At 60.3% G+C, this 57,671-nt stretch carries 48 protein-coding genes and 2 tRNA genes (1 of these 50 running past the window's edge); 20 read left to right on the forward strand and 30 right to left on the reverse strand.

The window, feature by feature from the left end:
• The 4 genes from BJP06_RS05915 to BJP06_RS05930 form a co-directional block, all read left to right on the forward strand.
• The coding region (locus tag BJP06_RS05915; protein WP_143110565.1) for an integrase core domain-containing protein at positions 1–497 on the forward strand (497 nt) is incomplete at its 5' end.
• A 273-nt stretch (positions 498–770) separates the two neighbouring features.
• On the forward strand, positions 771–1,721 hold the full coding sequence (gene trxB / locus BJP06_RS05920; RefSeq protein ID WP_071573179.1) for a thioredoxin-disulfide reductase: 951 nt from the start codon (positions 771–773) through the stop codon (positions 1,719–1,721).
• Between the two features lie 30 nt (positions 1,722–1,751).
• A complete protein-coding gene (gene trxA, locus BJP06_RS05925) occupies positions 1,752–2,075 on the forward strand; it encodes a thioredoxin (protein WP_071568061.1) in 324 nt (107 codons plus the stop codon).
• A 51-nt stretch (positions 2,076–2,126) separates the two neighbouring features.
• On the forward strand, positions 2,127–3,308 hold the full coding sequence (locus BJP06_RS05930) for an N-acetylmuramoyl-L-alanine amidase (RefSeq protein ID WP_284804844.1): 1,182 nt from the start codon (positions 2,127–2,129) through the stop codon (positions 3,306–3,308).
• Here BJP06_RS05930 and BJP06_RS05935 read toward each other — a convergent pair whose 3' ends face one another.
• The 7 genes from BJP06_RS05935 to rpmH form a co-directional block, all read right to left on the reverse strand.
• Positions 3,309–4,394, reverse strand: coding sequence for a ParB/RepB/Spo0J family partition protein (locus BJP06_RS05935; RefSeq protein WP_071573180.1), 1,086 nt, complete (start codon positions 4,392–4,394; stop codon positions 3,309–3,311).
• Positions 4,395–4,396: 2 nt separating this feature from the next.
• The gene (locus BJP06_RS05940; RefSeq protein ID WP_070363382.1) at positions 4,397–5,278 is read right to left on the reverse strand and encodes a ParA family protein; all 882 of its coding nucleotides are present in this window, start codon (positions 5,276–5,278) and stop codon (positions 4,397–4,399) included.
• Between the two features lie 20 nt (positions 5,279–5,298).
• Positions 5,299–5,916, reverse strand: a complete 618-nt coding sequence (gene rsmG / locus BJP06_RS05945; RefSeq protein WP_071573181.1) for a 16S rRNA (guanine(527)-N(7))-methyltransferase RsmG — start codon at positions 5,914–5,916, stop codon at positions 5,299–5,301.
• A 92-nt stretch (positions 5,917–6,008) separates the two neighbouring features.
• On the reverse strand, positions 6,009–6,989 hold the full coding sequence (gene yidC, locus BJP06_RS05950) for a membrane protein insertase YidC (protein WP_071573182.1): 981 nt from the start codon (positions 6,987–6,989) through the stop codon (positions 6,009–6,011).
• Between the two features lie 23 nt (positions 6,990–7,012).
• Positions 7,013–7,315 carry a membrane protein insertion efficiency factor YidD gene (gene yidD, locus BJP06_RS05955; RefSeq protein ID WP_071573183.1) on the reverse strand — a complete coding sequence of 101 codons (303 nt, stop codon included), beginning with the start codon at positions 7,313–7,315 and terminating at the stop codon, positions 7,013–7,015.
• On the reverse strand, positions 7,294–7,665 hold the full coding sequence (rnpA, locus tag BJP06_RS05960; protein WP_070975456.1) for a ribonuclease P protein component: 372 nt from the start codon (positions 7,663–7,665) through the stop codon (positions 7,294–7,296). The genes yidD and rnpA overlap by 22 nt, the downstream gene beginning before the upstream one ends.
• Before the next feature lie 22 nt (positions 7,666–7,687).
• The gene (rpmH, locus tag BJP06_RS05965; RefSeq protein ID WP_070363641.1) at positions 7,688–7,825 is read right to left on the reverse strand and encodes a 50S ribosomal protein L34; all 138 of its coding nucleotides are present in this window, start codon (positions 7,823–7,825) and stop codon (positions 7,688–7,690) included.
• A gap of 881 nt (positions 7,826–8,706) precedes the next feature.
• On the opposite strand from rpmH, the gene dnaA reads away from it, so the two are divergent.
• The 5 genes from dnaA to gyrB all read left to right on the forward strand — a co-directional run bounded on the left by dnaA (position 8,707) and on the right by gyrB (position 16,351).
• A complete protein-coding gene (gene dnaA / locus BJP06_RS05970) occupies positions 8,707–10,230 on the forward strand; it encodes a chromosomal replication initiator protein DnaA (RefSeq protein ID WP_070363378.1) in 1,524 nt (507 codons plus the stop codon).
• 1,024 nt (positions 10,231–11,254) lie between these two features.
• Entirely contained in the window at positions 11,255–12,460 is a 1,206-nt protein-coding gene (dnaN, locus tag BJP06_RS05975) for a DNA polymerase III subunit beta (protein WP_177224269.1), read from the forward strand.
• A 9-nt stretch (positions 12,461–12,469) separates the two neighbouring features.
• Positions 12,470–13,648: a DNA replication/repair protein RecF gene (gene recF / locus BJP06_RS05980; RefSeq protein WP_071573184.1), complete on the forward strand. Its 1,179-nt coding sequence runs from the start codon at positions 12,470–12,472 to the stop codon at positions 13,646–13,648.
• Positions 13,635–14,234: a DciA family protein gene (locus BJP06_RS05985; protein WP_071573185.1), complete on the forward strand. Its 600-nt coding sequence runs from the start codon at positions 13,635–13,637 to the stop codon at positions 14,232–14,234. Before recF ends, BJP06_RS05985 begins: the two co-directional genes overlap by 14 nt.
• Before the next feature lie 77 nt (positions 14,235–14,311).
• Positions 14,312–16,351, forward strand: a complete 2,040-nt coding sequence (gene gyrB / locus BJP06_RS05990) for a DNA topoisomerase (ATP-hydrolyzing) subunit B (protein ID WP_071573186.1) — start codon at positions 14,312–14,314, stop codon at positions 16,349–16,351.
• Here the strand turns inward: gyrB and BJP06_RS05995 are convergent.
• The 5 genes from BJP06_RS05995 to BJP06_RS06015 all read right to left on the reverse strand — a co-directional run bounded on the left by BJP06_RS05995 (position 16,348) and on the right by BJP06_RS06015 (position 20,605).
• A complete protein-coding gene (locus BJP06_RS05995) occupies positions 16,348–16,797 on the reverse strand; it encodes a hypothetical protein (protein ID WP_071573187.1) in 450 nt (149 codons plus the stop codon). The genes gyrB and BJP06_RS05995 overlap by 4 nt on opposite strands.
• Before the next feature lie 158 nt (positions 16,798–16,955).
• Positions 16,956–17,324 (reverse strand): hypothetical protein, encoded by a 369-nt coding sequence (locus BJP06_RS06000; RefSeq protein ID WP_143110566.1) that lies wholly within the window; start codon positions 17,322–17,324, stop codon positions 16,956–16,958.
• A gap of 42 nt (positions 17,325–17,366) precedes the next feature.
• Positions 17,367–20,060: a YPDG domain-containing protein gene (locus tag BJP06_RS06005; protein ID WP_071573189.1), complete on the reverse strand. Its 2,694-nt coding sequence runs from the start codon at positions 20,058–20,060 to the stop codon at positions 17,367–17,369.
• 67 nt (positions 20,061–20,127) lie between these two features.
• Entirely contained in the window at positions 20,128–20,397 is a 270-nt protein-coding gene (locus BJP06_RS06010; protein ID WP_071573190.1) for a TetR family transcriptional regulator, read from the reverse strand.
• A complete protein-coding gene (locus BJP06_RS06015) occupies positions 20,390–20,605 on the reverse strand; it encodes a CopG family transcriptional regulator (RefSeq protein ID WP_071573191.1) in 216 nt (71 codons plus the stop codon). Before BJP06_RS06015 ends, BJP06_RS06010 begins: the two co-directional genes overlap by 8 nt.
• A 96-nt stretch (positions 20,606–20,701) precedes the next feature.
• On the opposite strand from BJP06_RS06015, the gene gyrA reads away from it, so the two are divergent.
• The 6 genes from gyrA to BJP06_RS06045 all read left to right on the forward strand — a co-directional run bounded on the left by gyrA (position 20,702) and on the right by BJP06_RS06045 (position 33,492).
• Entirely contained in the window at positions 20,702–23,266 is a 2,565-nt protein-coding gene (gyrA, locus tag BJP06_RS06020) for a DNA gyrase subunit A (RefSeq protein WP_071573192.1), read from the forward strand.
• Positions 23,267–23,269: 3 nt separating this feature from the next.
• Positions 23,270–23,614: a DUF3566 domain-containing protein gene (locus tag BJP06_RS06025; RefSeq protein WP_071573193.1), complete on the forward strand. Its 345-nt coding sequence runs from the start codon at positions 23,270–23,272 to the stop codon at positions 23,612–23,614.
• A gap of 75 nt (positions 23,615–23,689) precedes the next feature.
• Positions 23,690–23,763 (forward strand) — tRNA-Ile (locus tag BJP06_RS06030).
• Positions 23,764–23,774: 11 nt separating this feature from the next.
• Positions 23,775–23,847 (forward strand) — tRNA-Ala (locus tag BJP06_RS06035).
• A 335-nt stretch (positions 23,848–24,182) separates the two neighbouring features.
• A complete protein-coding gene (locus tag BJP06_RS06040; protein ID WP_071573194.1) occupies positions 24,183–28,598 on the forward strand; it encodes a hypothetical protein in 4,416 nt (1,471 codons plus the stop codon).
• 406 nt (positions 28,599–29,004) lie between these two features.
• Positions 29,005–33,492 carry a hypothetical protein gene (locus tag BJP06_RS06045; protein WP_143110567.1) on the forward strand — a complete coding sequence of 1,496 codons (4,488 nt, stop codon included), beginning with the start codon at positions 29,005–29,007 and terminating at the stop codon, positions 33,490–33,492.
• 102 nt (positions 33,493–33,594) lie between these two features.
• Here the strand turns inward: BJP06_RS06045 and BJP06_RS06050 are convergent, their stop codons facing one another.
• From BJP06_RS06050 to BJP06_RS06060, 3 genes are all read right to left on the reverse strand, one after another.
• On the reverse strand, positions 33,595–34,014 hold the full coding sequence (locus BJP06_RS06050; RefSeq protein ID WP_071573196.1) for a hypothetical protein: 420 nt from the start codon (positions 34,012–34,014) through the stop codon (positions 33,595–33,597).
• 578 nt (positions 34,015–34,592) lie between these two features.
• Positions 34,593–36,686 carry a YhgE/Pip domain-containing protein gene (locus tag BJP06_RS06055; protein ID WP_071573197.1) on the reverse strand — a complete coding sequence of 698 codons (2,094 nt, stop codon included), beginning with the start codon at positions 36,684–36,686 and terminating at the stop codon, positions 34,593–34,595.
• Positions 36,683–37,294: an ATP-binding cassette domain-containing protein gene (locus tag BJP06_RS06060; RefSeq protein ID WP_071573198.1), complete on the reverse strand. Its 612-nt coding sequence runs from the start codon at positions 37,292–37,294 to the stop codon at positions 36,683–36,685. Before BJP06_RS06060 ends, BJP06_RS06055 begins: the two co-directional genes overlap by 4 nt.
• 88 nt (positions 37,295–37,382) lie before the next feature.
• Between BJP06_RS06060 and BJP06_RS06065 the strand changes: the two genes are divergently transcribed.
• The gene (locus tag BJP06_RS06065) at positions 37,383–37,949 is read left to right on the forward strand and encodes a TetR/AcrR family transcriptional regulator (protein ID WP_071573199.1); all 567 of its coding nucleotides are present in this window, start codon (positions 37,383–37,385) and stop codon (positions 37,947–37,949) included.
• 3 nt (positions 37,950–37,952) lie between these two features.
• Here BJP06_RS06065 and BJP06_RS06070 read toward each other — a convergent pair whose 3' ends face one another.
• Positions 37,953–38,525, reverse strand: a complete 573-nt coding sequence (locus tag BJP06_RS06070) for a hypothetical protein (protein WP_071573200.1) — start codon at positions 38,523–38,525, stop codon at positions 37,953–37,955.
• A 239-nt stretch (positions 38,526–38,764) separates the two neighbouring features.
• Between BJP06_RS06070 and BJP06_RS06075 the strand changes: the two genes are divergently transcribed.
• The 3 genes from BJP06_RS06075 to BJP06_RS06085 are packed head-to-tail and all read left to right on the forward strand — an operon-like array spanning position 38,765 to position 42,521.
• Positions 38,765–39,709, forward strand: a complete 945-nt coding sequence (locus BJP06_RS06075; protein ID WP_369822223.1) for a methylenetetrahydrofolate reductase — start codon at positions 38,765–38,767, stop codon at positions 39,707–39,709.
• Positions 39,706–41,958 carry a 5-methyltetrahydropteroyltriglutamate--homocysteine S-methyltransferase gene (metE, locus tag BJP06_RS06080; protein ID WP_071573201.1) on the forward strand — a complete coding sequence of 751 codons (2,253 nt, stop codon included), beginning with the start codon at positions 39,706–39,708 and terminating at the stop codon, positions 41,956–41,958. Before BJP06_RS06075 ends, metE begins: the two co-directional genes overlap by 4 nt.
• 41 nt (positions 41,959–41,999) lie before the next feature.
• The gene (locus BJP06_RS06085; protein WP_070363359.1) at positions 42,000–42,521 is read left to right on the forward strand and encodes a peptidylprolyl isomerase; all 522 of its coding nucleotides are present in this window, start codon (positions 42,000–42,002) and stop codon (positions 42,519–42,521) included.
• 532 nt (positions 42,522–43,053) lie between these two features.
• On the opposite strand, the gene BJP06_RS06090 is transcribed toward BJP06_RS06085, so the two are convergent.
• The 4 genes from BJP06_RS06090 to BJP06_RS06105 all read right to left on the reverse strand — a co-directional run bounded on the left by BJP06_RS06090 (position 43,054) and on the right by BJP06_RS06105 (position 49,064).
• Positions 43,054–43,236 carry a hypothetical protein gene (locus BJP06_RS06090; protein WP_070363358.1) on the reverse strand — a complete coding sequence of 61 codons (183 nt, stop codon included), beginning with the start codon at positions 43,234–43,236 and terminating at the stop codon, positions 43,054–43,056.
• Complete coding sequence (locus BJP06_RS06095) at positions 43,229–43,987, reverse strand: hypothetical protein (protein ID WP_143110568.1); 759 nt, start codon at positions 43,985–43,987, stop codon at positions 43,229–43,231. The genes BJP06_RS06090 and BJP06_RS06095 overlap by 8 nt, the downstream gene beginning before the upstream one ends.
• Before the next feature lie 216 nt (positions 43,988–44,203).
• Positions 44,204–45,658, reverse strand: a complete 1,455-nt coding sequence (locus tag BJP06_RS06100) for a DUF5129 domain-containing protein (protein ID WP_071573203.1) — start codon at positions 45,656–45,658, stop codon at positions 44,204–44,206.
• Between the two features lie 19 nt (positions 45,659–45,677).
• Positions 45,678–49,064, reverse strand: a complete 3,387-nt coding sequence (locus tag BJP06_RS06105) for a DEAD/DEAH box helicase family protein (RefSeq protein WP_071573204.1) — start codon at positions 49,062–49,064, stop codon at positions 45,678–45,680.
• Between the two features lie 159 nt (positions 49,065–49,223).
• On the opposite strand from BJP06_RS06105, the gene BJP06_RS06110 reads away from it, so the two are divergent.
• Positions 49,224–50,606: an RNA-binding domain-containing protein gene (locus BJP06_RS06110; RefSeq protein WP_071573205.1), complete on the forward strand. Its 1,383-nt coding sequence runs from the start codon at positions 49,224–49,226 to the stop codon at positions 50,604–50,606.
• A 68-nt stretch (positions 50,607–50,674) separates the two neighbouring features.
• On the opposite strand, the gene BJP06_RS06115 is transcribed toward BJP06_RS06110, so the two are convergent.
• The 10 genes from BJP06_RS06115 to BJP06_RS06160 form a co-directional block, all read right to left on the reverse strand.
• Complete coding sequence (locus tag BJP06_RS06115) at positions 50,675–51,268, reverse strand: RloB family protein (protein WP_177224270.1); 594 nt, start codon at positions 51,266–51,268, stop codon at positions 50,675–50,677.
• Positions 51,255–52,637 carry an ATP/GTP-binding protein gene (locus BJP06_RS06120; RefSeq protein WP_070975474.1) on the reverse strand — a complete coding sequence of 461 codons (1,383 nt, stop codon included), beginning with the start codon at positions 52,635–52,637 and terminating at the stop codon, positions 51,255–51,257. The genes BJP06_RS06115 and BJP06_RS06120 overlap by 14 nt, the downstream gene beginning before the upstream one ends.
• 82 nt (positions 52,638–52,719) lie before the next feature.
• Positions 52,720–53,262: a winged helix-turn-helix domain-containing protein gene (locus BJP06_RS06125; RefSeq protein WP_070363354.1), complete on the reverse strand. Its 543-nt coding sequence runs from the start codon at positions 53,260–53,262 to the stop codon at positions 52,720–52,722.
• Positions 53,263–53,522: 260 nt separating this feature from the next.
• On the reverse strand, positions 53,523–53,765 hold the full coding sequence (locus BJP06_RS06130) for a CopG family transcriptional regulator (RefSeq protein WP_005292604.1): 243 nt from the start codon (positions 53,763–53,765) through the stop codon (positions 53,523–53,525).
• An 88-nt stretch (positions 53,766–53,853) separates the two neighbouring features.
• Complete coding sequence (locus tag BJP06_RS06135; RefSeq protein ID WP_005292602.1) at positions 53,854–54,216, reverse strand: DoxX family protein; 363 nt, start codon at positions 54,214–54,216, stop codon at positions 53,854–53,856.
• Positions 54,213–54,788: a TetR/AcrR family transcriptional regulator gene (locus BJP06_RS06140; RefSeq protein WP_005292598.1), complete on the reverse strand. Its 576-nt coding sequence runs from the start codon at positions 54,786–54,788 to the stop codon at positions 54,213–54,215. Before BJP06_RS06140 ends, BJP06_RS06135 begins: the two co-directional genes overlap by 4 nt.
• A 62-nt stretch (positions 54,789–54,850) precedes the next feature.
• Complete coding sequence (locus BJP06_RS06145) at positions 54,851–55,240, reverse strand: NUDIX domain-containing protein (RefSeq protein WP_005292595.1); 390 nt, start codon at positions 55,238–55,240, stop codon at positions 54,851–54,853.
• 20 nt (positions 55,241–55,260) lie between these two features.
• Positions 55,261–56,445, reverse strand: a complete 1,185-nt coding sequence (locus BJP06_RS06150) for an Nramp family divalent metal transporter (protein WP_070363637.1) — start codon at positions 56,443–56,445, stop codon at positions 55,261–55,263.
• 176 nt (positions 56,446–56,621) lie between these two features.
• A complete protein-coding gene (locus tag BJP06_RS06155; protein WP_177224271.1) occupies positions 56,622–57,575 on the reverse strand; it encodes a nucleotidyl transferase AbiEii/AbiGii toxin family protein in 954 nt (317 codons plus the stop codon).
• Positions 57,475–57,671, reverse strand: the 3' end of a protein-coding gene (locus BJP06_RS06160) for a type IV toxin-antitoxin system AbiEi family antitoxin domain-containing protein (protein ID WP_071573207.1). It continues 859 nt past the right edge of the window; only the last 197 of its 1,056 coding nucleotides appear in the window; its start codon lies off the right edge, out of view; it ends in the stop codon at positions 57,475–57,477. Before BJP06_RS06160 ends, BJP06_RS06155 begins: the two co-directional genes overlap by 101 nt.

The raw sequence follows: 57,671 nt of genomic DNA on the forward strand, positions 1-57,671 counted from the left end.
CACGACATATGTTTGAAGAAATCTTTGCCGCACACCCTGATGTCGACACGGTGCACTCCGATAACGGGGCAGCGATGACCAGTCGCAGCCTTGGCAGACTTTTTGATGCCCACCAGGTCAAACGCTCGTTCAGTAGACCATCGATTAGCAACGATAATCCGCATATGGAGTCGTTGTTTCACACCATGAAAGGTATGGCCTACTACCCGAGGGCTTTTGCCAGCATCAAACATGCAGCGGCCTGGGTTGATGAGTTTACAACGTTGTATAACCAACGGCCCCACAGTGGGATTAATGGGTACACACCGCAAAGCGTGCTAGACGGCACATGGCAAAAGCTGGAGGCCAACCGGCGAAGTGCCGTCGAGCAAGCACTTGCTGATGGGGTAATTACCGCGCGACCGAAAACACCGATTGGGTTGCCTGAGAAAGTCACGATTATCCGCACAACAACTAAGACAGCGCCGATACCACGTGCATTGATGATGCATTGTTAACCATGAATCTGGCCCACAACCACTTGACACAGAGCGCCTCCCCGCCAGACGACGGCATTTCCCCAGGTCGCGAAAAGCGGGTTGCGTCCTTTGTCACTCCGTCCGGTTGGGCTGACACCACATTCCCGATTTCCAACAACACTCCCGGCAAAAGCCCAGGTCGCCAACTCCGCGGACGGGAATCTGGTGCGCATGCCAAAAGCACACGTCTGGAACAAACAGTAGACTGGCTACGTTTACACCCCTGACAGAGCAAATCTACGAGGAGTTTTCATGACCAACGAGGCCAGCGAACAAACAGAACAAATTCATGACGTGATTATTGTCGGCTCGGGCCCGGCGGGGTACACGGCAGCGCTGTACGCGGCGCGTGCGGAGCTGAACCCGCTGGTGTTTGAGGGTTACGAGTACGGCGGCGAGCTGATGAACACCACTGAGGTGGAGAACTTCCCTGGCTTCAAGGATGGGGTGATGGGCCCGGATCTGATGATGCAGATGCGCAAGCAGGCGGAGAAGTTCGGCGCGCGCCTGGAGTCGGAGCTGGTGGACAAGGTTGATCTCAGCGGTGACGTGAAGAAGGTGTTCGTGGGGGATGACGTCTACCAGGCCCGCGCGGTCATTCTCGCTACTGGTGCGGCGCCGCGTCACCTGGGCATTCCGGGTGAGGCTGAGCTGACGGGTCGCGGTGTGTCCACGTGCGCGACCTGTGACGGCTTCTTCTTCAAGGATCAGCACATTGCCGTTGTCGGTGGTGGGGATTCGGCGATGGAGGAAGCGACGTTTTTGACCAAGTTTGGGTCGAAGGTTTCCATTATTCACCGTTCGGAGAACTTCCGCGCGTCGCAGATTATGTTGGAGCGCGCCCGGGCGAATGAGAAGATTGAGTTTATTACGCATTCGGTGGTCGAAGAGGTCGTCGAAAAGGATGGCAAGGTTGGCGGCCTGAAGGTGCGTAACGTGCAGTCGGGCGAGGAGTCGGCACTGGATGCGACGGCGTTGTTCGTAGCGATTGGGCACGATCCGCGTTCGGGCTTCTTGGAGGGCCAGGTGGCCACGGATGAGGGTGGCTACGTAGTTGTCGACGCCCCTTCGACGCGCACGAACGTGCCGGGCGTGTTTGCGTGTGGTGATTTGGTGGATAACCACTATCGTCAGGCGATTACGGCGGCTGGTTCGGGGTGCCGGGCGGCGTTGGATGCGCAGCATTTCCTTGCGGCGCTTTAGAATAGAAAGAACTGTGTTCAAGGAGGAACGATGAGTGCACCTGTTGATGTGACGAAGAATACGTTTAAGGCTGAGGTCGTTGAGGCTTCGACGCCGGTGTTGGTGGATTTTTGGGCTGAGTGGTGCGCTCCGTGCCGGAAGTTGTCGCCGGTGTTGGATGAGATTGCGTCTGAGCTGGATGGCAAGGTGAAGGTCGCGAAGGTGAATGTGGATGAGGAGCGTGAGCTGGGGATGATGTTCCAGGTCATGTCGATTCCGACTGTGTTGATCTTCAAGGATGGCCAGAAGGTGGATGAGTTTGTGGGGGCGCTCCCGAAGGCGCAGATCGTCCAGAAGGTTGAGTCGTATCTGTAGGCTGTCCGTCGTAGGATGGACTGCATTGTTGGTTTTGTAGAAAGGTGCCCAGTGGGTGACATTCTCCGCGTAGGTGATTCGAGTGCTCGCGTGGCCGAGGCGCGTGCGACGCTTGCGCGTTTGGGCATGTTGGAGGACTTCGATGGGGATATCGAGGACTTCAACTCGCGGCAGTTCACTCCCGACGAGATGCTTTTCGACGCCCCTTTGGCGGAGTCCGTGAAAGCATTTCAGCAGTCGCGGGGAATTATGCCGACTGGCGCTATCGATGACTTGACGTTGCGTGAGCTGCGTGAGGCGTCGTATACGTTGGGGGCGCGTGTGTTGCAGTACCAGCCGAATCAGGAGTTGGTGGGCGACGACGTGGGGCAGTTGCAGACGCAGCTGCATGAGCTGGGCTTTTATTCGGATCGTGTGGATGGGCGGTTCGGTCCGCGCACGCACGAGGCCGTGATGAATTACCAGCTGAATTCGGGCTTGGAAGACGATGGGGTGTGTGGCCCGGATACGTTGCACGCGTTGAGTCTGTTGGGCCGCCGGATTACGGGCGGTTCGGCGCACGCGATTCGCGAGCGTGAGCATGTGCGCGCGGCTGGCCCGCAGTTGGCGGGCAAGCGCGTGGTGATTGATCCGCATCTTGGTGGTGCGGATAAGGGCGCGCTTGTCGACGGCCCCTTCGGCCAGATCACGGAGGAGGAGATCCTGTGGGATTTGGCGCAGCGCGTGGAGGGCCGCATGATTGCGGCTGGTGTGGAGACGATCATCTCGCGCCCGCGTGGTGATAATCCGTCGTGTAAGGAGCGCGCCGATCTGGCGAACGGCTTCGACGCCGACTTGGTGATTTCCCTGCAGTTGGACCGTTATGCCAATGAGAAGGCGAATGGTGTGGCCACGTTCTACTTCGGTTCGGAGAACGGGACGTCGTCGATGACGGGGGAGACGCTGTCGGGCTATATTCAGCGTGAGATTGCGGCGAGGACGTCGCTACGTAATTGCTGGAATCATGCCCGGACGTGGGAGATGCTGCGGATGACGCGGATGCCGTCAGTGGAGATCGTGGCTGGCTATGTCACGAATCCGCACGATGTTGAGGTGGTGACGGATCCGCAGCAGCGTGACGCGATCGCGGAGGCGATTGTGGTGGCGGTGAAGCGCCTGTACTTGCTGGATTCTGATGACCAGCCGACAGGCACCTACTCTTTCCAGGACTTGCTCCGCCAGGAGCACCTGTAGTTAATCGGTGCCCTGGATGAGGCCCATGATGCGTTCGAAGTCCTGACGGTCGCCGAATTCGACGACGATTTTACCTTTCCGTTTGCCCATGGTGACGGAGACTTTGGTGTCCCATTCGTCGGCGAGTTGGTCGGCGGCCCGGGTGAGGTATTCGGGCTGGGGGACGGGTTCGCGGCGTTTCTTTTGTGGGACGCCGCCTTCGTTATTCATGAGCGTGACGGCTTCTTCGGTGGCGCGGACGCTTAAGCCCTCGGAGACGATGCGTTCGGCGAGCAGGGTCTGGCCGTTGGAGGTCAGGGCGTCGCTGCCGAGCTTGAGGCCGAGGAGTGCGCGGGCGTGGCCTGCGGAGAGTACGCCGGCGGCGACGCGGCGCTGCACCGGCACGGGCAGGCGCAGGAGGCGGATCGCGTTGGTGATCACTGGGCGGGAGCGACCGAGTTTGTCGGCGAGTTGCTCCTGGGTGACGCCGAACTCTTCGAGGAGCTGCTGGTAGGCGGCGGCTTCTTCGAGTGGGTTGAGTTGGACGCGGTGGATGTTTTCCAGCAGGGCGTCGCGAAGCATGTCCTGGTCGGAGGTTTCGCGGACGATGGCCGGGATGTGCTTCAGGCCGGCTTTGGAGGCGGCGCGCCAGCGGCGCTCGCCCATGATGAGCTCGAAGCCCTCGGGCGTGTCGCGGACGACGATGGGTTGCAGCAGGCCGAACTCGCGGATGGAGTGGACCAGCTCGTTGAGGTCGTCTTCGTCGAAGACCTGGCGGGGCTGCTTCGGGTTCGGGATGATCTGCCCGACCGCGATTTCCTGGTAGCGCGCGCCGACGGGCACGGGCTGCATAACGTTCTCTGGCGTGGCGCCGACGGTGGGCGCGCCCGCGACCTTGGGCCGCTTTCCGCGCGGCGGAAGCTTGTCGCCGCCACCGGAAGCCCCGGAAGCCCCCGAAGCCCCGGCTGCCCCCGCGGCGCCGAAGATCACGTCGGAGGCTTTGCCGCCGATGCCGCCGGTCTTGCCGGTTTTGTCGGTCGCGGCTGGTGCCTGCGGGATGAGTGCTGCTAGTCCGCGGCCGAGGCCGCCTTTACGCTCTTGTGCCATGGTTATTCCTCGCCCTCGTCTAGTTGTTGGGCCACCTGGGGGCTGACGCCGATGGGCCCCGTGGTGGCGTGTGGTTGGTAGTCGCCGCGTGTTGCCAGTTCGCGGGCGGCGTCGTAGTAGGCCAGCGCTCCGCTGGAGAGTGGGTCGTAGTCGATGACGGTTTGGCCGTAGCCTGGCGCCTCGGAAACCTTCACGGAGCGCGGGATGACGTTGCGCAGCACCACTTCGCCGAACTGGTTGCGCACTTCGCCGGCGACGTCCGCAGCGAGGCGCGTGCGGGCGTCGTACATGGTGAGCACGATCGCGGAGATGTGCAGGTTGTGGTTGAGGTGCTCGCGGATCATGCCGATGTTGCCGAGCAGCTGGCCGACGCCCTCAAGCGCGTAGTACTCGCACTGGATGGGGATCATGACTTCGTCGACGGCGGTCATGGCGTTGATGGTGAGCAGCCCGAGTGATGGTGGGCAGTCGATGAAGACGTAGTCGAAGTTGTGCTCTTCGAGGAAGCCGCGCCGGATGGCGTCGTGCAGCCGGTATTCGCGGCGCACCATGGACACCAGCTCGATTTCGGCACCGGCGAGGTCGATGGTGGCAGGGATGCAGTAGAGGTTCTCGTTGTTGGCGTGCGCCTGCAGTGCTTCCTCGGGCGTTGCTTCGCCGATGAGGACTTCGTAGCTGGAGGTGGTGCCGGAGGTGTGCTCGGCGCCGAGCGCGGTGGAGGCGTTGCCCTGCGGGTCCAGGTCGATGACGAGGACGCGCATGCCTTGGCGGCTGAGTGCCGACGCCATGTTCACCGATGTCGTCGTCTTGCCGACGCCGCCCTTCTGGTTCGCAACGGTGAACACGCGGGTGTGCGCGGGGCGTTGCAGCGTGGCGTTGTCCATGCTGGTGGTGTTCCTTTCCGCTATTTCCGCACGATTCGGATGAGGGTGGTGGGCTGGTCGAGGACGTCGGCGCCAACCTGGAAAATGTTCGGCGTGATCCCCCCGGCTTTCTTAATCGCCCGCGCGTCGCGTTCGAGTTCTTCTGCAACACTAGCGCCTTTCAGCGCCAACATCGAGCCCCCGTGGCGTACCAGTGGAAGACTCCAGCCGGCGAGCTTGCCCAGGGGCGCGACGGCGCGGGAGGTGACCACGTCGAACTGCCCGCCGGGCTGCTCCTCGGCGCGGCCGCGGACGACGGTGACGTTGTCCAGTCCCAGCTCGTCTTTGACCTCGGCGAGGTACGTGGAGCGCTTCAGCAGCGGCTCGATAAGGGTGAACGAGACGTCGGGGCGGGCGATGGCCAGTGGGATGCCGGGCAGCCCTGCGCCGGAGCCGATGTCGGCGACGGTGGTGGCGTCGTTAAGTGCTTCGGAGACCACCGCACAGTTGAGGATGTGCCGTTCCCACAGGCGGCCTACTTCTTTGGGGCCGATGAAGCCGCGCTCGGCGGCGGTTGTGGCGAGCGATTCGTGGTAGGCCTGGGCGAGCGTCAGGCGGTCGCCGAAGATGGTGGCGGCTGCTGTGGGCTGTTCTGACACGGCTGTGTACTCCTTTGAATTTTTAGTCTGGCATCGACTCTAGTAAAAGTAACGCCCCCAGCAAACACTTGCTGGGGGCTGGGGGCTACCGGTTACTTGCCTTGCTGCTTGCGCTGCTTCTTGCTGCGCTTGTCCACCTTGCGGGCACCGACAACGGGAGCGGAGGCGCGCTTGGCTTCTGCCTTGGCGCGCTCCTCGGCCTCTTCCTCGGCGTCCATCTTGGCGAAGACGATACGGGTCTGGAAGAAGGTCCACACATTGTTGGCCAGCATGTAGAACAGCAGGCCGATGTGCCACAGGAAGCCGGACGCGATGATCATGACCGGGAAGACCCAGAGCATCATCTTGTTCATCATCTGCATCTGCTGTTGCATCATGGCGGCGTTGTCACCGGATGGGGTGTTGACCTTGCCGGCGGCGCGGCGTGCGGCCTGACGGTTCATGGACATCCGGGCGTTGAGGTGGGTGAACGTCGCGGAGATGAGCACGAGCGGCAGGCACACCATGACGATGTTGGCGCGGGTGAAGTCCAGGCCGGTGAACGCCGCGAAGGCGTCTTCTGGCATGGACATGTACGCGGAGAGCGGCACACCGAAGAAGTCGGCGTCCAGGAAGGAGCGGACGTCTTCTGGGGAGAACGCGTAGTTGGCCAGGTTGCGGTTCTCTTCAACGCTGAGGCCCAGCTGGTTGGGGCCGGTGCCGGTGCGGTTGAAGGAGCGCAGCACGTGGAACAGGCCGATGAACACGGGCATCTGCGCCAGCGGGACGATGCACGAGGCGAGCGGGTTGGTGCCCATCTCCTTGTACAGTTTCTGCGTCTCTTCCGCCATTTTCTGCTGGTCGTTCTTGTACTTTTGGCGGATTTCCTGCATCTTCGGCTGCATTTCCTGCATCTTGCGCATGGACCGCATTTGGTTGACCATGGGCTTGACCAGCAGGGTTCGCAGGGTGAAGGTGAGGAAGACGATGGACAGGATCCATGACAACGCCGAGTCTGGCGAGAGGATGAAGCCGAATACTTTGTGCCAGAACCACAGCACCCAAGAAATCGGCCAGTAGATGAAATTCAGCACTTTGGGGTGTTACTCCTCGTTGGTTACTTGGTGGTCGTTCCTGTGGACGCGTCCGTACCGCTGCCGGGTACTGGGTCGAACCCGCCGGGGTGCCAGGGCCCACATTTGCAGACGCGGGCCACGCTGAGCAGGGTGCCTTTGATGGCACCGTGTCGCGCGACCGCTTCGAGTGCGTAGGCGCTGCACACTGGCATGAAACGACACGTCGCACCCATCTTAAGGGGTGAGAGGTACTTTTGGTAGCAGCGTACGGCCTTCACGAGTGCCCGCGCGGCCGCGGTTGGTGGTGCGGGGATGCGTTGGCCTAGGAAGTTGTAGTACGCCATTTGTCCAGGGCTTTGCGCAGCGCGGCGTCGTAGTCGTGCGCGAGTTGCGCGCTCGTGGCGGTGGCTGAGGCGGGCAGGGCTCTCACCACGACGTCGTGGTGCAGCTCCAGCTTATCGACGCCCCCTCGCAGCACATGCCGCAGTTTCCGAGACACCGCGTGCCTGGTCACCGCGTTGCCGACCTGCTTGGACACGATCAGTCCGAAGCGCGGCCCGCCGTGCAGCGCGATGGTGTCCTCGGCCCGCGAGCGGACGTGGACGATTAAAGTGCGAGACCCCGCGCGCACTCCTTTCCTCATGGTCTGCCGGAAGTCGGCAGAGGAGGAGAGTTTGTGCGGGCGGGGTAACACGATGTCGCTGCGCTTCGGGCGTTTATGCCGTCAGGCTTGCGCGGCCCTTCTTGCGGCGCGCGGAAACGATTGCGCGGCCGGCGCGGGTGCGCATGCGGGCACGGAAGCCGTGCTTGCGTGAACGACGGCGGTTGTTTGGCTGGTAAGTCCGCTTAGACACGGTGGACTCCTTATAAGAGGTCACGACGGCCAGCGGGAACCCGCCGCGGTGCGCGACGCATTCCCTCCCGGGGTAGTAGCCGTCCCGGAATTGCAATGTTCAGGTTGAGATTGCCCGGCCGCGGCGCGTTGTGCGCGTTGACCTGCATGCATCACCTTCGCTGACTCGCCCTGGGTGGGCGGCCCGGTGCACTGCGTAGATGGTGCTCTCAAGCACACCGTGGGCATGTTGCTTCGCGCCCGTAGTGTGACAGACTACGCCAGACTACGCGAAAAACCGCTGGTTGTTCAAATCGACACACTGTCTTTTGAGCCGGGTGGGGCGCAGGTCCATTCGTTTACCCCCGTAATTACAAGGGTGTACTTTCGCGCAGGTGGTTGCATATTTTCGAACACCGGGGGCCGCGCTATCACCGGCCTGACGCGCGATTACTTCCCAACACGCGTACGCAATGTTCGAGATTTCCTGTGAATCACATCCGTGAAACGAGTTATCCACAGGGTTGTGGCATGCGGGCTGTTAGACATTGCAAGCTCACACCGGGTAACAATGATAAAGCACCACAATTACACACGTTCTTTCTCCACATCGCTGTGGATAACTGTGAACAACAGGTTGAGACTTTGCGGCGTAATTTGTAATTACAGCAGGTCACAGCCGGTAAAAGTTCCGTGAAAAGTTATCCACAGGGGAGGGGGAAGGCTGTGAACAACTTACTCACCGAAGTTATCCACAGGTGTGGACAAGTCTGTGGAAGATACTGGTGAGACGCAGGTTTTGGAATTACAAAATCTGTGAAACAGCGGTGGAATGTACGTGAAATTCCACAGTTGTGACGAACGTCACTAAATGACATGTCGGATTAGGAGGAAAGCGGGACGTTGGCAGAGCAAGACATCGAAACGCTATGGCGCACCATCGTCGCTGACCTGCTGGCGCTGTCGGCGCAGCCCAGCTCGCAGGTCCCGTCGCTGACCCCGCAAGAGCGCGCCTACCTCCAGCTCGTCCGCCCCGTCATGCTTGTCGACGGCTACGCCATCCTCTCCGCCCCCCACGCCGCCGCAAAAACGGTCGTGGAGCAGTCCCTGGCACCGCACATCACTGCGCTGCTGGCGTCCCACCTGGGCAAACACTGCACGCTCGCCGTCTCGATCCAGGCGCCAGAAGCCCCGGCAGCGCCTTCAGCTCCGCCTGCCCCCGAGGCCGTCGACCCGGCCCACATGACCCCCGGCGAGCAAATCCCAATGGGCCTCGATGAACTCGCCGAGATGCACGCCCGCCAACAGCAACAACACCAGGCGCCGGCGCACCCGACCGTCCCTAAGCGAATCCCCCGCGAAAAGCCTGCCCACGACCCTGAGCGCGAGACCAGCCTGAACCCGAAGTACACCTTTGAGAACTTCGTCATCGGCTCCTCGAACCGCTTCGCCAACGGCGCCGCCGTCGCCGTCGCCGAGAACCCGGCCCGCGCCTACAACCCCCTGTTCATCTGGGGTGGCTCGGGCCTCGGCAAGACGCACCTGCTGCACGCCGCCGGCAACTACGCGCAGGTCCTGCAGCCGAACCTCCGCATCAAGTACGTCTCCTCCGAGGAGTTCACGAACGACTACATCAACTCCGTACGCGACGACCGCCAAGAAAGCTTCAAGCGCCGCTACCGCAACCTCGACATCCTGATGGTCGACGACATCCAGTTCCTCGAGGGCAAGGAAGGTACCCAGGAGGAGTTCTTCCACACCTTCAACGCGCTGCACCAGGCGAATAAGCAGATCATCCTGTCGTCTGACCGCCCGCCGAAGCAGCTCACCACCCTCGAGGACCGCCTCCGCACCCGCTTCGAAGGCGGCCTCATCACCGACGTCCAGCCACCAGACCTGGAGACCCGCATCGCCATCTTGATGAAGAAGGCGGCCGCCGACGGCACGCAGGTCGACCACCAGGTGCTCGAGCTCATCGCCTCACAATTCGAGTCGTCGATCCGCGAGCTCGAGGGCGCCCTCATCAGGGTCTCGGCCTACTCTTCCCTTATCGACGAGCCCATCACCCTCGACGTCGCCCAAGTCGCCCTTCGCGACATCCTCCCCGACGAAGGCGACATCAACATCAACGCCTCCACCATCAAGGAGTACGCCGCCGAATACTTCAACGTCACGATGGACCAGCTCATCGGCGCAGGTAAAACCCGCCAGGTGGCGCACGCCCGCCAGATCGCGATGTACCTGTGCCGCGAACTCACCGAACTCTCCCTCCCCAAGATCGGCGACGAGTTCGGCGGCAAGGACCACACCACCGTGATGTACGCGGACCGCAAGATCCGCAAGGAGATGACGGAGAACCGCGGCACCTACGACGAAATCCAGGAACTGACCCAAATCATCAAGGCCCGCGCCCGCACCCTGCGCTAACTTTCGTCGCCCTCGGCGTCGCCCGCACCAAATTCCCTCCCGGAGTTATGCTGACCTGGGGTTTTACTCAGCGACTTTCCCAAAATCCTGGAATTTGGTGCCTCACCGAGAGTCAAAGACACCAAATTCCCTCATAACCATCTTCTGACCTGGGGTTTTCCAAACCCACGTGCAGAAAACAAGGAATTTGGTGCAGAGATTGGGCAGCGAGTGACAAAGGATGCAATCCTGCCGGCCGACTTCGACAAAAGCCCAGGTCGCGAAAAGTCGGTTGCGTCCTTTGTCACTCACGCAACCCACGCGACACCATATTCCTTTGCTGCCAGCGCCCGACCTGGGGAAACGCTGAAGGCGCCCCCCGAAAAACAGGAATTTGGTGTCCCGTCGAAGGGTGGCAGTGACAAAAGACGCACCTCTTTTAATCTAGTCCTTTTCGTACCTGGCGTTTCGAATGACTATTCCATAAGACGTTGCGTCTTTTGTCACTCGGTCCGCTTGGATGACACCAAATGCACTCGCCCCCACCCAACAAACATTCCACAAACTTATCCACACCTGTGTAATTACACCGCTGTAATTCACATTCAGGGGCGAAACACCCAAGTGACCCGCACCACAAAGAGACCCACATCACACACCACAGTCCTTGTGGATAACGTGTGAATCCCCAGTGGACAACCCTTCCCGAGTTGTGCACAGATCAAATGACAGAAAATCTATCCACAAGCGCCCGGAGTTATCCACATTTCTTCCACAGGCAATTGCACACCCTGTTTTCGCGCTCCGACCACGGCGAATTCGTGTAATTCCACAGATTGCACAGGACTTATTGTTGTTCCCAAGGTTTTTACTTGTAATTCCTAGAGTAGAAAGGGGACCTGTGCAGAACGGCGCACAAACGACCAACGCCCCAAAAAGCCATGAGCTAGGCGTGTGAAAACTCGAATGACAAAAAGCGCGTCCCCGCCTAGAGTGAGTACGTAATTACAAGAATCTCTACGTACTGCAAGGAGCCCGTGTCACTATGGCGGACATCCAAGACAACTTGAATTCCAACGTTTCCTTCCGCGTGCACAAGGAGGACCTGTCGGACGCGGTGGCGTGGGTTGCTCGGATGTTGCCTACGAAGAACACGCAGCCGATTCTTCGCGCGGTGTTGATTACGGCGTCGGATGAGGGTTTGGAGTTCGCGGGTTTCGATTATGAGGTGTCGTCGCGGGTGCGGATTGCGGCTGAGGTGGATACGCCTGGTCGCGTTGCGGTGGCGGGCAAGTTGTTGTCTGACATTGTTGCGAATATGCCGAATCAGCCGGTTGAGGTTTCTACGAGTGACACAAAGTTGCTTCTCGACGGCGGCTCCGCCCACTTCGAGCTGCCTTTGATGCCGTTGGACGATTATCCGCAGTTGCCGCAGTTGCCTGAGGTGACGGGCACGATCGGTTCGGAGGACCTGAGTGGTGCGGTGATGCAGGTGGCTGCCGCGGCGGGTAAGGATGACACGTTGCCGATGCTGACCGGTATCCACATTGAGGTGGAGGGTTCGACGTTGCACTTGACGGCGACGGACCGTTTCCGGTTGGCGTTGCGTTCGTTGGAGTGGTCGCCTGCTGGTGAGGGGGTGCAGGCGAAGCTGTTGGTGCCGGCGAAGACGTTGTTGGATAACGCGCGGACGTTGGATACGCAGTTGGAGGAGCCGGTGCAGATTGCCGTTGGTGGCGTCGATAATGTGGGCGCGGACGGCTTGTTTGGTTTGCATGCGGGCAATCGTGAGACGACGACGCGCATGTTGGATGCGGATTTCCCGAATGTGCAGCCGTTGTTGCCGAAGGCGCATACGTCGATGGCGTCGGTGGAGGTGGCTCCGTTGTTGGAGGCGATTCGCCGTGTGTCGTTGGTGGCGGATCGGAATGCGCAGTTGAGGTTGCATTTTTCGGAGGGTCAGGTGACGTTGTTTGCGTCGGGGGCTGATTCTGGTGAGGCGTCGGAGTCGATTCCTGCGCAGTTTGTGGGGGAGGATGAGCTGCTGATTGCGTTTAATGCTGGTTATTTGCGTGATGGTTTGTCGGTGATTGGGACGGATCGTGCGGTGTTTGGGTTTACGGAGTCGTCGCGTCCGGCGATTATGATTCCGGAGCCGGAGTCGTTGCCGGAGAAGGGCGATGATGGGTTGTTCCCGACGCCGGAGACGAATTTCACGTATTTGTTGATGCCGGTTCGCCTGCCGGGCTAATTTGCCGCGATGTACGTTTCGGAGCTTGACCTGCGTGATTTCCGTTCGTGGCGGGAGTTGCATGTGGATTTGGAGCCGGGCGTCACGGTGTTTTCGGGCCGCAATGGGCACGGGAAGACGAACATTGTGGAGGCGGTGCGCTATACGTCGATGCTCGGGAGTCACCGGGTGGCGACGGATGGCCCGCTGATTCATTCGGGGGCGAGTGATGCGCGCGTGTCGGCGACGACGGTGAATGAGGGGCGCGCGCTGACGACCCATGTGCTGATTAAGGCGAGTGGGGCGAATCAGGCGCAGATTAATAGGACGCGGTTGAAGTCGGCGCGTGAGTTGCTGGGTGTGCTGCGGACGGTGATGTTTTCGCCGGAGGATTTGCGGTTGGTGAATGGGGAGCCGGGGGATCGTCGCCGGTTTTTGGATGCGTTGGCGGCGGTGCGTACGCCGCGTCATGGTGGGGTGAAGGCGGATTATGACAAGGTGTTGCGCCAGCGTAATGCGTTGTTGCGTTCGCAGAATACGGCGTTGCGTCGCGGTTATGGGGATGCGGCGGGCGCGGGTGCGCTGAGTACGTTGGATGCTTGGGATGCGCAGTTGGCGCGGTATGGGGCGCAGGTGTTGTCGGGCAGGCTTTTGCTTGTCGACGCCCTCTCCGATCACATCACGGAGTCGTATGCGTCGGTGGCGCCGGAGTCGCGGGCGGCGTCAGTGGAGTATACGTCGACGTTGGATAGGGCGGTGTTGGAGTTGACGGGGGAGGCGTCGCGGGATCCGCAGGTGTTGGAGGCGGCGATGTTGTCGGAGTTGGGGAGGCGTCGAAAAGAGGAGATTGAGCGTGGCTCAACGCTGGTGGGGCCGCACCGGGATGATTTGGTGTTGATGTTGGGTCAGCAGCCGGCGAAGGGGTATGCGTCGCATGGGGAGACGTGGTCGTTTGCGCTGAGTTTGCACTTGGCGGAGTACCGGTTGTTGGCTGGTGAGGGCGCGGATCCGGTGCTGATTTTGGATGATGTGTTTGCGGAGTTGGACGCGAAGCGCCGGGAGCGGTTGGTGCATGTGGCGGAGTCGGCGGAGCAGGTGTTGATTACGGCGGCGGTCGGGGATGATTTGCCGGGCAACCTTGATGGGGCGGTGACGGCGCGGTATCACGTGCGGATGGAGGAGGGGGTGTCCCACATTGAGCGAGCGTGACCTGGTGGGCACCACCTTTGACCAGTTGCGGCGCACGGCGAAGCGGCGTGGCGGGAGGCTGCCGGATTTGTCGAAGCAGGGCGCGAGTGTGGTGCCGCGCCGCAGTCAGAGCAAGGGCCGTCCGGTGAAGGATATTACGGTGCCGGGGCTGCACTTTGAGCAGGAGGAGCGCAGGCCGTGGCTGGAGCGGGGCCGCCCGACGGGCAAGGATGGCCGGGCGTTGCCGCGGAGTTACAAGGTGAAGTCGTTTTCGTCGCTGTTGGGTAAGGAGATCCGGAAGCGCGATTGGACGGAGAACATGGCGTACGGCTGGGTGATGGGCAATTGGGAGGGCCTGGTCGGCGCCACGATTGCGGAGCATACGAAGGTGGAGATGATTAAGGACGGCGAGGTCTTCATCACCTGCACAACGACGGCGTGGGCGACGCAGCTGAAGTACATGCAGTCGACGGTGCTGCGCGCGATTGCGGAGAAGGTGGGCCCGGATGTGATCCGGAAGCTGCACATTTATGGGCCGAGGGTGAAGAGTTGGCGTTATGGTCCGCTGCACGTGAAGGGGCGGGGGCCGAGGGACACGTACGGGTAGTCGTGGGGTTTGGTGTCCTGTTTTACGTGTAAGATGGGACGGGTTAATGACATTTTTCAGGAGGAGCGTCTTTTCCAGTGGCTGATCAACAACCTCATTATGACGCGTCGTCGATTACTATCCTCGAGGGCCTTGAGGCCGTCCGGAAACGCCCAGGTATGTACATTGGGTCGACCGGTGAGCGTGGCCTGCACCACTTGGTGTGGGAGGTCGTGGATAACTCGGTCGATGAGGCGATGGCGGGCTATGCCGATCGCGTCGATGTGACTCTGCTCGCGGATGGCGGCGTAGAGGTCGTCGATAATGGTCGTGGTATTCCGGTGGAGATGCACCCGTCTGGTGCGCCGACGGTGCAGGTCGTGATGACGCAGCTGCACGCGGGCGGTAAGTTCGACTCGGAGTCGTACGCGGTGTCGGGTGGCCTGCACGGTGTGGGTATTTCCGTGGTGAACGCCCTGTCCACGCGTGTTGAGGCGGACATTAAGCGCGAAGGCAAGCACTGGTACCAGCGGTTTGGGAACGCGCAGCCGGATCCGCTGGAGGAGGGCGGCAATGCCCGCGGCACGGGTACGGCGATTCGTTTCTGGCCGGACCCGGAGATTTTTGAGACCACGGAGTTCAAGTGGGACACGATCGCGCGTCGTCTGCAGGAGATGGCGTTCCTGAACAAGGGCCTGACCATCACGTTGAAGGATGAGCGCGTCTCCGAGGAGGAGCTTGAGCTCGAGGCGATCGCGGAGGAGGGTGAGACGGCCGCTGCGGTTGGCTCGGACTCGTTTGACGACGCCACCGAGGGTGACACATCTGCAACCCCGAAGAAGCGCGAGAAGAAGGTCACGTACCACTACCCGGACGGCCTGATTGATTACGTCAACTACCTGAATAAGTCGAAGACGGCGATCCACCCGACGATCGTGGGCTTTGACCAGAAGGGTGACGGCCTTGAGGCTGAGGTGGCGATGCAGTGGAACAGCTCCTTCAAGGAGTCTGTACACACGTTCGCGAACACCATTAATACGCATGAGGGCGGTACGCACGAGGAGGGTTTCCGCGCGGCGTTGACCACGCTGATGAACCGCTACGCGCGTGAACATAAGCTGCTGAAGGACAAGGAGCCGAACCTCACTGGTGATGACTGCCGTGAGGGACTCGCGGCCGTGGTGTCTGTCCGCGTGGCGGACCCGCAGTTTGAGGGCCAGACGAAGACGAAGCTCGGCAATACCGAGGTGAAGGGCTTCGTGCAGCGCGCCGTGAACGAGAATCTGTCGGATTGGTTTGATGCCAACCCGGCGGAGGCGAAGGCCATTATTTCGAAGGCTGTGTCGTCGTCGCAGGCGCGTCAGGCGGCGCGCAAGGCGCGTGACTTGGTGCGTCGTAAGTCGGCGACGGACTTGGGTGGCCTGCCGGGTAAGTTGGCGGACTGCCGTTCGAAGGACCCGAAGCTGTCCGAGCTGTTCATTGTTGAGGGCGACTCAGCAGGTGGTTCGGCGAAGCAGGGCCGCGACTCGATGTACCAGGCGATTCTCCCGCTGCGCGGCAAGATCCTGAACGTGGAGAAGGCCCGCATGGACCGCGTGTTGAAGAACGCGGAGGTCCAGGCGATCATCACCGCGCTGGGTACTGGTATTCACGAAGAGTTCGATATTTCGAAGCTCCGCTACCACAAGATTGTGCTGATGGCGGATGCTGACGTCGACGGCCAGCACATCGCGACGCTGCTGCTCACCCTGCTGTTCCGTTTCATGCCGGAGCTCATCGAGGAGGGCCACGTCTACCTAGCGAACCCGCCGCTGTACAAGCTGAAGTGGGCGAAGGGCGAGCCTGGCTACGCCTTCTCCGACGCGGAGCGTGACCAGCTGCTCGCGGAGGGCCTGGAGGCCGGCCGTAAGATCAACACGGATGACGGCATCCAACGTTACAAGGGTCTGGGTGAGATGAACCCGAGCGAGCTGTGGGAGACCACGCTGGACCGGGATCATCGTATTCTGCGTCGTGTTGATGTGGAGGACGCTCAGCGCGCTGACGAGCTGTTTAGCATCCTGATGGGTGATGATGTCGCGGCTCGCCGTTCCTTCATCACCCGCAAGGCGAAGGACGTCCGCTTCCTGGACGTTTAGCCTTCCATCTGCTTTTCGACGACCTCTCCGATCCGCGGCAGCGCTGGCCCCACAATTTTGGCTGCCTTGCTGCGGAACGTGGCGTAGATCTTCTGTACGCCGGCTGGCATGGAGTCGCGGAGGTTGTCGCCGAGTGAGACGAGTTCTGCGACCACGTCGTCTTCGTGTTGTGCGAGGTATTCGCCGAAGGCGGCGTGGTCGCCGTTTTTGTAGTCTTCCCAGCGGGGGTTGAGCTGCTCGAGGAGTTGCGGGAGGACGGTGTTGATGCCTTTGTGCAGGATGCGGGCGTCGACCTTCTTTACGCCTGCGATTGCGGAGCGCAGCGCCATGCCGGTGAGTCCGCTTTGGTCTGCGACGGTCTGGTCGACGACGCCGGCGAGGGCGTCGACAATGCCTGGGCGGCGCCCGTTGTGGAGGAGCGAGTTGAGTCCTTGTGGTGTTTCCATGCCGTTGATTGTATGACAAATGCGACCTGCCCCCCGGCAGGTCGCATTGTTACGTTGAGCGTTGCGGCTCTTCCGCCACAGCCGTCACACAGGACACTGTAACCACAACAGGAACAAACTTATCACGAGTCACAGCGGTGACATATTTGGGGTGGGGTTTAGACCTTGGGCAGCATCTTCTGCAGCTCGTTGAGGTCGATCTTGGAGAAGTCGAAAATGCGGTTACCCTGCGAGGATCCCATCACGCCCGAGAGCCCGGCCTGGCGCGCGAGGTCGTCGACGGCTGCGCGGAGTGGGGGAACGGCGTCGACAATTACTTGGCCGACGAGCAGGGTGAGCAGCGCAGCAATCGTCAGCGAGACCGGCGCCGAGCCCGTGTACGCGCTGCCGAGCGGTGGCTGCTTTGGTGGGGTGACGGTCGGCGTGATCACCGGCGTTGGTTTGGAGGATCCAGCTGGGGCGGTGGTTGCTTGCGGCGCGACGATCAGCGACGCCGCGACTCCGCCGGCGAGGACGAGAGCACTCATTTTCTTCATAGTGCTTACAATATCGTCCCCGCGCGAACGGTGTTAGCGAAGCAGCGCGTTGATGTCGACGTGCTGCAGCACGTAGTTCGCCGCGCCCGCCAGCAGGCCGAGCAGCGCGAGCACACCGACCACTATGCCGATGGTCGCGCCCGTGCTAGAGCCGTCCTCCTTCGAGGAGGAGCTGCTGGAGCTGTCACCACCCTTATCATCGTCCACTCCGCCCTCAACCCTGGCGTTCAGCTTGTACTCCTTCGTCGACCAGTCCGGGAACGTCGCGGTGACGGAGTAGTCGATGGAGGCGCCAGGCTTCGCGTCAGCCGGAGGTGTGATGGTGACCTCACCGGTGCGCGAGTCGGTGGCGAACTTCCAGCCGTCGTAGGTGCCGTTCGGGCCGTTGAACTTCGTGCCCGCCGGAATGTTGCCGCTCGGGCGCTGTACGATCGTGCCGTCAGCGTTCACCTTCTGGTCTTCAAAGTCGACGTCGGTCTTGTCCGCTTGAGATTCCTTCGGCTTCGCGGGCGTCGTCGTGCTGGTCGGCTGCGCGCTGGTGGACGGTGCAGTGGTCGTGCGCTCGACGTATACAACCACGTGGTGAAGCTGCTTCGAGCTGTCCGGGAACGTCACGGTGACAGGGAACTCCACCGTGGTACCAGCCGTCGCATTTGCCGGGGCGGACACGCGAATCTCACCAGTCTGGCTGTTCGTGGTGGCGGACCATCCTTGCTGCGATCCGCTCGGCCCGTTGAACCTCGTGCCCGCAGGGAACTCGCCCTTCGGCTTCAGCGTCACAGACTCACCAGCGTGCACCGGCGTGCGCGCGTACTCGATCTTGGCCGTATCAGCCTGTGGCTTCGATGGCTTCTGCTCACTTGTCGACGCCTCTTCGGTTGTCCGCGGGGCGGACGGTTTCGTGGCGGACGTGGTCGGCTTGGTGGTGCTCGGTTCTTCGCTTGTCCGCGGGGCGGAAGTGCTTGGCTCAGTCGTTGGGTCGGTTGTCCGCGGCGCGGACGGTTGCGTCGTGGACGTGGTGGGCTGCTCGCTTGTCCGCGGGGCGGACGGTTCCGCTGCGGACGTGGTCGGCTTGGTGGTGCTCGGTTCGGTCGAAGGCTGCTCGCTTGTCCGCGGGGCGGATGTCGTGGACTCCTCCGACGTCTTTGGTGTGCTCGTCTCCTTTGCCTTCACCGTGACAGAAAACTCCGTGCGCTGCTTGGAGCCGTCGCGGAAGTAGATCTCGATGGGAACTTCGAATTGCATATTCCGGGCGTGGCCCGGTGCTTCGATGGAGACAGCGCCGTCCTTGTCAGTGTTAACCTTCACGCCGTTGATGCTCTGGTCCTTCGGGCCGTTGACGAATGCGCCGGTCGGCACGGCGTCGGTTGGTGTGATTACGCGGTTCTCGCCGGCCTTGATGGTGACATCCTTGTAGGTGACTTTGAACTTCTCCGCTTCGGGGTTGGTTGGTGCTTCGAAGAGGACGACCGCGCTGCTAACGGAGCGGGAGCCGTCGGGGAAGTCGATGCGGATAGGCACGCTGATCTGGGTGCCCGCGCGGGTGCCTTCTGGGGCGTTGACGGTGACCACACCGGTCGAAGGGTTGATGCCGATCTCCCAGCCGGTCGGTGGCGTCGAGACCATTGCGAACTTGGTGCCCGCAGGCACGTCCTTGAGTGCAGGGGTGACGGTGGCGGTTTTGTCGGCGGGGGAGGTGGTCACAGGGTAGTCGACGGTGGCCTTGCTGGACTGCCACACGGGGTCCTTGGTCACCTCGACCTTGGCCTGTACGAAGTCTTGGGAGTCGTCGGAGTAGGTGACGATGACGGGCACGTTCACTACCGCGCCGGCAGCGAGCGGTTGCTTTGGTGTCGCGGTGATGGTGCCGGTGGTGGCGTCGATAGATAGGTCCCACTGTTTGGATTCGCCGATGATCTTGAATGTAGTGCCCTCGGGCAGGTCGGCGGTTTGCTTGACGGTGGCGGTTTCGTTGCCTGCGATCTGCGTTGCTGGGTAGGCCGGGGTGTGCTTCGCGGCGAGGCGGTCGGAGGACGGTGTGGTGTTGCCGTGCTTGTCGGCGACGGTGACTTTGGCGTGCTTGACGTCGGAGGAGCCGTCGGGGAACTCGGCGCGAACTGGGATGGAGAGCCAGGAACCATAGCCGATGTCGCCTGCCTTGACGGTGACGGCGCCGGTGGTCTCCTCGACGCTCACGTCCCACTTCTCAATCTTGTCACTGTTGAGGTAGAACTTCGTGCCCTGCGGGAACGTGCCGGTTGGCGTAACGGTGACGCTCTCCTTCGGCTGGACGAGCGAGTCCTTGTACTCGATGGTGGAGGTGTTGGCGTTGTTGTTGCCACCGGGGACGACGGTCACTTCGGAGTCGTAGGAGGCCGTCGTCTTGTCGGCGAAGAGAACCACGACGCGGTAGCGCAGGCCCTGGCCGGGGCGCAGTTTCGGTGCGGCTTTGATGGTGACGGCGCCGGTTTTCTCATCGGTGCTCAATTCCCAGTCGTCGATGCTGGATGGGCCGAAGGCCTTGGCGCCCTCTGGGAGTGGGACGCTGGGTTCCACGGTGGTGGTACCGCCTGCGGTGATCTCAGCGTCGCGCCATTCGCGCGCTTCCTGTGACTGAGATGCAGTCGTCTCAGTATTCTCTTCCGCACGCAGTTGCGGTGCGGCCAGGCCGGCGCCGATCAGTGCTGCGGTGGTTGCCAGTACTGCGGTGTACTTTGTAGCGTTCATGGTTCCTCCACCTCGTGTTCTCCAATGGTCCGTGTAAATAGTTGCCAGTCTAGGAGACGACCAACAATTACGCTTCCTCGACCCACCGCAAATAGGTGGTGCCGGCGACGTCGGCGAAGGCGTCGTTGGCTCCGGTGAGGGGGCGCAAGGAACGGATGGTGTCGGCGAGGCCGCAGGCGGCGGCGTGTGCGGTGTCGTAGACGGGCACGCCGTGGAGGTGGGCGCCGGGGACGGCGGCGCAGGCGCACAGTGCGGCGAAGGAGCGTATTCGCACCTTATATATATGCGCGCATTCGTCGGCGATGGCGAGCAGCTGCTCGCTGCTCAGGCTACGCATCGCGGGCCTGTCGGATGCGGCGTTCGGTGTGGGCGTATTCCTGCAGGGTGGTGCGGGCGAGGTTGGTAATGGTGGCGTCGTCAAGAAGGCGGGAGGCGGCGGTGACGATGGCGCGGCGGGCGGCCTCCTGCTTGGAGCAGCCCCAGGCGGAGGCGAGCATGATGAGGGCTGTGTCTTCGTCTGTGGTGAGTCGTAGCGTCATGGCCATGCCGCGATGGTATCAGAGTGATACCACGGTGCAGGGGTGCTTCGGCGCACAAGGCGCTAGAATCGGTAGGAACCAATGTTTGACGAAAGGTGAGCAATGAGTGATGACACTCTAGGTGGCGGCGGCTCCGACGCCATCCAGCCCATTGACATCAACGAGGAGATGCAGACGAGCTACATCGATTACGCGATGAGCGTGATCGTTGGCCGTGCGCTCCCGGATGTTCGCGATGGCATGAAGCCGGTGCACCGCCGCATCATTTACGCGATGTACGACCACGGCTACCGCCCCGAGCGTTCGTACGTGAAGAGTGCCAAGCCTGTCGCTGACACGATGGGTAACTTCCACCCGCACGGCGACATCGCCATTTACGACACGCTGGTGCGCATGGCTCAGCCTTGGGCGATGCGCTACCCGTTGGTCGACGGCCAGGGTAACTTCGGTTCCCCGGGTAACGACGGCCCCGCGGCTATGCGTTACACCGAGTGCAAGATGACGCCGCTGGCGATGGAGATGGTCCGCGACATCCGCGAGGACGCCGTGGAGTTCTCCCCGAACTACGACGGCAAGACCCGCGAGCCGGACGTGCTGCCGTCGCGTGTGCCGAACCTGCTGATGAACGGCTCGAACGGTATCGCTGTCGGTATGGCCACCAACATTCCGCCGCACAACTTGAACGAGTTGGCGGAGGCCATCTACTGGATGCTTGATAACCACGACGCGGATGAGCAGGCGGTGCTCGACGCGGTGATGGAACGAGTGAAGGGCCCGGACTTTCCGACGGCCGGCCTCATCGTCGGCGATCAGGGCATCAAGGACGCCTACACCACCGGTCGCGGTTCGATCCGCATGCGTGGTGTGACCGAGATCGAGGAGATCGGCAACCGCCAGGTCATCACGATTACGGAGCTGCCGTACCAGGTCAACCCGGACAACTTCATCCACAACATTGCGGAGCAGGTCGCCGCGGGCAAGATGGTGGGCATCTCCAAGATTGAGGACGAGTCCTCCGACCGCGTCGGTATGCGCATCGTGGTCACATTGAAGCGCGACGCGGTTCCTCGAGTGGTGCTCAATAACCTGTACAAGCATTCGCAGCTGGAGACGAACTTCTCCGCGAACATGCTCTCCATCGTCGACGGCGTGCCGCGCACGCTGCGCCTCGACCAGATGTTGCGCTACTACGTCAAGCACCAGATCGACGTCATCGTTCGTCGCACCAAGTTCCGCTTGGATGAGGCCGAGAAGCGCGCCCATATCCTGCGCGGCTTGGTCAAGGCGCTCGATGCGTTGGACGAGGTCATCGCCCTGATCCGTCGCTCGCCAACGGTTGACGACGCCCGCCAGGGCCTGATCAAGCTTCTCGACGTCGACGAGATCCAGGCCAACGAAATCCTGGCAATGCAGCTGCGCCGCCTGGCAGCGCTGGAGCGCCAGAAGATCATCGACGACCTGGCCGAGATCGAGCGCAAGATCGCCGACTACAAGGACATCTTGGCCCGTCCGGAGCGCCAGCGGGAGATCGTTGGCAACGAGTTGCGTGAGATCGTCGAAAAGTATGGCGACGAGCGCCGCACCCAGATTGTTGCCGCGACCGGCGATGTGACCGAGGAAGACCTCATCGCGCGCGAGAACGTCGTGGTCACCATCACCTCCACCGGCTACGCGAAGCGCACGAAGGTGGACGCCTACAAGGCGCAGAAGCGTGGCGGCAAGGGTGTCCGCGGCGCGGAACTGAAGCAGGACGACGTGGTGAAACACTTCTTCATCTGCTCCACTCACGACTGGATCCTGTTCTTCACCAACTTCGGCCGTGTGTACCGCCTCAAGGCCTACGAGCTGCCGGAGGCGGGCCGTACCGCCCGTGGCCAGCACGTGGCGAACCTGCTGGAGTTCCAGCCGGAGGAGCGCATCGCGCAGGTCATCCAGATCCAGTCCTACGAGGACGCCCCGTACCTGGTCCTGGCCACCCGCGATGGTCGCGTGAAGAAGTCCCGCCTGACCGACTACGAGTCGGCGCGCTCCGCGGGCCTCATCGCGATCAACTTGAACGAGGGCGACGCCCTGATCGGTGCCGCGCTTGCCGGCGAGGAGGACGACCTGCTGCTCGTCTCTGAGCAGGGCCAGTCCATCCGCTTCACCGCCGACGACGACCAGCTGCGCCCAATGGGCCGCGCGACCGCCGGCGTGAAGGGCATGCGCTTCCGCGGCGATGACAAGCTGCTCGCGATGACCGTGGCCCAGGACGGCGAGTTCCTGCTCGTCGCCACCGCTGGCGGCTACGGCAAGCGCACCCCGATTGAGGAGTACAACACCCAGGGTCGCGGCGGCATGGGCGTGATGACCTTCAAGTACACTCCGAAGCGCGGCAAGCTGATCGGCGCCCTGGCTGTCGATGAGGAAGACCAGATCTTCGCCATCACTTCTGCCGGCGGTGTGATCCGCACCGAGGTCAACCAGATCCGTCCGTCCTCCCGCGCCACGATGGGCGTCCGCTTGGTCGACCTCGCGGATGACGTCGAGCTGTTGGCCATCGACAAGAACGTCGAGGAACAGGGCGAAGAGGAGGCAACCGCGGTTGCCAAGGGTGAGAAGACGATTGAGGAAGCCAAGGAGCAGACTTCTTCGTCCATCTCCGCCTCGCCGAAGGATGGGGAGTAAACCATGGCCGCCCGCAAGATAGTGGTGCGGCGCGTGGGTGTCGCCTCCGTATTTAAGGTGGCGACCATCCTCGCCCTCGTCGGCTTCGTCGCGTGGATGCTGGGCGCGGCCATCGTTTACTACGGCCTCGCGCAAACGGGGGTCATCGACTCCGTGAACTCGCTGGTCAATGGCGTCGGCGGCGACCAAGTTATCGACGCCACCCTAGTCATGTCCGCAGCTGGCCTTTTTGGGCTCATCGGCGTGGTGTTCATCGCGGTGATGGCTCCGCTGACGGCGTTGCTCTACAACGCGATCGCAGACCTGGTCGGAGGCGTCACCCTGGTGATGTCGAACAGGGCGCGATAGCCGTGTTAAAAACACCGCTTGTACTGGCGATTTGTCAAAGGTTATAGCGGTAGGTAATCTTACTTCTCGTTCCCAGGGCCTATAGCTCAGTCGGTTAGAGCGCATCGCTGATAACGATGAGGTCGCAAGTTCGATTCTTGCTAGGCCCACAGGAACAAAAGGGGCATTAGCTCAGTTGGTAGAGCACCTGCTTTGCAAGCAGGATGTCAGGAGTTCGATTCTCCTATGCTCCACAGGTTCACCCTGGTCTCCGGTTCGGAGGCCAGGGTATTTTCGTGTGTTGACAGCTGTTCCCCCTGTTTGGTGGCAGTGGTGTTTTTCGTGTGATAGATCACGTTTTTGTTGCATACTTTGGCAGGTTTTGTGAAGGTGCTGGTCAGGGGGTTTTTGGGGTGTGTGGGGTGTGTTTTTGTGGGTTGTGGTGGTGTTTTTGTGGTGGTGGGGGCGTAGTGGACTACGTTCGGGGCGGTTTTTGTGATTGAATAAATGTCTGTCAGTTTGTGGATCCGTGTTCAGATGGTCTTCAGGCTGCTTCGAATATCTCCTACGATTTTTAAGGATTGAGCCGTTGCAAAACGCACATCTTAAGAAGCGAATCATGGCGGGCCTGATTTCGGGCGCAATGATTACTGGTGGCGCAGTTGTCGTCGCCCCGGACGCAAGTGCGGACCCGCGCATTACGGGTACGTACTCCTCGCTGCCGAACGATAAGTACGCTGAGGCGCTGCGCTTTAACACCGAGCAAATCAAGATGCTCACGAATCAGAATGATTACCAGGCCATGCTGAAGACCTGGATGCAGGTCACCCCGCTCGGCCCGGGTTGGTGCATTGATCTTGAGAAGCCACAGCCAAACCTGCAGACCCAGGGCTACGAGCTGCGCAAGCTGGACGGCATGTCCGGCCTGTACGGCTTTAACGGCTTCAACGGCAGCCTTGGTATTAACGCTGACATCGAGACGGCAGCGATCTCGTTGACGAAGTCGATGCTGAAATCCTGGTACGAGCGCAACTTCGACGACGTCAAGAAGAAGAACGTCGCCCTGCAGGCGTTGCTGTCGAACAACAAGAGCGTGCTGGATGGCCAGCGTTCCTACATCCTGAACGGCCAGGCGCAGAACGGCGTTCGCGTCACGAACCAGGAGTTCACCCAGTGGACCGGTTTCCGTGTCAGCGCCGTCTTTGGCGGCAACGACAGCTTCCAGCCGAACTTCGCGCTGGTCAAGGACCAGGCTGCGTTCAGTCGTGTTTCCAGCAACGTCCGTCCTGGCGAGTACGTCACCATCCTGCTGCCGAAGGATTACAACATCTACCAGGATGGTCGTGAGGCGACCTTCCAGCGTCTGATTCCTCCGACACAGCCTGGTTTGGACGGCTTCTACCCACGTCCAGGCGGCGGCAACGGTGGCGGCACTGTGACTACCACCGTCACTGTCACCGAAGGCCCGGGTAGCACCTCGACCGTGACCGAAACCGGTCAGCCGACCGTCACCAAGACCGTGTACAAGCATGAGGGCCTCGATTATGAGACCATCACGGAGCGTCCGGAGGTCACGGTAACCCGCGAGTTCCAGGAGATCTACAAGACGGAGAAGACCGAGGTCCCAGATCCAGTGACGGTCACTGAGACTGCACCACGGCCAGTCGTCACCGTTCCTGTGTTTGAGGACGGCGAAGCCACCACCGTCACTGAGACCGTGACGGCTCCGCGCGACGTTATCGTCGTCGAGAAGAAGACCCCTGTCACCGTTACTGAAACCTCGACGGTGCGTCCGACGATTACTGAGACGAACAAGGTACGTCCGACGGTTACCGTGACCGAGCCAACATACGTCACCGCGACGAAGACGCTGGATCCAAAGACCGAGACCAAGACGGTTCAAGCCGATCCGTCGACGGTGACCAAGGTTGTTGACACCACCGTCACCCGCGTTTCCGAGAGCCGCAAGACCACCACGGTCGAGCGTCACTTCTACAAGTACAACTACGTCTACGACTTCTCCAACAAGAGCGAGTCCAAGGTCATCGAACCTAACAAGTCGGGCAACTGGAAGATCGAGTTTGTCGACGACTCCAACGGTCTGGTTGACGTTAAAAAGGAAAACAACCGCCTGGTTATCACCCCGAAGAAGCAGGGCGAAGGCGACGTTCGCATTGTCATTACCGACGGTGACGGCAACCGTTACGAGTACACGATTCACGTTGTGAACAAAGACTCGAACAAGACCACCGAGAAGACCGTTCGCGTGAACAACCACTTCTTCAACGTGTCCGTCACCGGCCTTGACCAGTCGATCACGATTCCGAAGGGCTGGAAGTACGAGGTCACCGAGGGCAAGGAATTGGTCACCACCACCGAAGATGGCGACACACTGCGCGTTAACGTCAAGGATGGCGTCATCACCGGCAAGGTGAAGATCAAGGTCTTCGAGGTTGACAAGGACGGTAAGCCGACCGGCAACGAAGAGAACTACGAGTTCAACGTTGACACCAAGCCGAACAAGTACAACCAGTCCCGCGTGATCGGTAACGTCTCCTCGTACAAGCTCGAGGTTGACAACATCCAGGGCGAGCCTGAGATCCTGAAGGGCAAGGACCTGATCGAGTCCCTTGAGAAGAAGGGTGGCCAGTGGGTACTGACCCCGAAGGCTGGCAAGACCGGTGAGGTCATCATTCGCGCCAAGAACGATAAGGGCGAAACCTTCGTGTTTACCCTCGACGTTCGTGACGGCCGGAATGTCCTCGTTGACTCTAAGACCGAGATCATTACCGTTGGCGACAAGGTTCAACTTGAGGGCGAAAAGGGCGACACGCTCCAGATCGTTCGAGGCAAAGAGCTTGTCGACGATGCGCAGCTGCAAGGCGACGGCAAATGGACCCTTGAGCCGAATGGCGAAGGCCTGATCGTTGCACACGTCAAGGACGCAAACGGCCAGCTGGTTGCTGTTTACACCATCGTGGTCACCCCACAGGAAGCGAAGCCTGAGAAGCAGACCGTCGTGACCGAGATTTCGAACCGGCGCACCTTGGTCCTGACGAAGGGTCTGGGCAGCAACGAGTTCACCTTCCCTGACGGCACCGATAACTTCAGCTGGGTCAAGGATGAGAAAGACCCGAACAAGTTCTACCTCATGCCGAACACGGACTTCGTCGGTGAATTCCGCGTCGTGGAGAAGTCCGCAAACGGTTACGAGCTTATCGAGCACGTCATCAAGGTCAGCCAGGCCAAGGTTGATGAGACTCTGCGCGACCTTCCAGCAGGCTCGTCACTGACGCTTCCTGGCGTCAACGAGAACCAGAAGTTCGTCGTCGTCGCTGGCGCGGACCTTCTGGATGGAAAGGTCAACCCACAGGGCGACCAGACTCTCACGCTGAAGAAGGCCGTTTCCGGCAAGGTTGTTATCGAGATTCAGAACTCGCGCGGCCTGCCGATCAAGCGCTTCATCTACAACGTGACGCCGAACGAACCAAACGTGAGCTCCTTCGAGATCACGTCCGACGACAAGTTCACCTCGAACGTCAACCCAGGCGACACCGTGAAGATCGTTGAGGGCGGCAACCTCGCCGACCTGTCCAACAAGGGCGACGAATGGACTGTCACTCCGAAGGACGGCGCTGAGGGCAAGATTGTCGTTGAGGTCACCGACAAGGATGGCAACGTCTACCAGAAGTTCATCCTGAACATCACGAAGGGCAAGGGTGGCTCCAGCTCCTCCGGCAAGATCGAACGTTCCTACACGATCACGGAGAAGGGCACCTTCGACGTGACGATCGTTAACAACCACAAGTATGAGGTTGTTGAGGGTCAGGAACACGTTGAGATTGTCAAGGACTCCGAGAACAACTTCACTCTCCGCATGAAGGAAGGGTCGAAGGGCGGCAAGGTCGTAGTTGTTGAAAAGGACAACAACGGAAAGGTTGTCAAGCAGCACAACATCACGATCACTGAGGGCAGTGGCGCGCTGAAGTTCGTCGAAGAGCGTCGTGTCTACCAGCCGAAGCTGACGGACAAGATCACACCAGGTGAGGGTAAGAACACCTTCCGCGTTCTGCGTGGCGAGGACATCATCGAGGAGATCCCGACCGTGCCTGGCAGCTTCACGTTGAAGCCGCGTCCTGGCAAGTCCGGCCGCGTACAGATCGAGGAAGTCGACAGCAAGGGTAATCCGGTCCGTATCATTGACGTCGATGTTCCGGCCACTTCTGAGGGCAACGTCATTGTCAAGCCTGGCAACTCCGATGTCAGCCCGAACCCAGATGGGTCCTGGCGTATCATTCCTCCGAAGGGTGGTTCTATCGACCGAGGCAGCATCAAGGTCTGCGAGGGTCCGGATAACTGCAAGCCTGTCGACCCAAACATGATTGTGCCGAATGACAAGGACGGCTCGATCACGATTAAACCGGGCAAGGGTGGCATCACGCCTGGGACCACGCACCTTCAGTTCAAGATCATCACTGATGGCGTTGCATCTGATTACTCTGTGAACATCGTGGTCAACCAGAACAATGCTGGGTCTTCTGACGGCAAGTGCATTGCATCGCTGGTGGGCATCGCTTCGCCGCTGTTGCTGCTGATTCCGTTGGGCATCCTCTCCCAGGTCCGTGTACCGGGTCTGGAGGGCATCCAGGGCAAGCTAAACGCCGCTGTGCGTGAAGCAAACGATCGCATCCAGCGTGGCCTGGGCATCTACGACCGTGACCGTGCAGAGCGCGCCGCAGGCATTCAGAACGCGTTCAGTGCGGTGAACCCTGAATTGGTTGGCCTGGCGGCCGGTGCGCTTGGAACCATCACTGCTGGCCTGCTGATCGTGGACGCAGTGCTTCGTTCTTGTGGCCAGGGAGATAAGACCTCCTCTTACCAGATTGGTAAGGCTACGGGTAACGACACGTTGATCTACGGGTCTTCCAAGAAGGGGGATGCGGTGAAGACCGCTACCCCGGTCCCGACCACCGAGACGTCAGCTTCGGAGACACATAAGAAGTAAGCGCTTCTAGCAAAGACCTCTTTCCGCACGGGGAGGGGTCTTTTTGCATTCCTAGCTTTCCGCGATAGGGATTTCACGAGGTAAACCAGGTGACAGTGTCCCCCCTGTTTGGTGGCAGTGGTGTTTTAAGTGTGATAGATCACTTTTTTGTTGCGTGCGTTGCCAGCTTTTGTGAAGGTGCTGGTCAGGGGGATTTTATTGTGGGTTTGGTGGGGGTTTTGTGGGGGTTTGTGTGGTTTTGTGGTGGTGGGGGCGTTGTGGACTACTTTCAGGGAGATTTTTGTGATTGAATAAATGTCTGTCAGTTTGTGGATCCGTGTTCAGATGGTCTTCAGGCTGCTTCGAATATCTCCTACGATTTTTAAGGATTGAGCCGTTGCAAAACGCACATCTTAAGAAGCGAATCATGGCCGGCCTGATTGCAGGCGTTATGGCCGTTAGCACCGCCAACGTCGTTGCGCCGAACGCAAGCGCAGACATCGCTGTTACATCCGAATACGATCGGCTTAGCCCAGAGGTGGAGCAGCAGGTACGTGAGGAGCAGGCGCTCTGGAAAGAACGTATCCCGCATGGCACCAACGCTCTTGGCCTGCTTCCCACACAGTACGGTCCGGGCTGGTGCATCGACTGGGGTGTAGATAACCCATGGAACAACCCGGCGGGATACGAGTACCGCAAGCTTACAGGCCAGTCCGGTCGCTACGGTGAGGGTAACCGCATCAACAAAGATGTCGAGAAGGGCGCGATCTACCTGATGCGCTCTGTCATGGAAGACCAGAAGCGTGGCGACACTGCAAGCGTCACGAAGAAGATGAACTACATGCAGGCGCTGCTTTCCAACAACCTTGGGTATCTCAATGACATCCGCCCGAAGCTGATGGGTGACGCGCTGTTTACCCAGCTCACCGGCTTTGAGATTCGTTATCGTCACGTGGACAAGAACACGCCGGGGCCAAACTATTACCTCATGGTGAATGAGGAGGCGATGGCGAAAATCCGCAAGGAAGTTAGCGATGACGCTTACATCGTCGTCCTCATGCCGAAGAACTACAATCTGAACTTGAGCTGGCGTCGTGAGTACACTTCCCAGCGACTGATTATTCCGTCCCAACCGGGCCTGGAAAAGCCGAAGACGCCAAAGCCACAGCCGCCAGCCCCGAAGTACACCAACACTACGGTGACACTGCCGAAGAGCACGATCACCACGGTGACTCGCGTGCCAGAGGCCACGGTGACGAAGTGGAAGAAGTTCCCTCCGAAGACCGTCGAAACGACGACGACGTTGGCGCCAAGCGTCACCACCGAGACAGTGACGCCGGAAGCGTCGACGTACACGACGACCGTGCGGAAGAATGGCGAGCCTATTACCACCACGCGCACGACCAAGCCTGAGCCGTACATCACCACACGTGAGGTTCCGGGCAAGGAAGTCAAGACCACGACGACTATCACCGAGTCACCCGTAGTCACCACCGTGAAGGAGCACACCACTCCGACGACTCTGACTGAGTACACGACCGTCCCAACGACAGTTGAGGTTACGCCGTCCGACGTTACTGAAACCGAGACGGCGCAGTCGACGACCACGACGACCTCCACGAACGTGAATGTGAAGGAGATTATCCGGGAGTACGAGACCCAGATCATCAAGGAAGTTCACGAGATCCACAACACGATCGACATTCGTCACAAGGACGAAAAGAAGATTCTTGACCTGGGTGACCTGAAGAAGCAGGGCTACTCCTGGCGCATCACTCGTGGTGGCGATCTGGTCATTGTGGACCGTGACAAGAACAACAACCTGATCATCAAGCCAAAGGATGGCTTCAAGGGGTCCGGTGTTGTTGAAATCGTCGTTACCGACGAAAACGGCAACGAGTACATCTACGAGCTGCAGATCAACGACCGTACGGGCGAGATTGAGCACCTCAACAAGATCGTCAACAACTACTTCTACAACATCAACCAGGGCGGCTCTGACCGCACCAAGCTCATCAAGATCGAGAAGGGCGACAAGTGGGACCTTCTCAAGGGCGGTGACATCGCCAAGGTGGAGGATGACGGTGCCGGTCACATCGTTGTCACTCCGAAGGACAAGAACGTCCAGGGTGAAGTGCGTGTGAAGGTGACCTCGAAGGATGGTGTTGAGAAGGAAAACATCATCACAATTGAGAACTTCAACTCCACCTACAAGGTGACACGTGAGATCGCTGATACCTCGGTCGGCTACGTTGAACGCCGTGGCGGTACCAAGTACGAGATCACCTCTGACGTGAACAAGGTGATTAAGGAGATCGTCAAGGACGGCGACAACTGGCGAATCGTCCCGAACGAGGGCTCCGAGGGTGAAGCACACGTCACGTTCATCGATGAGAATGGTCGCAAGTACGAGTTCACCTTCATTGTGAAGAAGGACCCGAATGCTGGTCCAGACATCCGCGACGTCATCATTAACCACGACGGCAAGGTCGAGATCGACAAGCAGGATAAGCTCACCGCCAAAATCGTGGGCAACGGCACGGACTACGCGACGCTGACCGAGGAGGACGGCAAGTGGGTCATCAAGCCAACTGAGGCTGCTGCGAACGCGAGCGATGTCAGCAAGGTCGTCGTGCAGGTACACGATGAGAAGGGCGAGCTGCGTGGTGTCTGGAACATCCAGATCAACCCGGCACGCAATGCGGACTCCTTGGATAAGGAGACCCGCTCTCGCGATGTCATTGATCGCTCGCTGATGACGATCCGCACTGGCGATGAGAAGAACAACAACCTCCGCATCGTCGAGGGCCAGGATCTGATTATCCCTGAGGGCGAAGAGAAGAAGAACGCGAACGGTGACATCACCGATATGCGCTTCCGGTTCAAGCCGGGTTCTGAAGGCACCGTCCGCGTCCAGGAAACCATTCGCTGGTACAGCATCGACGACCAGAACCAGCCGAAGGACCACGGTAATGCGGAACTCGCTTTCCCTGACCTGGTTGGCGATAAGATCAAGCATGATCCGAACAACGGTGACAAGCCGTACGTTGAACTCGTGGTTACTGAGTGGGTTGTCAACGTTAAGCCGGGCGAGGTCAAGGAACTCAAGCACGACATCACCACCGATAACGACATGGCTATCCAGGGAACCAACCTGAAGCTGGTCAAGGGTGAGGAGTTGCTGCAGTCCAAGCCGGAGGATGGCTCCACGATGGACCTGAAACCGCTGCGTAACGCAAACGGTGAGGTCGTCGTCGAGAACCGTACGAAGGACGGCTACATCTTCGAGCGCTACACGTTTAACTTGAAGCCTGGCCGCGATACGAACAAGACTATCAAGCGTACCCTCACTACTGACGGTGTAGCCAAGCTTGCTCGTTACGAAGGCGATAAGATCTTCAAGCTCCTCGACGGCACAATTGCATCTATCGATTCGACCGGTGCAACTGCTGAAGGCAAGAGCAACCTCACGGACATCACGGATAAGATGAATGAATTCTTCGAGGTGTCTGAACAGGGCAGCGTTTTCGCCGTTAAGCCGAAGGAAAGCGCGGTTGGCAAGACCTTCACGTTCCAGGTTGCTGACGACCGTGGCGTCTACGCGAACTACGTGTTCACTGTCGGTGCTGGCGACGGTAAGGGCGCACGTACCCTGGACTTGCCGGAGACCTCCGAGTTCCGTGCACTTGAAATCAACCCGAACACTATGGTGTGGGCAAGTGGCGCTGAGAACTTCGAAACCAAGACAGTTGACAGCGGCTCTGTGAACAATGAGGGTCAGAAGCTTACGGAATGGGTGGCTAAGCCTAAGGCTGGCACTGCCGGTAAGTCTGGCGTTGTTCAAGAAATTGACCCCAATGGCAACGTTGTGGCGCGCTACACCTTGAACATCAAGCCGGGTAAGCAGCGCAAGTACAAGGAAGTCAACACCGGTGCGCTGGTTGGCCAGGACGTAGAGTTCGCACCTGCTGACTCGAAGAACACCTTTGCAGTTACCAAGGGTGCCGACCTTGTTTCCACCAGCACGAAGGAAGGCAAGTTCGTAGTCACGCCTAAACCGGCGGCCGCGCACCAGACCATCGTCATCGAGGAGCGTGACCCGAATGGCGATCTGGTGACCAAGTACAATGTCTCTGTGTTGCCACAGGGTTGGTCTACTTCTCAAGGCGCGAACATCGCTGACCCGAATAAGCTGTTCAAGATCACACGTGGCAAGAACGGTCAGATCATCATTGAGAAGGATCCGAACGCCAAATTCGACATCGATTTCGGCAAGCTGCGGTTCGACATCATTGGTGGCAACGCCGATGTGAAATTCGAGAACGGCAAGTGGATCATCACGCCTACCCAGAGCGGGAACATCACCATTGTTCCGCAGCTTCCGAGCGGCAACGCTGCATCCAAGATCGATATCAACGTTCAGGTAGAGCAGTCCGGTTCCTCGAACGCGAACTTCAAGGACCCGAAGTGCATCGCTGGTCTGGTCGGCATGGCGTCGCCACTGCTGCTGTTGATCCCGCTGGGCATCCTCTCCCAGGTCCGCATTCCGGGCCTCGAGAGCCTGCGCGCACAGGTCAACGCAGCCATCAAGCGCGCTAACGATGACATCCAGCGTGGCCTGGGTATCTACGACCACGACCGTGCACAGACCGCCGCTGGTCTGCAGGGTGCGTTCCAGGTAGCGAACCCACAGATGATCGGCCTCGCAGGTGGCGCCCTCGGTGCCATCACCGCCGGCCTGATCATCATGGACGTTGTCCTGCGTAGCTGTGGCGTGGACGAAGCAACGTCCTCCTACCAGCTGGGCAAGGCAACCGGCAACCAGACCCTGATTGACGGTTCCTCGAAGAAGGACAACCCGGCAACCACGGAAGCAAAGCCTTCCGAGGAAACCAAGCCTGCGGACAAAAAGTAACGTTGACTCCGCCTCAGTCTGAGGCCAGGGCATAACAAAACCCGGCCCGCACACCACCACGGTGCGCCGGCCGGGTTTTTGCTTGCAAGAAAATCTACACGGCTACTTCCGCTTCTTCGGCAACGCCATCAGCGCCGCACCCATCGAAACCAGCCACGAATCCTTCGCCAAGGAAAGGCCATCGTGGGAAGGACGGATGCCGTCGTCCTCGGTCATGGCGTCGTTGTTGAAGTACATCGTCAACAGGCCAGCACCAAACGCGCCAAGGGCTGCACCGGCCAGGCGGTTGCTGACAAAGGGGGCGAGCAGCGCGCCAGACACCGCGGACTCAGAGACAGCGAGTCCCTTGCCGAACTGCTCCGGATCCAATTTGCTCAGTGCCGGGATGCCGGTAGCGGCCATCCCCTGGAGTCCCTCGGCGGCCTCGCGGTTAAGGCTGAACTTGCCCAGGGCGGAATTCAAAATGAAAAGGCCCGTCGGCACGCGCAGGGCAACGGATGCAAGCTTCGCAGATGTAGACATAGTGTGCTCCTTCGTTATTGGTAGATCGCAATGCGTGTTGACGCATCAACAATGTGGCGAGTCTACCAGTCGAAGGAATCACATGCAGAGGGGGAGCGCACCAAAATCACTAACTTCGAACGACCGGTCAGGCATTTCCCCAGTTTGCCAAACGCGCAAGGGGGAATTTGGTGCGCAGGCCAAGCATCACGACACCACATTCCCGAATCTCGAAAAGGCGACGCGGCGTTTCCCCAGGTCGTCAACTCCACGAGGAGGAATTTGGTGCACTCCCCCTCACCTCAGTGCCAAAGCACGCAACTCTCTCTTCACGAGCTGGGTTTTTACCCCTTCCCCCAACAAGAATTGCGTCTTTTGGCACTGGCATCTCCCGATGGGACACCACATTCCCTCCCCGACCCCCATCGACCTGGGCTTTTCCAAACCCGGCTGCCAAAATCCAGGAATTTGGTGCGCGCATCCCCTGCCCAGACACCAAATTCCCGAATCTCGAAAATGCGCCACAGCGTTTCCCCAGCTCGCCGAACCCCCAAATAGGAATGTGGTGCCAGGGACCGGCCCCCAGCAACCACAAACCCTTACAGCGCGAGCTCTGGGTGGATGTCCTTGTCGTTGAGGATGCGGCGCTTCCACATACCCCACGCGCTGATCAGCCATGCGGCCACAGCCAAGAGGGACAGCACAATGATGGCGCGCAGCAGGCGCGGGTCTTCGGCATGGGTGCCGAAGAAGGCGACGCGAATCATGTCCACGGTAAACCGCATCGGGTCCCAGGCGTGGACCCATTGGATGAACCCTGGCTGCACTTCGGGCGGGTAGAGACCATTGGACGCCACGAGTTGCAGGGACATGAGGGCCATGGTGACCAGCCTGCCGGTGGCGGGGCCGAAGACCATGTTGATGGCAAGGATGATCGACATGAACACCCAGGAGCCGAACCACAGCACGCCGAAGAGGCCGAGTGGGTGCTTCGGCTCGACGCCGATCGCGACGACCTGCACGAGCCACAGCAGGACGGCTTGCACGAAGCCGACGATCAGGGACGGCAGCAGGGTGTGGGCGACCATGCGGAAGGGGTTGGTGCCGGAGTCGATGACGCGGCGTGAGAACGGCGCGAGGATCATGTAGAGCACCAGGCCGCCGATCCACAAGGAGAGGGACAGGAAGAAGGGGGAGAGGCCCTTACCGAAGAAGGTGAGTTCATCGCCGGTGTTGTTGTGTACGACGGGGTTGCCGGCGGCTTCGGTGGCTTTCTCGAGGCGGTCGCCTTCCCAGGTGGGGGCTTCGTCGGCGCCTTCGTTGAGTTTGAGGCTGAGTTCGCCGGTGCCGTCGCTGAGGGTGACGAGGCCGTCGTTCAGGTCGTTGAGGCCGACGACGAGCTGGTTGGAGCCGCCCGCGAGTTTGGAGGTGCCTTCGGCTGCGGAGTTCGCTCCCACGACGAGGCGGGAGGAGCCGTCCTTCAGCTTGCCGACGCCCACCACGAGCGTGCCGGAGCCGTCCTGCAGCATACGCAGACCCTGCGCCAGTGTCTGCGCACCGGCTGCGGCTTGGTCCATGCCGGAGCGGTACTTGGCGGTGGGGTCGTTGAGCTGGGTGGACAGTTCTTGGGCGCCGTTGCGCAACCTGGTCAGGTCGTTGATCATCTGCGGGTTCATGGCGACGAACTGGTCGCCGTTGAGCTGAGCTTTCAGGCCGCGGGCCTGATTGGCCAGGTCGGCCGCGCCGGGGACTGGGGTGGCGTCGAGTTGGCGGATGGCCTGGTCCAGGGTGGCGTTGATGCTGTTGAAGGTGTTCTGGGCGACGTTGAGCTGGTCCGTGATGGAGGTCAGCTTGCCTACGCCGCCGGCGATGGCGGCTGCTCCGGCGCCCAGCTGGTTGGTGCCGTCTTGGAGGGCGGAGAGGCCGTCGGCAAGCTTGTTGGCGCCTTGGGAGGCTTCGCCGAGCTTCTCGTTGAGGGTGTTGGCGCCCTGTTGGAGTTCGCCGATGCCGGAGTCGAGTTGCTGCGCGCCGTCGGCGAGCTTCTTGATGCCGTTGTCAAGCTCCCCGACGCCGCCGTTGAGCTTGCCGGCGCCGTCCTTCAGTTTGCCGCTGCCGTCCTTGGCTTTGTTGGCGCCGTCATCGAGTTTGCCCGCGCCATCGGCGGCCTGCACCATGCCGTCGTGGATGGTGTTGAAGCCGACGAAGAGCTGGTTGACCACCTCTTTACTCACGCTCTCTGAGATGACGGAGCTCATGATCAGGGTCACCTGGTTGCCCAGCATGGTGGGAATGAACCCGTTGGTCTCATTAAGGGAGATGTTGAGTTTCGCCTGGTGGGGGTTGTCGGAGTTGACGGATTCGGCGGCTTCGGAGAAGTCGCTGGGGATCTCCACGCCGAGGTAATAGGTGCCGTCGGCGACGCCCTTTTGGGCTTCCTCCGCGCTGACCAGGCGGAAGTCCATGGGTTGCTCGGCCATGAGCTCTTCGACGACGGTCAGGCCGTGCTCACCCTCGTCCGAGTTGACCAGGGCGACGGGCATCTTGTGTAGGTTGCCCAGTGGGTCGTAGTAGGACCAGACGAACAGCCCGCCGAAGAGCAGCGGGATGAGCGTGATGGCGATGATGGCGAGCGGCGGCAGTTTGCCGTGACCGAACTTTCGGAAGTTGCTGCCGATGTGCAGCCCTGCGATCATAGGTCCTCCTTGTTCACGCTGTTGACCAGCACTGGTTTGAGTTCTGCGACGTCGCGCAAGTTGTCGATGAATTCCTTGCGCAGCTCAAAGTTACGCAGCTGGTCTGGGTCGTCGACGATGATGAGCGGCGCGTCTGGTCGCGCGATGAGCGCGAGCAGTACACGCAGCCGCATCCGGTCGACGATGCTGAGGTCGCCGATGCCGAGCTTGAGTTTGTCCTCGTCCAGGTCGAATTGGAGGGGTTCCAGCCAGGGTTCGACAAGTTCGTGGCCGAGCAGGTCACGCGGGATGAGGCGGAAGAACGGCAGCTCCCAGGAGATCTGCTCCCGGATGATTTCCTTGGTGGGCACGGAGCGCTCGACGGAGTCGATGAGCGAGATGCCCGCCAGGGCGATCTCGGGGAAGCGTTGGCGGGCGGTGGTGGGCTCGTCGAAAAGCTCGATGGTGCCGCTGTGTGGTTCGTAGCGGCCGGCGAGCGCCATACTCAGTGTGGACGCGCCGGACTCGCGCGGCGATGTGACCAGCGTGAACCCTTCGCCAACCTCGAGGTTGACCGGGTTGTTCCCTGGGCGCACGACGACGTCGACGGCTCGTAGGATGCAGTCCATTGAACACCTACTTTGGTTGATTTTCGTTGCAGAATGGTGCTAAGCGTAGGATTGACTATCAGTTAATGTCAAGCGGAAAGGAAGCACCATGCGAGCCGATGCGAGACAGAAGCGCGAACAGCTGATCCGGGCGGCGGTGGAGAACTTCCGCACCCGCCCGAACTCGGAGGTCACGCTTGGCGAGATCGCGGAGCACGCTGGGGTGGGCATCGCCACGCTGTACAGGCACTTTCCGACGCGCGCCGACCTGCGCCAGGCGTGCGCCCTCGAGTTCATTGACGTGCTCGACGCGAAGCTGGGGGACACGCTGGCCAAGTTTGACAGCGCCCCGGAGGAGCAGTGGCGCGCTTTCATTTGGGCGTGCGCCGACTCGGGTATCGGCATGCTGGTGGCGGCCCCGGCGGACGAGCCGCCGCACGCCCTGGAGCCCACGGTGCGGCAGCGCCGCGACGAGTTCTTCGCGCACGCCCAAGAGCTGCTGGACCTCGCCGCCGCTCACGGCCTGGTGGACCCAGCGCTGACTCCCTCCGAGATCGCCGCCGAGCTCATCGTGGTGACCCGCCCCATGAGTGCGAATCTGCGCAACCTTTTCCCAGACGTGAAGACCCGCCTGGTCAACCACCTGTTGCTGGCGTGGCGGGTGGACGCCAGCTAGCAGCTACTTCGTAGCGCGGCGCTGCTCGTCGTCGAGGGCGTCGAGGGTGCTGAACTGGTCGTCGGCGGAATCGGTGGAGTACACCAGCGTCGCCGTTCCCTCAGACCCGCCTTCAGTCGCGTCTTCCCGCAGTGCGTGCTTCGGCTCGTGGTTGCGCTCCTCGAGCTTTTCGCGCAGGTAGAACTCCCACAGCGCCCAGCCGCCGGCCGCGAGCGCGCCCGCACCGAGGGAGGCGAGCAGGACCTTCGAGCCGGTCCCACGCTTGCGCGCTTCCTTCTTCAGCGCGATCTGGCGAGCCTTGCGGTCAGGGGCGGTCGCGGCGTGGAGGGCGCGGCGGGCGTCGATACGCGCGTGGCTGGCGCGGGTGACTTTGCCGGCCTGCTGGCGCGCGGCGTCGTAGATCCCCTCGAGCTGTGGCACGTCGGCGAGGTCGTGGAGGTCGTCGATGTTGTCGTCCTTGATGGCTTCGGTGAGTGCTTCGTAGACGTCGCGCTGCTGCTTGCTGTTGAGTTCGCGGAAGTAGTTCCAGGCGCCGCTGATGCCGCGCAGTGCGAGTCGTGCAGTGGTGAGGTTCATGTGTGCTCCTTCGTTGTGTTCTTTCCCAACCACCCTAGCGGGCTGCACCGACATGTGCCCCCACAGTCCGCACGAAGTAGACCAAGCGGTTCAGTTTTGGGAAATATTATTCACATTTCGCAGGTCGCTGACCTGTGGCAATACATCGCGATACGCAAAAGTAGTTGTGCACCCTTGCGGCCAGTCTTAAATTTCATTGCACCCCATCAACAGGAAGCAACAGAAGGCAGGTGAGTCAGGTGCGGCAGGCAACGTTGGAAACGCGGATCTCGGCGTCGGCACCGTTGGACGGCATCGAGGAGGAGCTCGCACCACGCCCGCAGCGGGCACGCACGGCACTCAGCTTCGAGGTGATCCCACCGCGTCACAGCGCCGACTCCGCCAAGCTCGACGCCCTCATCCAAGGGCTCGCCGCCTACCAGCCCGACTACGTGTCGGTCACCAGCTCGCACCGCAGCGACTGGCTGGAAGGCACTGCCCGCCTCATCGAGCGCATCGCGCAGACCACGAGCATGCGCCCCATCGCGCACCTCGCCTGCACCGCCGGCACGCCCGACGAGCTGCGGCAGTGGATCACCCAGCTTATCGACGCCGGCGTCCGCGGATTCCTCGCCCTTCGCGGCGACATCCCGGCCGGACTCGACCGCCTGCCGGACACACACCTGCAGCACGCAACGGACCTGCTCAACCTGATCCAGGACGTTGCCGACGCCCAGGCCTACCGCCTCGCGGCGGGCAAGCTCGCGCTGTCGGTGGCCTGCTACCCGCGGGGACACGCGGAGAGCACCAGCGACGACCAAGACCTGGACGTGTTGCTGGCGAAGCAGCGCCTCGGTGCCGACTTCGCCATCACGCAGCTGTTCTTCGACGCGCAGGACTATCTCAGCTTCGCGGAGCGTGCCCGGCTCGCCGGGGTGCGCATCCCGCTGATCCCCGGCATCATGCCGATGACCAGCGTGAACCGGGTGCGCAGGATGGGCGAGTTGTCCGGTGTGGCACCCCCGGTGGACGTCATCAAGCAGCTTGAAGCGGCGCGGACACCGGAGGAAGAGCACCAGATTGGCATGCGACTCACCGTTGAGTTAGCGCGCACGATTCTGCAGGCTGGCGCCGGTGGCCTGCATGTTTACACACATAACGACTTAGCAGTAACACGTGAACTATTGAAAGGACTCAACCTGTGAGCACCGTAGCATTCCCCACCACGACCATCGAGGGCTACCCGAGGATCGGCGCGCAACGCGAACTGAAGCGCGCCCTGGAGTCCTACTGGTCCGGGCAGATCGACGCGGACACGTTCCGCTCCACGACGCGCGCCCTGCGCATCGATACGTACAACCACCTGCGTGACCTCGGTCTCTCCGAGCCCTACGCCATCCCGGCGGACGTCGCCCTCTACGACCACGTCCTGGAGACCGCGCTGACCGTCGGCCTCGTCGCCGGCGGCACCGACCTGGACGAGGAGTTCGCGCTCGCCCGCGGCACCGCCAACCGCGTGCCGCTGGAGATGACCAAGTGGTTCGACACCAACTACCACTACCTCGTGCCCGAGGTCGCCGCTGGTCAGGAGATCACGCCGGTGCCGGACCGCATCGTGCGCATCGTGGAGGAGGCCCGCGAGGCCGGCCATCAGGTGCGCCCGTACCTCGTCGGCCCAGTCACGCTGCTCGCGCTGTCGAAGCCGGTGGAGTGGTCCCTGCTCCCGGCCCTGGTCGACGCGTACGCTCAGGTCTTCGCGGCGCTTCGCCAGGCCGGTGTGGAGTGGGTCCAGGTTGCCGAGCCGATTGTCGTCGCTGACGTTGACACCCCGGACACCGATATCGCGCGCTACCTGGGTGAGGCATGGTCGACACTCCTCGGCGCCGACGCTCGCCCGAACGTCTACCTGACCACCCCGTACGGCGCCGCCGACGCCGCCCTGCCGGTCCTCGGCGAGCTCAAGCCCGAAGCCCTTCAAGTCGACCTGTCCCCGTGGACCCTGCAGGCCTCCCCGGACTACGTCGAGCAGGTCCGCACGCACGTCGCGCCCGAGACACACCTCGTCGCCGGACTTATCGACGGCCGCAACGTCTGGGCCGCCGACCTCGCCGAACGCACCGAAATCCTCACCACCCTCGGCGCCACATCGGTGACCACGTCCACCTCGCTGCAGCACGTGCCGCACACCCTCAAGGCCGAGCGCAACCTGCCCGTGGACGTCGCCACCTGGCTCGCCTTCGCCGACGAGAAGATCGCCGAAGCCCTCGCCCTGAGCGCCGGCCCGCAGGCCGCCGAGGTTGCGTTCGCCGCGTCCGCCCGCGTCGCGCGCACCCGCGCGGAGTCCCCGTTGCGCCACGACGAGGCTGTCGCCAAGCGTCTTGGCACGCTTCCCGCAGGTCAGGTGCAGCGCCAGCCGCTGTTCGCCGAGCGCCAGCAGGCCCAACGCGAGGCGCTGAACCTCCCCAGCTTGCCGACGACCACCATCGGCTCCTTCCCCCAAACCCCCGAGATCCGCCAAGCCCGCGCCGCACACCGCAACGGCACACTCAGCGACGCTCAATACAAGGAAGCGCTGCAGCAAGAAATCAAGCAGGTCATCGAACTGCAAGAAGAAATCGGCATCGACGTCCTCGTCCACGGCGAAGCCGAACGCAACGACATGGTCCAGTACTTCGCCGAACTCCTCGACGGCTTCGTCGTCACCGAAAACGGCTGGGTCCAGTCCTACGGCTCCCGCTGCACCCGCCCACCAATCGTCTACGGCGACGTCTCCCGACCAGCACCAATGACCGTCGAATGGGCCACCTACGCCCAATCCCTCTCCAACAAGCCAGTCAAGGGCATGCTCACCGGCCCTGTCACCATCCTGGCCTGGTCCTTCAAACGCGACGACGTCCCCCTGTCCGTCTCCGCCGACCAAATCGGCGCCGCCCTCGCCGACGAAGTCCGCGACCTCGAGGAAGCCGGCATCAGCATCATCCAAATCGACGAGCCGGCCCTGCGCGAACTCCTCCCACTCCGAGCCAAGGACCGCCCGTCCTACCTCGACTGGGCCGTCCGCTCCTTCCGACTCGTCTCCTTGAACGCCACTCCGACCACCCAGATCCACACCCACCTCTGCTACTCAGAGTTCGGCCAGATCATCGACGCAGTCGCAGGCCTCGACGCCGACGTCACCTCCATCGAAGCCGCCCGCTCTCGCATGGAACTGCTTGCCGACATCGACGACTCCTTCCACTCCGAAATCGGCCCCGGCGTCTGGGACATCCACTCACCACGCGTCCCTTCCGTCGAGGAAATCGTCGAACTGCTCCAAGCAGCACTGCGCCACGTCCCAGCCGAACACCTCTGGGTCAACCCCGACTGCGGCCTGAAGACCCGCAAGTATGAGGAAGTGGTGCCGTCGCTACGCAACCTGGTTGCTGCACGCGACGCGGTGCTCGCCCAGCGCTAACACCAGACGAGGGGCGTGGAGGGTCGTGTACGCTGTACACCATGACTCAAAAGACGCAGACAATGACGTTCCATACCAACCACGGCGACATCAAAGTCGACCTGTTTGGTAACCACGCCCCACACACCGTTGACACCATCACCGGCCTGGCGAAGGGCACCCTCGACTACTCCACCAAGAACGCCTCCGGCACCACCGAAGGCCCCTTCTACGACGGCGCCATCTTCCACCGCATCATCCCCGACTTCATGATCCAGGGCGGCGACCCAACCGGCACCGGCACCGGCGGCCCAGGCTTCCAGTTCGCCGACGAGTTCCACCCAGAACTCCAGTTTGACCGCCCATACCTGCTGGCCATGGCCAACGCCGGCCCAGGCACCAACGGTTCCCAGTTCTTCATCACCGTCGCCGAAACCCCGTGGCTGAACAACCGCCACACCATCTTCGGCGAGGTCACCGATGAGGCTTCCCGCAAGGTCGTCGACGAGCTTGCCAACGTCCCGACCGGCCGCATGGACCGCCCCGTCGAGGACGTCGTGATCAACTCCGTCACCGTGGAGTAGCTTTATTTTTTGTCTTAGGCCCCGCCTTTTTGGTGGGGCCTTTGGCGTTCTTAGGTCTCGAGTGCCGTGAGTGCCAAAGGACGCACCCCTAAACATCCAGCCCATTGCTGACCAGGCACTATATTGGTGCTACTTTTCGAAATTGCGTCCTTTGGCACTCAAGTGCCCGGGACGCGCACCACATTCCCGCCCGACTGAATCGCGACCTGGGAAAACGTCGGCCGCCCTGTGGGAGAACAAGGAATTTGGTGCGCAGGGAGGAGGCGCCTGCACCAAATTCCCTCGCTTTGAGTTGGCCAAGTTGTAAAAGCCTAGATCGGTGACGGCTAGTCAGTCAGCTGGAGTGAATGTGTTCGGGCAGAGCAAATAATTGTGTGCAAAAATATTTGCATTTATCCTGCAAGGAAACACTACTCATACTAGGAGAAGCCCGTGAAACGTTTTAGTACCGCTGCTTGTGGCTGTGTTTGATGGTCGCATGGATCACACTCGGTCTTTTAACCTATGTGTGGAGCCCTCCGGGCAACACCATCTATATCGGATAAATGCCTAGAATCCGCTGCCATAAGGGCCGGTTCTGACGTGCTTCGAGTTTCTTGGCATACTCTTGCAAATCACGACTAGCTTTCGCCTGTGTCATTGGCAACTGCTCGATCATTCGTTTATGGGATTCGGTCAGTGGATACTTCCGCTCTGCCATTGCCTGATTAGTCATCAGCAGACTCCTTCCTATCCCTGTTATGACCTAGTACGGATAATAGTAACAAAATATCTAGGTCTGAAACCCAGTTCTTCGAAGTAGTACCGGGCGAAGAGGTTGAATTCTTCGGGTTAAATTTATTGTCGTATTCAAGAATAGCCCGAGTAAACCCGATATCTTCTGAAGACTTCAACCCTGACTCCAGCATTGGGGTCAAAAAATGCCAACCTGCATTTTGCTGAGCGGGATTTTCTGCAAGTGTCATATCGATTGCCCACTGAACACGTTCGTAGTACGCAGAGCGGTCATCAGCATTTGATTTCTGCGACAGTGACTTGGTGGCGATGCCTAGCGTAAGTACGGCGGCTGCGGCAGCAGGTATCGCTCCTCGATATGAAAATATCGTCGCAAGCGATTCCTGCCAGGGCTTTTCCCAGAAAATCACCAACCCCCAGTGCACCATGGCCAGGAACGATACGAAAGCAACGAGCAGAGCGACGATGACTTGCGCGTTATTCCATTCGGCCCTGAAATTAATGTTCATTTTTCGCACGAGAATAAGGCTATCACTCAGATTCCTCCTGCTCAGGCGGATTCCACAGGCCTCACATTTACAAGATTTCAAGATCTGTCCCGGACTGGTTGAGAGGTGAGACTGGGGTGGAACTCCCCGAAAATACGGCCAATAGCCCTGGAAAACAGCTAGACCCCCAAATTCCGCATGTGCGGTGGAGGTCTGCAACGCCAATTTAGCATCAATCTGCATTCTGATGTTTTTATGGCCGGGGCCTGCACCACATTCCCGCTTTTCAGCAGACCGATCTGCAAAAGACCAGGTCGGCGAGCGCGTATGAGGGAATTTGGTGCGCGACCTCCTGTGATGGGGAACTATTTCACGTCTCAATCCCGAAACCGGACGCAACAATAGCGTTTCCCCAGGTGGCAAATGCCCTGGCCCAAAATAGTTCCCAAGCCAGTGGAACTAGAAACTCCCCGACCCGCCAGCGGCCGTGAACCCGGAGCTGAACGTCGTGTTCACGCCCGAAGAGGAGGAAGAAGCAGCCGAGTTCGCGGCGGCGACGTTGGTGCTGTGCCAGGACTGGAGCGCAACGAATGGGACGTAGGTGGGGTACCAGTAGTCCTTGTCGTAGATGGCTGGGGTGGTGAGTTTGTGACGGTCTTTGACGTCGCTGAACTCTTTGTCTTTGACGGCGTCGAGGACGATTCGGTAGTCGGAGAGGAGGCGGAGGTAGTCGTCGAGGAAGGTGGGGCTGCCGGGGTCCGCATCCAGCTGCCGGACGCGCTCCTCCAAGGAGACGAGTTCTTGGCGGAGGGTGGCGTCGTTAATTGAGGTGCGGGCTTTGGTGATGTCCCTGCTGAGGCGGGCGAGGTCGGTGCGGCGGGTGGTGGCGTCGCCTTGTTCGATGTTGAAGAGGCGGTTGATGTTGTCTTCGGCGTGGCTGGTGTGGGTGAGGGTTTCGGCGGCGTCGGCGAGTTGTTTGCGGGCGCGGTAGGCGGCGGCGTCGTCGGAGATGGGGATGCTGCTGATGCCGCCGGCGCCGGAGACGGTGTCGTGGAGTTTGAGGAAGCGGTCGCGGACGTCGCCCCATTGACGACGCAGCTCAGCATCGGCAAACGCGCTGGTGAGGGAGTTGGCGCGGACGTCGATGCCGTCGAGGCGCCCGGCGAGGTCGGCGTACTCCTTGGTCACGAGCGAGTAGTCCTCCCGTGCCTGCTCAATCAATCGGCGGCGCTTGTTGCGCAGCGCGACGCCTGTGCCTCCAACAACCCCGGCCAACGCCCCAGCCACCATTCCTGCGCCGATGCCGCCCCAGGTCCGGTCGTTGACGGCGGCGTCGTAGCGCTCTTCCTGCAGGCCGGCGGTGTCCATGGCGAGGCTCGCGCCGGCGAACAGGGCGGCGGGGACGTTGTTGCTTTGTAGTCCGGGGACCATGGCGTCGATAACTGAGGAGACGCGCTGCGATTCGCTGTGGAGGTCGAGGACGTCGGCGACGTCGTCGGCGGCGAAGATGGCGTGGTGGCGGTGCGCCATGTCGACGGCGAGGATGAGCGTGCCGTCGCGGAAGCCGTGTTTGTCCAGGATTTCGTCGGGGTAGTGGGCGCGGAAGTATTCCTCGATGGTGTCGTTGATGTTGTCGCGCGTGTTTTCGGCGTTGTTGAACGCGAGGATGTGGATGGTGCGCACGACTTCTGGGTGGTCGATGCGCTGGAGGTTCTGCTCGAGTTGTGCCTGGTCAGCTGGGGTGAGCAGGCCGTCGGGGTTGGTCAGCTGGAGGCGTGGCGCCTCGGCGGTGGTGGCGATGGCGTAGTGTGCTGGGTCTGGCTGGTCAATGGCTGCGTAGGTGCCCGCACCGACGCCTCCGCCGATCAGCAGTGCCGCCGCGCCAACGCCAAGGATTTGTGCCCATTTGCTCATGCGCCTGATTTTATCGAAGCTACCCCGCGGTCGGCATGGCGGTGTTGTTGAGCTGCTCGAGGCTGTCGCGAAGTTGGAGGACGACGCCGACGTTTCCGTGGAAGATGTCCATGATGGAGCCGTTTTCGTCGAAGGGCGGTTGGGTGAGTTCGTGGGCTTCGACGACGCCGTTGCGGATCACCTCGCTGACGACGGTGTTGAGGAACGCACGTTGCACGGAGTTGAGGTCGGTGGAGTGCAGCAGTTCCTTGAAGTGCGCTTCGACGGCGGCGGCGTCCATCCCGACGAGTTCGCGCAGGAAGAGGCCAAGTTTGGCTTGGTGGGTGTCGGCGAGTTCGGCGGCGCCGTCGACGTGGGCGTTGAGCAGCAGTTGGCGTAGTTCGTCGAGGTCGTGCGTGCTGAGTTGTTGCGCGTTGCGGAGTTTGCGCAGCGCCAGGCTGGTGGTGTTGCCCTCGAGCGCGCGGCGGAGTTCTTCTTCGACGACGGAGCTTTCGCGTTGGGTGCCGCCGGTGGCCTGGAGGGTGCTTTGTTGGAGTTCGCCGAGTTCGTCTTCGAAGTCGGTGATCACTACGACGCGCTGTGCTTTGTCGAGGAAGACCGTCAGCCCGCGGACTGTTGTGCGGGCCAGTTCGAGGTCCTTGTAGGTCACGCCGTCCCACCATTGCGGACCGGCGAGCGCTTCGAGGAGCGCCGCGTTGTTGGCAACGGTGGGGATGTTGGTTTTCTGCAGCAGTGCCTCGGCGATGCCGATGACTTTCTCTGCGAGCACGTCCCAGTCGCCGCGTTCTTCGAACAGTCCGAGTTCGAGCTGGTAGATGAGGTAGTCGAAGCGCCGGGCTTGTTCTTTGTCGCCGGTCGCGGCGAAGGGCAGGGGCGCGAGGGCGCTCACGGCTTGTTGGTGGGTGTCGGCGTCGGCGGTGAGCCAGGGGGTGGCGTCGCTAAATATGTCGAGGTAGGCGCGTGCTTCGGTGGGCACGAGGATGCTGCGGTGGGGCACGCTGCGCACTGCGTCCGAAAGATGCTTTGCGACGTCCCCTCGCACCTCATCCGTGGCCGTCAGCAGCAGGCGCGCGCGGGTGGTGAAGCTGCGCTGCGACAGCGAGATCTGGTGTGAGCCTTCCGTGGTGTTGGTGGTGCCGCTGAATTGGCGCACGTTGTCGCAGTAGTCGAAGATGTAGAAGCACGTTTTGTCCACGGCGGGGCCGAACAGGTCAGGGCGCAGGCGGGTGCCGCGGCCGACCATCTGCCAGAACTTGGTGGGGGAGTAAACGGGTTTGAAGAACACCAGGTTGACCACTTCGGGGACGTCGATACCTGTGTCGAGCATGTCCACGCTGATGGCGATGTCCAGGCCGGAGTCGGGCTGCTTGAACTCGGCGATGAGTGCTTCCGCGTTGTACACGCCGTGGGTGATCACCTCGGCGCGGGTGGCGGTGGTGGGGAAGATGGCGCGGTATTCGTCGGCGATGAGGTCGGCGTGGGCCTGGTTGCGGGCGAAGATGATGGTCTTGCCTAGCCGGTCCGCGCCGTCGACCTTCAACCCCTTGCTGATGACCTGCCGCAACACCTTCCGAATCGTGTCCCGGTTGAGCAGTTTCGCGTTGATTTCGGCGGCGTTGATTTCTTGGGGTGCGGCGAGTGGGTCGCCGTGTTCGTCGACACCCCATTCGGCGTTCTCCCACTCCAGCTGCTGCTCGGGGGTGAGCTCCCCGTAGGAGATGCCGCGGCGCATGAAGGCGGTGCTGCCGGAGAACACCTCGTAGGGCACCAGGTTGCCTTCCTCGATGGCGCGGTGCAGGCTGTAGTAGCCGGTCGGGGTGTCGGGCTCGCAGCCGAAGAAGGTGTAGGTGTCGTGGGAGAGGTTGCTGCGCGGGGTGGCTGTCAGCCCGATGACGAGGGCGTCCAGGTAGTCGAAGATGCGCTCGTACCGCTGGTAGATGGATCGGTGGGCCTCGTCGACGATGATGAGGTCGAAGTCGAAGGAGTTGAAGCGCTGGCCCTCGCCGATCATGCCGATCATGGTCTGATACGTGTTCACGTACACCTGGCCCTCGCCGGCGGGGTTGGTGGTCAGGTTGACGGGCACGGTCTCCGCGAGGTGCTCGTTGAACGCTGCGTGCGCCTGCGTGAACAGGGCTTTCCGGTCGGCGAGGAAGAGCACGTTGCGGATCCAGCCGGCCTCCAACAGCATGGACACGGTGGCGATGGAGACGCGAGTCTTGCCCGTACCCGTCGCCATGACCAACAATGCGCGGCGCTTGCCTTTCCCGAACGCCTCCGCGACCGACTGGATCATCTCCAACTGGTACGGTCTGCCGGCGATCTCGGTGATGGTGGCGCTGTGCGCGCTGAGTGGTTGGCGTTTGTCGCGCCGGGCGATGAGCGCCTCCATCGCACGTACTGTTGGGTAGGACTCAATAGTGCGGGTTTCGTAGCCGACACCGCCCGGAAGGTTGGCGTCCCTGTCCCAAAAGCGCACCTCGTAACCGGTGGTATAGAAGATTAGTGGTACACGTCCCGTCGCGTTGCCGATGGCATCGGCGTAGATCGCGGCCTGCTGGCGGCCGTCGTTAATGCTGCGGCTGGCCTTCTTCGCCTCCACAACGGCGATTGGCACACCCTGTGTATCCAGCAACACATAGTCCACCTTCATGCCCGCCACCGGGTACTCTTCGATGAGCGTGCGGCCGCGCACAAACCCGGCCTCCTCCAGCATCGGGGTGATGATGTCGCGGCGGGTCTGCGCCTCGTCCACCGCCAACTGCGGCGCTGGCGGTGTCAGCTTTTCCTGCTGCTTGCGAATCTGCTCCCGCAGCTTCGCGATCTCCTCCTCATACCCCGCAGCCTGCTCCAACTCCCGCTGCTGCGCCTCATCCAGCTGCAGTTTGTACAGGTCAGCCTGCTCCCGTGCGGACTTCTCCTTCGCCGCCAGCGCGATCATCTGCCGCTGGTTCAACGCCGCCTGCCGCGGCGCCTGCTTCAAGATCTCGACGTCGAACGGCGCAATCCCCCGAATCACCTTCCCCGAGAAGTGCGTCGTTGCGAACACCATCACGTCATACAGGTGCTTCAACGCCTGCAGCGCCTCATCACTGGTGATGTGCGCTTCGCTATGCACCGCGGTGTTGCCGGCCTTGCGCAGAATGTGCATCTTGGAACGCACCGTCTCCGGCAGCAGGCGTGAGAAGTCCGGGTTGGTCAGCGTATCGAAGATGTTGGACTGCTTCTCCAGCCCATTCAGCGCCGCGATATGCCCAATCACCTGCTCTAACACGAACCGGGATTGGAACATCGACGCGCGCGGGTTGGTCAGCGCGGCATCCTCCGCATTGCGACACTCAATAATGAGCTGGGGCCATGCTTGCCCAACGAAGCCAAAGTTGGACGGACGTGGAGTGATGCTCACCTGATCGCCTTTCTTCCCGGTGCGCTCGTTCGCCTGCGCGTTATTCTATACCGTTGCGTTGTGGCTCGAAACCTACTCGAAACATGCTCGAAACGGATTTACATGTTTTGACCTGGGTAGATCACTCTACTCGAAATCGTTTCGAGTAGAGTGATCCACATGAATACTGCGGTAAAGGTTGATGAGTTACTTACGCGCCCCGAAGATCAGTGGTTTGAGCGGAAATCGTTTCGTATTAAACCGAAGGATCTTGCGAAGGCGATTATCGCGTTTGCCAACGCCGAGGGCGGGGTCATCGCTGTCGGTATCACTGATCGACAATTCGACGGGTTGCCTAGCGCACGGCAGGACAACGACTTACGACAATCGGCGTTTGATCACACCGATCCAACGGTTCGAGTCGAGATCGAGAGCCTTCGCATTGATGACGCCACTTCTGTATACCTATTCCATATTTTGCCTAGTGAGCGTGTACATTATTCCAATTCGGGGGAGTGCTTCCTGCGCATCGGGGATGAAACGAAGCAGCTGGGCCCCGACGGCATTTTAGAGTTGCGGTATTTGAAGGGGGAGCAGCAGTTTGATGCAATTGTTCCACCACGTGCTGAGCCTGGAGACCTCGATATGGCGCAGGTCGAGCGGTATGCGGAGGCGATTGGTTCTGCCTCGGCCCAAGATGCGTTGAGGGCGCGAAACTTGATAGATAGGGCAGGCAACCCGCGGACAGCGGCATTGTTGCTTTTCGGAAAACATCCGCAGGAGTTCTTTCCAAACGCTCATGTTCGTGTGGTCCAGTTCAATGACATAGATCGGTTGCCGGGTCATGGTCAGCAAATTCTTTACGACGAACGCTTCGACGGCACCCTGCCAGAACAGATTCAGCAGGCCAGAACTGCGATTAGCAAGATTCTTCCAAAAGTGCGCCGTCTTGTGGGCAGTGGGCTTTTTGAAGAGGAGGATTTGATCCCGCCGGATGTGTGGCTAGAGGGTTTGGTGAATGCGGTGATCCACAGGTCTTACAGTATGGCTGGGGATCACGTCAGGTTCGAGATCTATCCTGATCGGGTTGAGGTGTCTAGCCCTGGCAGGTTCCCTGGCTTGGTGGACCCGTCGAAACCCGAAGCAATTGCGAGGTTTGCAAGAAACCCGCTGATTGCACGTGGGACTGCTGAGTTGCGGATTGGGCAGGAGTTGGGGGAAGGGATTCGACGAATGATCGCTGGTATGCGAAAGGCGGGTTTTGCAGACCCCGTGTACCGGCAGACAAGTGGCAGTGTTGTCTTGACATTGAAGGCAGTGCAACGCCTCGACGAGTCGCTTCGTGCGGACTTGCCGCGCTACTCAACAGAGGTGCTTGCAGCCTTGCAGGCAAGCCCACATCCCTTATCGACGGGCCAAGTTGCCAACGCCCTTCACCTCTCGAACCCTCCCGTCCGCCGTGCTCTGCAAGCACTCCGGGACGCTGGACTCGTGCAGTGGAACGGAAGCGGTTTGAGGGATCCTCGCGCAACATGGTCAGCGGTCAGCCCGCTGCGTTACTGATACATGACCAACGAACAAAAGTTCCCCACGGGTGCGTGGGGAGGTTTGTGTGGCCCTCTAGTTAGTCATTACTTTTGCATCGCTTCGATAAGGTACGGGATTGAAGATGACGGGCATGGCCCTTTTGCATTGGGGCGCATTTCGGTCCAGTGGCGTTTTGCGCGTGCCGTTGCCTCAGGGTATCTCTCGACTGGGAACGTTACCCCGAGTTCTTTCGCATTGCGGCCTGTGAGATAGCGTTCCTTTTGCAGTACATCGGTCATTTTCTTCGCGTCGTTCCCGCCGTCGTAGAGGTGCCAATACAGCCACTGCTCAAATTGAGGGTTCGTTACTGCGACTGAGATATTGCTCTTTTGTGCGAGCTGAAGAACATCACCCAGGGTGGTGTGTTGGTCACAATCGACGACTAGGAACGCGCGGTCAAAGTTGTCGGACTTCAGATGGTTCTCGCATGTATCAAGAACTCGCTTGGGTTCTCCCTTACTAGGTACAACCTTGATGTCCGTGGCCACGTCGTTGGAACGCAGAATTTGTGCGAGCCTTTGGAAGTAAACTTGCTCAGACTTTCCTTTGTCGCCTTCTACAACAATCAGAAGCCGACTTTTCAGCTTCCGCTTTGCCCTGCTCTTGGGCTTTCTGGGTGTACCTTTACGCGCTGCCACGTTCCCCATTTTCTTGCCCCCGTCGTGTAGGTGATAGTTCTTCAACAGCACTTCGCATTAAACCTGGTAATAGATACGGTAGCGCGCCGAATCGGCCTTCCAGGTATTGCTTTGCAAGATTTGATGCCGGTTTCAAATCGCGGAAGTCCTGCAAGTTATAGAGCGTACTTGCACCAGAGCTGTCTTTTTCGGTGAACCAGACTTGCTCTTTCGTCAGGTTCGCAGAAGACTGCGGCTGGAGCAGGGTTACGTCATGTGACGTGAAGATCAGTTGGGCCCCGTGTGGGTTTGTATCTTGATCTTGGAACAGTGCGACGATTGCTTCGGCGAGAATGGGGTGGAGGCTGGTATCCAGCTCGTCGACGCAAAAAATTGTGCCGTCGCGGAGCGCTTCTAAGATGGGAACGGCCATGGCGAGCCATGCCAACGTTCCGGATGATTCATCGCGCATGAGAAAGCCGGCGTCGGCGGATTCGTTGCCATGGTGATAAAACCGCAGTGTTCTGTTTACGAAGTCGTGGTCGATCAGACTTTGGCCTGATAGAGCTTTCCCGGTCGCCTTCAGGCCCCGTGCCGCAGATCGCTCGAGAATCTTGCGTATTTCCGGGGGTAACTCTCGTTCATCTACATCAATTCGCGTGATTCCGATATCCGCTACTGCTGCGAGTGTGGTGAGTACGTTCAACGGAATTCGTTCATCGGCGATATCCGCCGCAATTCGGTCGAGGCGTTGCCGCCGGGCACTGTCGCTGATGTCGTAGAAATCGACGCCAGCGATAATGCTTCCCACAAACGACTGCAGTTTGTCGTGACCTGCAACGTAGCCACGGGAGAGCACAAGTTCTCGCGGGGCTGGAGATATACGTGGTCCCAGATACTTATGCCAGCTGGTTATGCCTTGTTCGGCGTCTCTTTCCAGAAGTCGTGTTGGGCGGGAGGAGAAATAACCAAGCAGCAGCTCGTGTTCAATGCGGTTCGCGGAAATGGAGAATTCGTAGTGATATCGAATTTCTCGGGCCGCAAGCTCCGGGCCGCCAATGCCACCGGTTAACGTGAAATCGAGTGCAAAGAAGCTGGGGGAACGTACAGAGTCCTCATCTAGCTTGAATGGAGATCGACGATTTTTCTGAAATTCAAGCCATCTGCTTGCAGAGCATTGGATTGCCTCCATTGCATAGCGCATTGCGTCGAGTACCGCCGTCTTTCCTGACGCGTTGGGTCCAAAGATGGCTGCAACCGGTAGAACGGCATCGGCCCAACTCTCACCTTGACGAGGAACTGCGGTGCGCCAGGAGCTGCGCGTCATTTCCAGCGCAAACTCATCACGGAAGCTACGGTGATTCTCCGCAATAAAGCTAAGCAGTCTCATGGAAGTAAGTTTAGGTGAGAAAAGCTCATTACGGGAAAAAATTTCCCCAGAAAGGCTTAATAAAGAAAATGATGCGGTTTTACTAACTCACCGATTGCACAATCCTGTACACCGTTGCTCGGTCGCCTTGGCCACCTTCCATGGTGACGATGCCCTCGCGAAGCAGTGGCGCGAGTCCGTAGCGCACTTGGCCTGTGGAAAGTCCGGTATTGGCTGCCAGTACGTTCACGGTGATACCGCTACCTGTCGCGGAGAGTGCCTGGTAGATCCGGGGTACGTTCTTGCCCAAGGCTTGGAGGTTGACCAGTAGGTCTTCCTCGGTCGGGGAGAGTCGGGTATTGGAGCCTATGTCTTCCAGCCGGGCATCGTGTTCTGCGCTGGAGCGGGAGCCTCGTGGGAACAGTACGGTGAATTGGACGCTGGTGTTGATGAAGCGGGGCGTCGCTACGCGTGATTCGCGGCAGGAGGTGATCGCTTCGCGGGTGCCGCCGCCTTCGTCAGCGTGGTTGTCCGCGCGGCGGAACCCCGCGACAGCTTGTGCGCCCCGCGGACAGTTCGACCTGTAGGCAGAGGCCGCCCGGGGTGTCCGCCCCGCCGTCCGCGGAACTTTGTGACAACCCGACACTCCGTTTCATGTGAAACATAACTGGTCTGGGAGCAAGCAACAGTTTTACACTTTAACAGTATGGTTTTTGAAGTTTCACACTTTGATGACCTGCATGTTTAGCAGTTTGAATAGTGGGAAGCCCTCCTCAGTGCAAGCCCGTTGCCACAACATCCAGGAGTCCAATTGTTTCATGCCGATTTAGAGCACTACTTAGCCATTGTTGAGCGGGTTTATGTTGCGGTGCAGCGGAGTGGAAGGCATAAACGAGAATGTTGACATCAGGAATGATCATCGAGTACCGCCCACACAGCTTCTTTGTTGCTGAGATCAACTAGAGCCGGTCCGCCGCAATCGAAGGAGGGCAGGTTAACGGGGGTGTCTTCGGTACTGATGCGGGCTTCCTTCTTGAGGGCAGCGCGGACCGCCTCTTCGACGTATGAGCTCAAAGTGACATTGTTGGCTTTGGCTTGGACCTTCGTTTCTTCAAGGAGTTTCGGCGGGAGGTTTATCGTCGTGCGCATACCTTTAGGGTAGAAAGCATCAAGTCATCATTCAAGAGGTGCAATGATGTATCTGCCTTCAGGAAGCCGTGAAAGGTTGACTGGTGTCTTAATTCAGTGCGAGCGTCAGGATCAGTACTCCGATGGAGAATGCGAGCATGCCTAAGCAGTTGATCCAGAATGCGCTACCGAGGAAGTGGGCGCGGACATGGGCTGCTGCGGCCGCGCAGAAATAGGCGATGACTCCAATCATGGCTGTGATTCCTACGCCGGGGAACCAGAGGCCGGCAATGAGTCCTACGGCGGCGAGGCACTTGATGACAATGAGCGCCCACCACCAGTCCTTGGGGAGTTTGACGCCGCTGAGGCAGGCTTCGATGAAGGGGACTGGTTTGAGGGAGAGGGCGGCGTCGCCAAGCAGAATGGCTGCTAGTAGAAGGGAGGGCCAGGCTGGGGAAGATTCTAGGATCATTGGGTTACTCCGAATGCGGTGTTGAGGCGTTCGATCGATGAGGCGGCTTGGGATGTGAGGTGCTCGGTGTCGTAGATTCCGGCGGCCCAGCCGATGAGTAAGCCGAGGTAGACGTTGTACAGCAGGTCGGCGTACTCGGCCGCATCGGCGCTGCTGAGCCTGGTGCCGAGTCGCAGGGTGATTTCATCGGTCAGGAGCGTTTTGAGTGCGGTGAGCGCTTCGCCTTGATTGCCTTGTTGGATGAGTGCTGCGCCAAAGGCGCGGGAGAGCTCTTCGTGGCCGGTAAACATCTGGAGGAAAGGTCTCAGGACATCGAGAAGGCTATCGGATTGTCCCCGGATGTCATCGTGGAGTTCTGAAATGTGTTGGCCAATGGTGCGGATGAGCAGCGTTTGTTTGTCGCCGACTCCCATGACGGTTCCCACGCTAACGCCAGCTTCGGATGCGATAGTCCGGATGCTGGTGGTGGCGTAGCCCTGAGTGAGGAAGAGTTCGTAGGCGGTGGCTAGGACCTTGCTGACGGTGCCAGCTTTGGCGGCCGAGCGCGATGAGTGAACGTGTTCAGTGAACATGTTCAAAAGGGTAGCTCTTGATGGTTTCGAGGTCAATGACGCCGAAGTGTTGACAGTTGGCGCTAGGCCAGCGTGGGGAAGACGCGGTCGCGCAGCAGGTGTGCAAGCTCGCGGTCGGGGGCTGCTGGGTTGACCCAGGCGGTGTCGCCGATTTCGGCGGCGGCATGGGGTTCGTCGGCGGTGACGGTGCGGGTGTAGGTGAAGATGGTGCCGACGACGACCTCGCCCGGTTCGTTGGCGGCGGGAGCGTCGAAGGTGCCGAGTTTGTTGAGGCTCTCGGCGTCGAGGGTGAGGCCTACTTCTTCGGCAACTTCGCGCAGGGCGGCGTCGACAAGCGCCTCGCCCGCCTCGGGCTTGCCGCCGGGCAGTTGGTACTTGGTGGAGGACTTCTTGCGCACGGTAAGCACGTGGCCTTGTGGGTTGCGGATGACGACGGCTGCTACTTCAATCATGGCTGCTGATTGTAGGCGGCCTAGAGCAGCGGCAGGAGCACGAGGGCGAGATTGAGTGCGATGACCAGCGCGGCAAGCGTCCAGCCCACGGCCATAGACCAGGGTTTCGCGGCGAACTCACCCATGACGTCCCGGGAGCCGGCATAGCGGAAAAGCGGGATGATGGCGAAGGGGATGCCCAGGGAAAGAAGTGCCTGGCTGACCACCAGTGCCATAGTGGGGTCGACCCCGCAGCCGATGATGACCAGCGCCGGGATGAGCGTGACCAGGCGGCGGACTAGTAGGGGGACCTTGATGTGAAGCAGGCCGTCCATGATTTCGGAGCCGGCGTAGGCGCCCACTGACGTCGAGGCGAGGCCGCTGGCCAGCAGGCCGATGGCGAAGAGAACGCCGGCCAGCGGGCCGAGGTGGCTGGCAATCGCCGTGTGGGCCCCGGAGATGGTCTCTGTGCCGTCCACGCCGTAGAGGGCCGAGCCCGCCAGGACCAGCAGGCCCACGTTGACGAGCCCGGCGATGGACAGCGCCACGGCGATGTCCGCGCGGGTGCCGGCCAGCACGTGGGGGATTTCCAGGTCGGGGTAGCGCTGCTTGGTCAGGGAGGAGTGTAGGTAAATGGCGTGCGGCATGACGGTGGCGCCCAACATGGAGGCGGCCAGCAGGATGCTGTCCTTGCCCTCTAGGCGGGGGATGAGGCCGCCGGCCACGTCGGCGGGGTCGGGCGGGGCGATGGCGAGGCCGGCAAGGAAGCCGATGCAGATGACCAGGAGCAGGCCGATGACAAGCCCCTCGAACCACTGGTTCTTCTTCTGGAAGATGAGGAGAATGATGGAGACCGTGCCGATGATGAGCGCGCCCGCGAACAGGGGGAGGTTGAAGAGGAGTTGCAGGGCAATGGCGCCGCCGATGACTTCGGCGAGGTCGGTGGCCGCGGCGATGAGCTCGGCCTGGGCCCACATGCCTAGGCGCGCGCGGCGGGAGAGACGCTCGCCCATGATTTCCGGCAGGGAGCGGTGGGTGACTAGGCCCAGTTTGGCGGAGTGGTACTGGATGAACATGGCCATGAGGTTGGCCACGACGAGTACCCACACCAGGAGGTAGCCGTAGTGGGAGCCGGCGCTGATGTTGGCGGCTACGTTGCCGGGGTCGACGTAAGCCACTGCAGCAACGAAGGCGGGGCCGGTGAGGCTGATTAAGGTCTTACGCATAGGCATCTCCATACCAAAAGTTCAACTACTTGAAGTCTAGTTTTCATCGCCATATGTTCAAGCCAGCACGCAAAAAGTTTTGCACTTTCACACTTTGGTTTTGCACTTTGGCAATGTGCGTTTGGTGCAGTTGGTTGAGGAAGAGTGAACACCCTCAAGCGGATATCCGGCGCTGGCTATTGTGTCCAGGAAAGTGTTGCGCTGTTCCAGGTTGTGGTCAACGTATGGAGTTCATTGTTCAGAACGGGGTCAATGAGGAGTGCAGCAACCCGAAGGGCTTCATCTAGAATCAAGAATTCTTTTCGTATTTCGTTGCCAAATTTCTTTGCGGCTTTCGGGTACCGATCTGCCCACGTTGCATCAGGGATATTGAGATTTGTTGGGAGAGTAACGCCTCGGATTTGTTGCTGTGAGTTGAGAGCGTCGCGGAGTTCAGCAGCATTGAGCTGTGTTGTTGGCGGAAGCTCTGAAGCTAATAGCGCAATGTCGTAGAGATCGTGATAGCGTGTCGACGCTTTGCCCGGAGGTGTGTCGCCGTGTATCTCATACATTGCGCAGACTTTATCTGCGATCTGGTTTGCGATGGGGTACGACGTGACTTGGAAATGTTCTGGAAGATAAGGTGTCTGGACGTCGTAACTTGAAGCTACGGTGACTGATTCCACTTCACTAGTGACCTCAAGGTCACCACTGACGTCGATGGAAAACTCAATGAAGCGGTTGCTGCTACCTAAGCCGTAAGTGACTGTAACTTTGAGGCGTTTGCTGTCTATCGTGCCGATTCGTTCCGCCTTGCCATTGCTCTTTTCCACTTGAAATGTATAAGGGCCTACTCGGTGCTTGTTCATTGTCGCGATGAGGCTGTCAGCGGCTTTTAAGGCTGAGGTAGGGGCATATTGCCGAAATAGGTTGAGGTCTTTTGTCTGCCGGGCGCCTGGTATTCGGCAGTAAATGTTGGTGCCCCCTTTGAGCACCCAACCGTCGTTTAGGCGCATGAGTTCATGAAGGAACACCTCACGGAAAAACTGGTTATATACGTCGTTTGGCTTCTTTCCGGCGTGGCTTGCTTCCTTCTTCAGTGCTGAAACGATCTGACCGTGGCGCTCCCTTTGTTTTTGAGGTTGTGGCACAGGATTCTCCTTGAGGTTTTGCTGTGTGGGATGGGGGAAGAGGGGTGGACAGCCAGAGGGTCTTCAAACCTTCACTGTGCACGATCGTTTCGGCTA

Origin of the sequence: Corynebacterium sp. NML120713 (assembly GCF_001875735.1) — a bacterium.
GTDB classification, from domain to species: domain Bacteria; phylum Actinomycetota; class Actinomycetes; order Mycobacteriales; family Mycobacteriaceae; genus Corynebacterium; species Corynebacterium pseudogenitalium.

Excerpts from the sequence above, each read along its gene's own strand:
- trxB (WP_071573179.1), top strand. The coding sequence starts at position 771 with ATGACCAACGAGGCCAGCGAACAAACAGAACAAATTCATGACGTGATT.
- trxA (WP_071568061.1), top strand. The coding sequence starts at position 1,752 with ATGAGTGCACCTGTTGATGTGACGAAGAATACGTTTAAGGCTGAGGTC.
- BJP06_RS05935 (WP_071573180.1), bottom strand. The coding sequence starts at position 4,394 with ATGGCACAAGAGCGTAAAGGCGGCCTCGGCCGCGGACTAGCAGCACTC.
- BJP06_RS05940 (WP_070363382.1), bottom strand. The coding sequence starts at position 5,278 with ATGGACAACGCCACGCTGCAACGCCCCGCGCACACCCGCGTGTTCACC.
- yidD (WP_071573183.1), bottom strand. The coding sequence starts at position 7,315 with ATGGCGTACTACAACTTCCTAGGCCAACGCATCCCCGCACCACCAACC.
- dnaN (WP_177224269.1), top strand. The coding sequence starts at position 11,255 with ATGGCGGACATCCAAGACAACTTGAATTCCAACGTTTCCTTCCGCGTG.
- recF (WP_071573184.1), top strand. The coding sequence starts at position 12,470 with ATGTACGTTTCGGAGCTTGACCTGCGTGATTTCCGTTCGTGGCGGGAG.
- BJP06_RS05995 (WP_071573187.1), bottom strand. The coding sequence starts at position 16,797 with ATGGAAACACCACAAGGACTCAACTCGCTCCTCCACAACGGGCGCCGC.
- BJP06_RS06000 (WP_143110566.1), bottom strand. The coding sequence starts at position 17,324 with ATGAGTGCTCTCGTCCTCGCCGGCGGAGTCGCGGCGTCGCTGATCGTC.
- BJP06_RS06005 (WP_071573189.1), bottom strand. The coding sequence starts at position 20,060 with ATGAACGCTACAAAGTACACCGCAGTACTGGCAACCACCGCAGCACTG.
- BJP06_RS06010 (WP_071573190.1), bottom strand. The coding sequence starts at position 20,397 with ATGCGTAGCCTGAGCAGCGAGCAGCTGCTCGCCATCGCCGACGAATGC.
- BJP06_RS06015 (WP_071573191.1), bottom strand. The coding sequence starts at position 20,605 with ATGGCCATGACGCTACGACTCACCACAGACGAAGACACAGCCCTCATC.
- gyrA (WP_071573192.1), top strand. The coding sequence starts at position 20,702 with ATGAGTGATGACACTCTAGGTGGCGGCGGCTCCGACGCCATCCAGCCC.
- BJP06_RS06025 (WP_071573193.1), top strand. The coding sequence starts at position 23,270 with ATGGCCGCCCGCAAGATAGTGGTGCGGCGCGTGGGTGTCGCCTCCGTA.
- BJP06_RS06045 (WP_143110567.1), top strand. The coding sequence starts at position 29,005 with ATGGCCGGCCTGATTGCAGGCGTTATGGCCGTTAGCACCGCCAACGTC.
- BJP06_RS06050 (WP_071573196.1), bottom strand. The coding sequence starts at position 34,014 with ATGTCTACATCTGCGAAGCTTGCATCCGTTGCCCTGCGCGTGCCGACG.
- BJP06_RS06055 (WP_071573197.1), bottom strand. The coding sequence starts at position 36,686 with ATGATCGCAGGGCTGCACATCGGCAGCAACTTCCGAAAGTTCGGTCAC.
- BJP06_RS06060 (WP_071573198.1), bottom strand. The coding sequence starts at position 37,294 with ATGGACTGCATCCTACGAGCCGTCGACGTCGTCGTGCGCCCAGGGAAC.
- BJP06_RS06065 (WP_071573199.1), top strand. The coding sequence starts at position 37,383 with ATGCGAGCCGATGCGAGACAGAAGCGCGAACAGCTGATCCGGGCGGCG.
- BJP06_RS06070 (WP_071573200.1), bottom strand. The coding sequence starts at position 38,525 with ATGAACCTCACCACTGCACGACTCGCACTGCGCGGCATCAGCGGCGCC.
- BJP06_RS06085 (WP_070363359.1), top strand. The coding sequence starts at position 42,000 with ATGACTCAAAAGACGCAGACAATGACGTTCCATACCAACCACGGCGAC.
- BJP06_RS06090 (WP_070363358.1), bottom strand. The coding sequence starts at position 43,236 with ATGACTAATCAGGCAATGGCAGAGCGGAAGTATCCACTGACCGAATCC.
- BJP06_RS06095 (WP_143110568.1), bottom strand. The coding sequence starts at position 43,987 with ATGCAGATTGATGCTAAATTGGCGTTGCAGACCTCCACCGCACATGCG.
- BJP06_RS06100 (WP_071573203.1), bottom strand. The coding sequence starts at position 45,658 with ATGAGCAAATGGGCACAAATCCTTGGCGTTGGCGCGGCGGCACTGCTG.
- BJP06_RS06110 (WP_071573205.1), top strand. The coding sequence starts at position 49,224 with ATGAATACTGCGGTAAAGGTTGATGAGTTACTTACGCGCCCCGAAGAT.
- BJP06_RS06120 (WP_070975474.1), bottom strand. The coding sequence starts at position 52,637 with ATGAGACTGCTTAGCTTTATTGCGGAGAATCACCGTAGCTTCCGTGAT.
- BJP06_RS06130 (WP_005292604.1), bottom strand. The coding sequence starts at position 53,765 with ATGCGCACGACGATAAACCTCCCGCCGAAACTCCTTGAAGAAACGAAG.
- BJP06_RS06135 (WP_005292602.1), bottom strand. The coding sequence starts at position 54,216 with ATGATCCTAGAATCTTCCCCAGCCTGGCCCTCCCTTCTACTAGCAGCC.
- BJP06_RS06140 (WP_005292598.1), bottom strand. The coding sequence starts at position 54,788 with ATGTTCACTGAACACGTTCACTCATCGCGCTCGGCCGCCAAAGCTGGC.
- BJP06_RS06145 (WP_005292595.1), bottom strand. The coding sequence starts at position 55,240 with ATGATTGAAGTAGCAGCCGTCGTCATCCGCAACCCACAAGGCCACGTG.
- BJP06_RS06150 (WP_070363637.1), bottom strand. The coding sequence starts at position 56,445 with ATGCGTAAGACCTTAATCAGCCTCACCGGCCCCGCCTTCGTTGCTGCA.